This is a genomic window from Paraburkholderia lebeckiae (assembly GCF_050436325.1).
GTDB classification, from domain to species: domain Bacteria; phylum Pseudomonadota; class Gammaproteobacteria; order Burkholderiales; family Burkholderiaceae; genus Paraburkholderia; species Paraburkholderia tuberum.
Genome location: NZ_JBNDLZ010000002.1, coordinates 227,524 through 285,194, shown reverse-complemented (window position 1 = coordinate 285,194; position 57,671 = coordinate 227,524). Strand labels below are relative to the sequence as shown.

Genomic DNA, 57,671 nt, shown 5'->3' with positions numbered 1-57,671 from the left:
ACCATCTGAAGGTCGCGGCCGACTGATATCCGCGCGCTCGGGTCGCACCGATTCGACTGAACAGAACGTAAAAGAGCCGGCTAGCAGAGCCGGCTCTTCCTTATTGCACTGACGCATCGATCAATGCTTCATTGCCGCATACTGGTCGCGCAGATCGCGCACCCGGTCATGCGTTTGCAGCACGCCCTGGTACTGCCGCTCGACGATGGCCCGCACGTCCGCCGGCAAATCCTTTTCCAGCGCGTCGTGATAGCGTTTCTTCGCGACGTCCTCGCCTTTTTCGCACTCGGCGAGAATCGCATGGTCGCTGCGATTCGATACCGCCGATTTCACATCGACCCAGCCGCGATGCAGCGCACCGCTCATGCTGCCGCCGGTTTCGGGCTTGCCGCCCAGTGTCTGAACGGCATCCTGCAACTCACGCGCGCCGCGCGAGCAGTCCTCGGCACTCGAGCGGAACAGCGTCTTCAGCTGTTCGTCGTGCGCATCCTCGGCTGCCTTCATAAAGCCCTTTTCGCCATCCTTCGACGTTTCGACCAGATCGTTCAATACGGAAACAACGTTGGTAGCCATTCAATACCTCCAAGGGTTTCGTTCATCGCGGAATCCGCCGCGCGGGGCTTTTTATGTGCCTCGCGATGAATCGGTTCGACGCGCGGCGGGCTGCATTTGATAGCCCGCATCACGCGTGCCCGGCACTGCATCGCCCGACGCAGCAGCCGCGCGATCCACGGCAACCGTGGGTGTAGCGCGACGTCGAAACAGCGCGGTAAACGGCAAACGGCCCGATGATCGTCATCGGGCCGTTTTTTGCTGGTATGCCGCGTCGCTCAAATCACGCGCGCTTCTCCGCGAATTCCTTGATCGGCTCGGGCGTCTTCAGCGGATCGAAATCGGCCCAGCGTCCCTGCTGCCAGCGGCCAGTCGCCTTCTCGATCGACACGCCGCCCGCTTCACGTAGCACGCGCGCGGCATCGAGCTGATTGTCGGGCGACACGTGCACGGCGACGAGCACGCCCGAATCGCGCGCCTCCTCGTGATACGGCACGCGATAGTCCGATTTGCCGCGCTCCTTGGTGCGCGACATCGCGCCGACCAGCGAGCCGACATACGCGCCGACGCCGGCCGCGATCAGCGACACCAGCAGCGGCGCGGAAAACACCGCGAAGATCGCCACGCCAATCACCGCGCCAATCACCGCGCCGATCGTCACGCCCATGCCCGCGCCTTTAGGCGCCTCGCGCGCGCCGGGGTCGGTATCGGTGTCGCCGCCGATCGGGAAACGAGCATGCTGGCCGCGCGGATTGACGAAAAACAGCGTAACGTCCTCTTCCACGAAACCCGCATCGAACAGTTTTTGCGCCCCGCTTTCCGCAGCGGGAAAAGTCGTGAAGCGTGCTGCGACGATGAGTGACATACGGCCTCCTTATCGTTAACTACCGTTCGCGGACCATCCTGTGGCCGGTGGCGCGAGTCGGAAGCAGCGCGCCCAGTCAATGCGACACGCAGCGGCGCTACGCCGCGGCGCCGCGATCCGGTTCCATGCCTTCCACTCTGAACAGTCCGCTATGCAACACTACGCCTTCTCCGTTGTTCTGGTCGAGCGCTTCCGCGCAGACCGAGCGGATGCGCTGACGGCCTCCGTCGAAAGCGGCCATCAACGCGGCTTCAAGCGCGGACTCCGCGCCGAAATGATCTTCCAGAGCCTCGGCAGTGATCGCGCAAACCACTGGCTCGCCATCGACGCGCGCAAGAAAGCGCACGGTCAGATTGGCGCCGTCGAAGGCCGCTTCGTCATCGGGGAAAGTGATCTGCATCAGAGAGTCCTCATAAGCAGGCCGTGGCAGGATCGCGTTCATGACGAGCCCTTCAATTTGCCGGCCAGTTGCTGCGCCATCTCGAGGTGATGCTTGATGGTTGGCAGCGCTTGCGCGGCCGCGGCCTTCAGTTGCGAGTCGGTGCCGCTCGCGCTTTGCTGCTGGAACAGGTCGACCGCGCGCTGATGCGCTTCCACGCCGACCTGCTCGACATAGGCCTGATCGAACTCGGTGCCCTTCAACGTCTGCAGTTTGCCGACCAGCGCGGAATCCGCGGACGGCGTCGGCTTGAAGCCCTTCTTCGCGACCAGCCCGGCCATTGCGTGCGACAGCTTCGTGTGGTCGGCGATCATCTGTTGAGCGAACGCCCTGACATGCGGATCGTTGGAGTTCTTCAGCGCGATCTTGCTAGCGGCGATTTCGGTGGCGTCCGACTTCGACGCTTCGAGCACGAACTGCTGATCCGCAGGTGACAGCGTCGTGCTGCCGGTCGGCGCTGCGCTCGCGGGCGCATCGCTCGCCTGCGCGCAGGCCGTGTCGATCGATGCCGCGCTCACGCCCAACACGGCCAGCGCGGCAGTCAACACTTGTAGGGAATACCGGAATTTCATGCATTTTCTCCCTGTCGAATCACCGATGCGCAGGCTCCGAAGCCAACGCGCCGCCTGCGATCAAGCCGCCTTGCGCTTCGTCAGTTGCCCGATCAGCGTCTTGTTGAACGCGGGAAGGTCGTCGGGTTTGCGGCTCGAAATAAGATTGCCGTCCTCGACTACTTCCTGATCGACCCACGTGCCGCCCGCGTTGCGAATATCGTCCTGCAGGCTAGGCCAGCTCGTCACCGTGCGCCCCTTGATGATCCCCGCCGATACCGGCAGCCACGTGCCGTGACAGATCACCGCGATCGGCTTCTTCGCATTGTCGACCGCTTTGACGAACGCCTGCGCCTGCGGCAGCAGTCGCAGCGCGTCGCCGTTCACGACTCCGCCCGGCAACACCAGCCCGTCATAGTCGTCGGGATTGGCCTTGTCGAAGGTCGCATCGACGTCCACGGTATCGCCCTTGTCGACGTGTTTGAAGCCCTGGATCTTGCCCGGCTTCGCCGAGATCACGTGGACCGTCGCGCCCGCTTCGGTGAGCGCGCGTTTCGGCTCCACGAGTTCTGCCTGCTCGAAGCCATCTACGGCGAGTACCGCTACCTTGTAGCCATTCAGTGCATCAGTCATGTGTGCTCTCCTTCATGCGGCGCCGCGCTCATGCACTTGCCCGTGATGCATGTGCATAGGTCTGCGCCTTCATTAAGCGTGGTTGAGCAAAACACGTGCCAGATTGTGGCAGTGTTCAGCGGGCTGACATTACGTTGGCGGTGCACCGACGCTGCGGTTGCGCCGTTCAGCTCGAGCCGCCGCGTGTGCAAAAGCGTCGTTGTCAGACGTCGGTTTCGTCTTCGTCGGAGCGTTCCGCGCCCGGCGGCACTTGCGGATCGACGACGTGGTCGGTGCCGATATCGCGGTCCACCTCCAACGTCGAATCGCCATCGGCCGACGCGCGCTCGCCCGTACCTGAGCGATCGGTATCGCTGCCGAGTTCGGCGTCGCCAGCTTCGAGCGCGTGATTGTCGAGCTCTGTATCGACGTCGAAATCGTGACGCTTCGCGCCGGCCACATCGCTGCCGCTATCGGACGAGTCGCTGGGACCCAGCGCGCCCGTCGTGCCGGACGTTTGCTTGACGGTCTGCTGCGGCTCTTCATCGGGGTTCAGTGTGCTGCTCATGAAAGCTCCTTTTCCGGTTGGTCACGTCGACTTTTCCGCAAGGACCGTTCCGCCTCAGCGCGCTGGTCACCTGTCGATGGCATCGCCCTTGCTTCCCGCCGATCACACGGCATACATCGCACCTCCTCGGCGAACCGGTTCGACCCGGGCTTGAAACTTCTACTTGCAACAATGTCTACCGTCACTCATTCCACGACCGCATCACGCAGCCCGACCACCGCGAACGGCAACACCGCATTCCAACCGATGCCGCCGGGATTGCGCCACGCCGACGACACGAGGCCCGGCTACACACGCAAGCGCGAGCGGAACGGCTTCATCTATTTCGACGTCAACGGCAAGCGCATCGTCGATGAGGACGAGATTCAACGCATTAATTCGCTCGCGATTCCACCCGCGTACGAAAACGTGTGGATCTGCCCCGATCCGCGCGGTCATCTGCAGGCGACCGGCCGCGACGCGCGCGGCCGCAAGCAGTACCGCTATCACCCCCGCTGGCGCGAAACGCGCGACGCCGACAAGTACGAACGGATGGCCGAGTTCGGCCGCGCATTGCCCAAAATCCGCGCGCGCGTGGCGCGTGATCTGAAGCTGCCCGGCATGCCGCTCGACAAGGTCGTCGCGGCCATCGTGCAGTTGCTCGATACGACGCTGATCCGCGTCGGCAGCGCAGAATACGCGCGCGATAACCACTCGTACGGATTGACGACGCTGCGCAAGAAGCACGTGAAGATAAGGGCCGGTCAATTGCGCTTCCAGTTTCGCGGCAAGGGCGGCATCGAGCACGACGTGACAGTGGACAATCCGAACATCAAGCGCATCGTGCGACGTTGCGCGGAACTGCCCGGTCACGACCTGTTCCAGTATCTCGACGAAGACGGCACGCGCCACAGCGTCGGCTCGACGGATATCAACGAGTACCTGCGCCGCGTAAGCGGCGCGGACTTCACCGCCAAGGACTACCGCACGTGGGCCGGCAGCGTGTACGCGCTCGCGGCATTGCGCCGCTTGATGTGCAGCAGCGCGGCCGAAGCGCGTCGTCATATCGTCGCGACCGTGAAAGAAGTGGCGACGCTGCTACGCAATACGCCCGCCGTCTGCCGGCGCTGCTATATCCACCCAGCGATCATCAGCGCGTTCGAGGCCGACGAGTTGCAGAGCCTCGCGCCAGGCCAATCGCGCCGCGGACTCAAGGTAGATGAAGTGGCTTTTGCGGTGCTGCTCGCGCAGGCGGAAAAGCGTGCGGCGAAACTCGCGCGCGCATCGGGTGCCAAAGGACGCAAGACGCGGGAGTCGTCGGTCGACGACAGTATCAACGCTTCGCTGACGAGTCTGCTAAAAAAGTCGCGGGTGGTGCGCAAGAAAACCACCGCCACGAAAGAGAAAAGCGCCGCGGCGCATTTGCGAGCCACGGCACGCGTGCGTACGCGGCGCGCTGCGCAGGAAATCGCATCCGAACCGAAATCGCCGGCCGAGTGACGGGCTCAGCGCTGAATCGCCCCCGGCTCAAACATCTTCCTCGAACGCCGCCATCACGAGCCAAACGTCGCGTTCGCCGTCGCGTATCTCCGCCGCCAGCGCATAGGCATCGTTTGGCGAACATACGCGCGCGAGCGTGCTATGCGCGACTTCACCGTTGTCGAACACGCGCTCCGACAACGGCCGCACTTCCTGCTTGCCTTCGAACATCGGCTGTTGCCGACGATACACGAGCGTCTCTGACTTCCAGTTCCTGAAGCACTGGCGAACATGCGCGAAGTCCCCGCCGCAGATGTTGGCCTGATAATGAATCTTCTTCGTCACGATTTTCTCCCTCGATGGGGAGCGCGATATCGCCGGCGCGTTACGATGAACGCACAGGTGCATCGCCGCGCCCGCATCGATCCAGCGTTACTGTCCCTTGGTATCGCTGCTGGCATTGGCGCCGGGGGTGTTCGTCGTATCGGTCATCGGCTTGTTTGCCTTCGACTTCTTGTGATGATGTTTCATCGACGAAGTCGATCCCATGGTGCTGCCCGTGGCATTCGACGCGGGCTCGTTGCCCGCCGTCGGCGCCGCGGTCGCCGCGCCATGCGCGTTGCCGCCGCCGGCGCCGCTATTGCCGTTACCGCCGCCCGCCTGCGCGAACGCGGCGCCCGACGCGACGGTGCCCGACGCGACCACACATGCCGCGAACAGCCATGCCTTCGGATACTTGCTCATCTGGGTTCTCCCTGAAGTAAAAGGACGGGTGCGCTCCTTCGGTTCCCTGCTGCCATCACTGAGAGTCGAGCAAGGCCTATGCCGCGCGATGCAGTCGTCGCATGCGCGCATCGCGCTTTGCCGCTCAGCGCTTGCGTCGGCACTGACGAAATAATTGCAAACGCGCTCGCATCCTTTACGCGCGCGGTGCCTCGTCGCGCGGATGCGCCGCGCGCCACGGCGCAACGGCGCCGCATGGCTAGATGGAACGGCCGTTGCTAAATGCCTCGGTACATTACCCCTTTCAAAGGAGCCCATCATGGTGATGCAGACCCAGACACAAGGTGCCAACATCGTTGGTAAAGGCGCCGCGACCGCGGAAGGCCCAGGTCCGGATGTAATGGCAGCGGCTACGCTCGACGGCAACAAGGTTGTCAGCAGCGACGGCGAGCACATCGGCAAGATCAAGGACATCATGCTCGACGTGCGTTCGGGCCGCGTCGCGTATGCGGTGCTGTCGAGCGGCGGTTTTCTCGGCATCGGCGACAAGCTGCTCGCGATTCCGTGGAGTGCGCTGACACTCGATACGCAGGAAAAATGCTTCGTGCTGAACATGGTGGCCGAGCGCGTGAAGAACGCACCGGGATTTGATAAGGATCACTGGCCATCGATGGCGGATCAGACGTGGGCCACCACCGTGCATCAGTACTACGGCAGCGAACCGTACTGGGGCGGCGACGTCTATACGAGGCGCGACGACCTCGGCGTCGGTGACGTTCCCGCGGGTTCGTCGGATGCGCCCGAGGCCGGTGGCGTGAAGCTCTGATCGCCAAATCGACCATTTTCGACGCGTGGCCAGTCCGACATTCCGCTTCAGGAGACAACACAATGGCGACCCGAAAGACCAGCAGCAAATCGAAACGCCCTGTGTCTCATGGCAAGTCGGGACGGCCACCGCGTCAGCGCCACGCGCAGGCGCACGCGGCGCATCGCGCCAAGACCGCGAGGTCGAGCGGCGCATCCGGCGCGAAGAAGTGGTCGCATCACGTAATGGAAACGAGCGACGCGATGGACATCCAGAAGGATATTTTCAAAACCGGCAGCGCGGAGTCCATCGCGCAATCGTTGAAGCACTCGTCGACGGCGAGCCGTCGACGCAAGGGCACGCCGTTTCAATCGGCAATGTCGATGCTCAATTTCTACATCAATCGAGCGGGCCGAAACCTGCCGAAGGAGCGGCGCGATACGTTGCAGCGGGCCAAGCGCAAGCTGCGCGAAGCGTTTGGACGAGAGCCGCGGTGAGCTGACCGGATGACGGCGCCATCACGCGGCACGGCGCGTCAGTCGGCTCCAGGCTGAATGCCGAAGGCACTCTGCACGGCCTCGTACCGCGAATTGACGTTCAGTTTTTCGAACACGTTCTTCATGTGCCATTTGACCGTCTCGGGTGCCAGATTCAATGATCGTCCGACTTCCTTGTTGGACAGCCCGCGAGCGACGTAGCCCAGTATTTCGAGTTCTCGCGCGCTCAGTGTGCCCGGCGTTATCTTCGTGTCGGCATAGCTCGACGAAGAAGATGCCGTGTTATCCGCCTCGTCGAAAGCCGACAGCACCGTGCCGATATACGTGGCGTGCCCGGTCGCGATTTCCGATGGCGTGCGGCGAAAGCGTTCCAGCAACGCACGCATCGGCGGCCCCTCGTCCACGAAGCTACTGATCATCCCCATCGCGCCGCCGATCCGCAGCGCGTTTCCCAGCGCGGCGAACGCCTGTTCCGAAGCGCCGTTCCGCTCATGCGCGAGAGAAAGCAGCAACGAAACGACGGCCTCGGCATAGCGCCAGCCCAGTGCAACCAGATTGTCGAGTGAGCGCGAGAGAAAGCCAACGGCGTCGCCGGCGGCATTTTCAGCGAGCAGAACGCGGGCTTGCAGCACGCAGTAGCTTGCCCACGTTTCCATCGCCGAGCCCCGTCGCCCTTCGCACATCATCGGTACACTCGCGCTCAGTTCGTCGCTGACGTGTCGCGCCTCGACCACCCTACCGTCGGCAATCAGCTGTCTGACGGTTTCCGCATCGCACGCGAGCTTCAGACGCAACCATCGACGGCTTATCGCGAGCTGTCGACCGTCCTCGAGAACGGCGAGCGCCGGCCCTTTTTTGCCATCCCGCCACAGCAGGCGCGACGCGGTAAGCATATAGCGCATCAACGCGGCGAGCGGCGAGGTCTCCAGCGCGATGGTCATGCGACCTTCGATCAACTTCCGCGCCTTGGACAGCTCGTTGCACTCGTAGTAAATCGACGCAAGGCAACCGGCTACCGCGGCCGCGGCCGCCGACCACTCCCCTAGCTGATCTTCGGAGTACCGCATCGCGACCTCCATCACCCGCCTCGCATCGGGAAGTTCGCCGTGTATCAGCGCGGCGATGCCGTACACCGCGTCGCGCAGCATATCCGCGCTGTTCGGCTTCCGGCTGAGTCCCACCTGATCGACCCGCGCTCTCCATTCGCGGGAGATGTAGGCGAACTGCCCTCTATACATCAAGCCGAAAATCTCCGCGCTTTGCCCGTAATGGCGTACCCACGGTTCCGCAGGCGCCGTCGATGCCTCAACGGCACGCCCGAGTTCCAGCGCATGTTCGCTGTCGTCGTTCACGCAAGCGATCACCGCGCGGATCGCGTTGATCTCCGCCCGTGCGACCTCGTCGGCTACCGACCGATCATCACGGGCCGTTCGCTCGAATTCGTCGGCAATCTCGCCGATCTCCTTCGACGCGCGCGCGGTTTCAAGCGACATCGCGAGAGCCCAGACTTTCGCCAGACGCAAGCGCAGTCGACCCGCGATCACGTCCGGCGGCAGTTTGCGAATCCAGCCCGGCAGCATGAACGGGTCGCCGCGTTGGAGCATCTCCATCGCGCAGTTTTCGGCCCACTGCGCCGCCTGACCGATGTCGCCCGCAGCCAGCGCATGTCGCACGGCTTCAGGCCACAGGCGAGCCCGCGCGAACCACAGGCTGGCCCGGCGATGCAGCAGCGGAACCTGTCGTGGCGTCTGACGCATGAGACGGCGGCGAAGCGCATCGCTCAGCAATGCGTGATAGCGATACCAGTTCTGCGTCTCATCGAGCGGCCGGATGAACACGTTGTGGCGCTCGAGCCAGTCCAGCTTCTCTCCGCTTTCGCCCTCCCCGCCCATGACATCGTCGCACAGCGTCGCCGTAAGCCGCTCGAGAATCGACGTGTAAAGCAAAAACGTCAGCATGGGCGGCGGCAAATGCGCAAACACCGTATCGTTGAGGTAGCGATCGATGCCGAAGCGGGAACCGGCGAGATGACTGGCGAGCGCGGCCACGTCATCGATCCGGTTCAGTCCGAGCGAAGCCAGTTGCAAACCGGCCACCCAGCCTTCGGTCGCGCTGTTCAACAACTCGACGCTGTTGCGGTTGAGCAGCGCGTTACCGGTGTGGTCGAAAAACGCCTGAGCATCGTCGAGCGAAAAGCGCAGATCGTCGACATTCACACGCGAAAGTTTGTCGGGCGAGCGCAGCCCGCTCAGCGACAGCGCCGGTTCGCCGCGCGCGCCGAGCAGCACGTGCAGGTTGTCGGGCGCATAGCGCAGCAGGCGCGACACGATCGCGAGAACGGATTTCGCGCTCAGCCGGTCGACGTCGTCGAGCACCAGGAAAACACTGCGGCCGTATGCGGCGATGCCATTGAGCAGCACCGAAATGACCGTTCTGACCGGCGTGTTTGCATCGTTATCGAGAAGTTGCTGTGCCTGCCACGCGATCTCCTTCGACGCGCGACAAAGCGCCGCCACCAGATAGGCCCCGAGTTGCTGCGGATCGTCGTCTTCTCCATCGAGACTGAGCCACGCAACGGGACGCTTCTTTCTCGTTTGCGCTTCGCTCCACGCGGCAAGCAAGGTCGTTTTGCCGAAACCCGCGGGCGCGATCACGAGCGTAATGTGACGCGGACGCCGTTCATCGAGTCGCCGGAGCAATCCCGGCCGTTGCACGCAACCCGCGGGAAGACGCGGCGGCATCATCTTGGTCTGGATCAGCGACACGATCCATTCACGCTCGAAACTATCAGCGGTTGTATTCATGAGTTGTCCTCTCACCGGCTATCCGTGAGAGGCATGGAGGGTCGTTGTGAATTTGTTTTCAAGATACGCCGAACCGTGTGACGACTCAATGAGGAGCCGCGCAACGAGGCGCGACCAGCGCAATCCGTTTGAGGTCGCTCATGGTCTCGTGTCGGATCTCTGGCGGAGATCGCTTTGCGCGCCCTACTCGGACCCGTCGTTCTTCGCGACAGCGTCTTCCGGCTCGGCGCTGGCCGGCGCTTGCGCTTCCGCGCTGCCAGCATCGACCTCGTCGAGCCGGTAGCCGTGCGTATAGACGGTCGTCAATCGAACGCCGTTGTCCGGATGCAGGGCCAGCTTGCGTCGCAGCCGGTAGATATGCGTGTCGATCGTGCGCGACGTACTATCCAGCTCGCGGCCCCACGCAAGCTTCGCCAGAAGCCGCTTGGAAACGACCCGTCCGACGTTCGCGAAGAAATAGGCCGCCACGTCGAATTCCTTTTCCGTCAACAAGATCGATTCGCCGTGCAGAAAAACACTGCGCTGCGTGACGTCGAAGACATACGGCCCAACCGCGATTGCACTTTCCACCTTTATGCTGCGTCGTGTGCGACGCAATAGCGCGCCTACCCTTGCCCCCAGCTCTTTGGCCCGGAACGGCTTGACGACGTAGTCATCCGCGCCGGCGTCCAGCGCCCGCACGATGTCGACTTCCAGAAGCCGACTGGTCACGAACAGCACCGCGGGTTCGCGGCCCAGGTGACGGCGTATCCAGTACAGCACCTCGAAGCCGCTCACGCCCGGCAATTCCCAGTCGAGCACCACGAGATCGACCTCGTTTGCCTGAAGAAAACTGATTGCGTCCTTGCCCCGCTCGACCTTGTTTATTCGATGCCCGGATTGTCCGATTTCCCTTTCGACCGAATCAGCTTGCGCGGGATCGTCTTCCACCAACAGGATATTCATCTATCACCTTTTTCTTTCGCCCTGGCGACTTGAAGACCGGCCCGCTCGACAAACCGGTTCAAACAGGCGAAAAAGCCAACATAAAATCGCATACGGCACCAGGTCGGCGTGAGCGGCCAGCGGCGCCGGCCCCGTATGCCTTGTGAATTTCGAGAAGAAAGATAGAGCCAGTCGCTTTTCAAATCCCCCCCTTTGGGGAGGGGGGATGGTGTTTTCGAAGGGGGGGTCATATTGCGCGATCGCCCCCCTTATCAGTGATTGGATCTGGCCCGCCAACATCCGGCCGCGCGTCGGCGGCGGCAATGGATCGGGATCGTCGCGCACATACAGCCGGTTTCCCCGACTGCGCTCGAAATGACGACGTCACCTAGTGTCGTGAGTTGGAAGTTCGTTGCATTAATGTCCTGTACTGTCAGCGATGACGAAGTGCTGCTTAAAGAGCCGCTCGGACTCACGTAATCCTTCTTCGGTGAAGATGACAGACTTCGTTTTATTAACCGGGTCGCCAATGAGGCCTCGTTCGTAGAGCCGATTCAGCACATCCCAGTCGAAGCCCTTCCATGCCCGGTTGTGATCGTGCAGGGTCAGGTAAAGAAGTGGGAGGGCGACTTCGTCGATCGCGTCGGTATTGATGTTCATCGCGCGCGTCCTTCGACCTTCTGGACCCGCACGCAAAACCGTTCAAGGCTGGTCAGGATCTCATCGGCCGACTTGCTCCAGGCGAAGGGATGGGGATTTGCGTTGTAGCCTTCAAGGTAATGGCGGATGGCGTCTTCGAGTTGGCGGGTCGAACGATGCGTGCCGCGTCGAAGGTACTTCTCTGTGAGCGTGGCGAACCATCGTTCAACCTGATTGAGCCACGACGCCGAGGTCGGCGTGAAATGAACATGGAAGCGAGGATGGCGAGCGAACCACGCCTTGATCGAGGGCGTCTTATGCGTGCCGTAATTATCCATCACCAGATGCACATCCAGCGACTGTGGAACGTTGGCTTCGATCGTGCGCAGGAACTGCAGAAATTCGCTGCTGCGATGGCGTCGGTGCAACTCCCCGATCACTTCACCGGTGGCGATGTCCAATGCCGCGAACAGCGTGGTCGTGCCGTGACGCATGTAATCATGGGTGCGCCGCTCGGGAATGCCCGGTGCCAACGGCAGGATGGGCTGCGTGCGGTCCAGCGCCTGGATCTGGCTCTTCTCGTCCACGCACAACACCATGGCCTTGAGCGGCGGATCGAGGTAAAGCCCGACGATATCGCGAACCTTGTCGACAAACAGCGGATCGCTGGAAAGTTTGAAGGTCTCCTGCCGGTGCGGCTGCAACCCGAAAGCTCGCCAGATCCGGGTCACTGCCGTTTGCGAGAGATTCATCTCGCGCGCCATCGTACGCGTGCTCCAGTGCGTGGCCACCGCAGGGACAGACTCGAGCGTCTTCGCGATCACTGCGTCGACGCGCGAATCATCGATCGTTCGGGGCGCGCCCGGGCGCGGCGCGTCGAGCAATCCATCCAGACGGTCTGCAACGAAGCGCGCGCGCCACTTGCAAACAGTCTGCTGACTTACACGCTGTGCCTTTGCGACCATCCGGTTGTCCATGCCATCGGCACAGGCCAGCACGATGCGCGCTCGCAAAGCCAGCGCCTGCGCTGTCTTGCGTCGCATCGTCAACGCCTTAAGCTGTTCGTGCTCCGATTCGCTCAGCACAAGCTCCGCCTTAGGTCTTCCGCTCATCGCCACGTCCTCATACCAGTGCTACACAAGACACTTTAGTACGCAGCGAACATATTTCAATGAATTTTTAACTCACGACACTAGCCCTTGTAGTTGCCCGAGCCGATTCCGACCGCGAGGGTCCTGTCGGGGTCGACGTCCGGGATCATCGTCAACGCGGTCGCGCCGTTTTTAAACTAACCCCGATTGGCGAGGATCATATCGAGCGGCGGTCGCGCCATTACAAATCTTTGTGACATCTCACGGTGTTTGACGATTAAAGACGCAATTCACGAATGTTCACATCGGCTCGACATCGGTTACTAGCATCGAATTGCATACATGCCAGCAGACAGAACGAGGAGAGGCGGCGACTAATGGCGCACGAATTCTCAAATAGTCGACGTCAAAAGGCGCGTGATCGTGTATTCAAACTTTGCGCATCGCGGAATTGACATAAACATGGAACAGATCGCCACGGACGCTCGTACCCCCTGCAGCATCGCCGACGCCGAACGCGGTCTGGCCGCACGAGAGTTCTTCTTCGTGTATTAGCCGAAGCTGCGAATGGGAGAAGGCCGATTGTTGGGCTTTGAATCGCTGTTGCGATGGAAACATCCGTCACGCGGTGTATTGACACCGATCTCGTTTATCGACCTCGTGGAAGACTCGCCGTTGACCAGGAGCTTCACGGATTTCATCGTGACGGAAGCAGTGCGAACGCTCGCCAATTGGACCGTGCGCGGATACGACACGCTCTCGCTGGCACTTAATCTCCCCGCGGCCGAGATCGGGCGACCCGGCCTCGCGAACAGGTTGTCGACCCTGCTGTGCAGCTGCTCGATCGATACCTCGCGCTTGCAGATCTATATTTCCGCCCCGATCGCCAACGAGCAGATAGACAAACTTGTGGCGAGGCACGGTCTCGTGCATTGATCGGACAAGCCGGCGCGCGAGGTGACGCACCGCGCAGCAGCTTCGCGACAGCCGGGCCAGCCTGAACAATGCTCACACCCCGCCGCCCACGGTCCGCTGACTCTTCCACTGCCCCTGCTGTACCTCGAACAGCGTATAAGGCGGCTTGATCAGATCCCCATGCGGATCGAACGCGATTTTCCCCGTCACGCCAGTCACGTTCACTTTTGGAAAAGCGGCGACGATCTTGGCGCGATCGAGCGAGTCCGCGTCCTGGATCGCCTGAATCATTGCCAACGCGGCGTCGTATGCGAACGGCGCATAAAGCTCGACATCCTGATTGAAGCGCGCCTTGTAGCGCTTGCCGAACTCCTGCGCGGACGGCAGCTTGTCGAGCGCCGGACCGGGCTCGAGATCGCGCGTACCTTCGCCCGCGTTGCCCGCGATCTGCAGGAACGCGTTGCTCTTCAGCGCGCCCGCGCCAAACAGTTGCGCGGGCATGCCGAGCGAGCGCATCTGCTTGACCAGCATCGCTCCCTGTTCGTCGAGCCCGCCGAAGAAAATCAGATCGACGTTTTTCTGCTTCAACGAAGTCAGGATCGCGCGCAGATCGACCGCCTTGTCGTTGGTGAACTCGCGATCGACGATATTGCCGTTCGCCTGCTTCGCGCCCTTCTCGAACGCATCGGCGAGGCCCTGGCCGAACGCGGTGCGGTCGTCGATGATGCCGATGCGCTTCGCCTTCAACTGCTGCACCGCGAACTCGCCCGCGATCACACCGCCCACGCCGTCGTGCCCCATCGTGCGAAACACGTTCGCGAAACCCTGCGCGGTGAGTGCCGGGTTCGTCGAGCCCGGCGTGATCATCGCGACGTTCGCCGTGTGATAGACCGCCGAGGCCGGAATGCTGCAGCCCGAGTTGTAATGGCCGATCACGCCGACCACGCCGTCGTCGACGAGCTTCTGCGCGACCTGGATCGCGATGCGTGGATCGGCCTGGTCGTCCTGCACGTCGAGCACGTATTTGACGGGTTTGCCGCCGATAGTGGGATGCTTCGCGTTCGCTTCGTCCACCGCGAGCTGCGCGCCGTTCTGCAGATCCTTGCCGACCCGCGCAACGGGTCCGGTCAGCGGTCCGACGAAGCCGATCTTGACGATTTGCGGCTCGGCGCCGTACGACGGCGCATGCGCACACAACATCCCAAGGGCGAGTGCGACAACCAGGTTTCTGCGTTTCATGATGTCCGTCCTCTTCCGTCCAGCAGTTGCGGTGATTAAAAACGACGCGGGCTATATGGCGCGAGATCGACCGGCGGCACGCGCCCCGCCACCAGATCGGCGACGACGCTGCCCGTCACGCCGCCCAGCGTGACGCCCAGATGCTGATGACCGAACGCGTAGACGACACGTGGCGACGCGCTCGACGGCCCGACGACCGGCAGGCCGTCGGGCAGGCTCGGACGGAAACCGAGCCAGTCGCTATCCGGCTGCGGCAATTGCGGCAGCGCGTGCTGCGCGGAGCGCGTGATCAGATCGAGCAGCGCGGCATTGCGCTGTGGTCCATAGCCGCCGAGCTCGACGGTGCCCGCCGCGCGGATGCCGCCGTCCATCGGCACCATGTAGAAGCCGCGCTCGGCCCAGCCGCACGGCCGCGAAATCAGCGACGACGTGCCGGGAAAACGCACGTGATAGCCGCGTTCGGTATCGAGCGGTACGCGGTCGCCGCATTGACGCGCGAAGCGGCCCGAAAACGCGCCGGCACAGACGACCACCTGCGCGGCGTCGTGTGCGCGACCCGCGTCGTCGACGATGCGCACGCTGGTGGCGCCCGGCACGAGCGTACGAACCGAGCTGCGCTCATGCGTGAGACCGCGAGCGAGCAGCGCCGCGTGCAGCGCCTGCAAGAAGCCGCGCGGATCGCTGAGGAACCAGCTGCCGTTGAACAACGTGCCGTGCGCAAAGATCGGCGCGAGATTCGGTTCGAGTTCGGCGATGCCGGCGCGGTCGAAGTTTTCGAAGCTCACGCCGAGCGACCGGCGCAATGCGAGCGACGGCTGGGCGGCCTCGAACGACGCCGCATTCGAATACAGGTACAGGCATTCGCGGGGCCTCACGAAGCGCGACAGGTCGTCGCTCTCGAGCATCTCGCGATAGCCGTCGAACGCGCACGACAGCAGGCTCGCCAGCGCCTGCGCGCTGTGCTCGTAGCGACGCGGCATCGACGCGCACAGAAAGCGCGCAAGCCACGGCGCGAGTTGGGGCAGATAGCGCCAGCGAATCCGCAGCGGACTCGTCGGCGAAAACAGGAAACGCGGCAGATTGCGGAACACCGCCGGATTGTTCACCGGAATGCAGCCGTAGTTGGCGAACGTGCCCGCATTGCCGTATGAGGTGGCCTCGCCCGGACCGAGCGCGTCGAACAGCGTGACGTGGTGACCGTCGCGCATCAGCCAGTAGGCGCACGACAGGCCGATGAAGCCCGCGCCCAGCACGGCGACTTCGCTCATCGCGTTCGCCGGCCGGCCGAACTGGCCGTCCGACCCGAACCTGCACCGGACGTACCGACCGGCAGGAGTGTGCTCTGCTGTTCTGTCACAACCGTCCCTCCTGTACTACAGTTGCGCGTCGCCTTTCGACACAGCGCCATACAAATCATGCTTTAATACTCACACAAAGTTTTTTTGTGTGCAATTAATTTGGCTTTGTGTGGACTTAGGTACTTTCCCCGAGGGAAACGGGCGGGCATCGTGCAGGGCAACCGAACAGGTTTAGTATTGGCTTGTCCGGTACGGTCGAACGAGTTTTTGTATGGAGATTCACGCTGGATGAAAAGCGCAATTGACCACACAAACGGTGAAGACGTTCTCCAGACAAAGGGGCGTCGGCCGACTTATCTCGAAGTGTCGCGCAGCCTCGAGGAAAAAGTCCGCAGCGGCCTCTACCCGCCGGGCAGCCGCCTGCCGCCGCAGCGCGAGCTTGCGTTGGAGCTGGGCCTGAATGTCTCGACCGTGTCGCGCGCGTACAAGGAGTTGCAGACGCGTGGGCTGATCGTCGCGAGCAAGCGGCGCGGCTCGATCGTCACCGGCGGCGCCATGCCTGCCGTGCATGCCCGCAGCGACAACACGCCGGCAAACGGCAACCCAAACGCGAACGCCGTGCTCGATCTGACCGTGAACCGGCCTGCCACCGGTGAATTCCTCACACAACTCGCGCGGACGATGGCGCAAATTGCGCACGATCCCCGCTATCCGGAGACCCAGGAATATCAGCCGCCGCAAGGGCCCGAATGGGCGCGGGCCGCGGGCGCGCAATGGCTCGCCGCGCCCGGCTTCACTCCCGGCGCCGACAGCGTGGTCGTCACGAGCGGGGCACAGCATGGCCTGTTTGCGGTGTTGAGCAGCTTGATGGGGCATGAAGGCGTGATCCTGTCGGATCAGCTGACCTACTATGGGTTGAAAGCCCTCGCGCCGGTGTTTCAGTTCGAACTCGTCGGCATTCCGAGCGACGACGAAGGGCTGCTGCCCGACCGTCTCGAAGACGCGTGCCGGCATCGCCGCGTGAAGGCGATCTTCACGGTGCCGAATCTGCAGAACCCGACCGTCGTGACGATGAGCCTCGCGCGTCGCGCGGCGCTCGCCGACATCGCGCGTCGGCATCACATCGTGATCATCGAGGACGACGTATACGGTCCGCTGCTGCAAGCGCGCCTGCCGACGATCGCCAGCCTGTGCCCGGAGCTGACCTTCCACATCACGTCGACCTCGAAGATCCTCGCGCCGGGTCTACGCATCGGCTATCTGCGCACGCCGCCGCATGGCGCGGCGCTGGCCGCGGAAGCGGTGCGAACGACCGCATGGATGCCTGCGCCGCTGTCGACGCTGATCGCGACACGCTGGATCGAGGACGGCACCGCACAGACGATCCTCGACGCGCAGCGCACCGAGTTACGCGCGCGCCAGGAGATCGCGCGCGAACTATTGCCCGCCGAGCATCTGAAGAGCGACCCCGCATGCATGTTCGTGTGGTTGCGCGTGCCGCCGCCGTGGCGCGCTGACGACTTCGCGGCAAACGCGCTCGCGCGCGGGGTCAACACGATGCCCGCATCCGCGTTCGCGGTCGATCGCTCGACGGTCGAGCACGGCGTGCGCATCAACCTCGCTTGCGCCGAGTCGCGCGAGCAGTTGACGCGTGGTCTGCAGATTCTCGCGCACACGCTGCGCGACCGGCCGCGCGCGCTGTTCGGCACGATCTAGCTAGCGGTGGAAGCGTGAAGCGGAGCCGCTAGAATACGGCACCCCCCCTGCCCCGCCGAGCGCGCCTTCATCCGATGACTCCGTCCGACGATTCAAGCCCTTCCTCGCGCACGCACGCCGCCGATGCGCTGTTCGCTTTCCTGAAGACGCTGCCGCTCGGCGACCGCTTGATCGAGGGCGGCTTCATGGCCGTGCAGGCGGTGGCGGGCGCGAGTCTCGCGTTCGGCATCGGTCGCGCGCTGCACACCGAGCAGGCGTTCTGGGCCGCGATCACCGCGATCGCGGTGAGCCAGCATAGTTATATCGACACCCGCAAGCTGTCGCGCGACCAGTTCATCGGCGCGATGGTCGGCGGTGTTTGCGGGCTGATCGGCACGCTCGCGGGCGGCGGCCATTTTGCCGCGTACGCGGCGACCGTGGCGGTCGCGATCCTGATCTGCTGGGTCGTCAACGTCGGCAGCGCAGCGCGCCTCGGCGGCATCACCGCGACGATCATGCTGCTGGCGCCAGGCATCGGCCCGGCGTGGGACAAGGCCTTTCTGCGGCTTGCCGAAGTGACGCTCGGCACGGTCTGCGCGGTCGTGGTCGCGCGACTGATGGCGTCGCTCGAAAGGCGCGCGTTCAGCAAGGGCGAACCGCCCAGATAGAATCGCCCACGCGTTGAGTCTTTAGTCAGTCATCCAGAGCACCGTCCGTTGGTGTGCGGCGCCGGTAACGTCCCGGCGTCACACCGACGCTTTGCGCGAACGCCTTGCCGAACGCCGCCTCCGATTGATAGCCGACCGCCTCGCCGATGTCCGCCGCGCTGCGTTGTGTGCGCAACAGCAGATCGCTGGCGATCGCCATGCGGATCTGCGTCAGAAAATCCATCACGGTCACGCCCGCGCGCTCGTTGAAGTGGCGCGCGTATGTCGCGCGCGACATCGCCGCGCGCTCGCCGAGTTCAGAGATCGTCCATGCGCGTTCGGGCGCGTCGAGCATGGCCTGCACCGATGCGCCGAGGCGTGCGTCCGTCAGCAACGCGAGCATCCCGGTGCCGTTCGCATTGCGCTCGCCGTGCACGCGCAGTGCCATCGCGAACAGCGCATGGCTCAAGGCCGTCACGATCGCGAGCGCGCTAGGCTGACGCCGCTCCGCTTCGCCGCGCATCAGAGCGATCATCGTCGGCAAGGCATCGAGCGTTTGCGCATCCCCGAGCGATACGTGCAGCGGATCGGGCAGTACATTGAGCAGCAACGCCGATGAACCGGGCGCATAGACGAAGCGGCCGCACAGCAGATCGACGCCGTCATGAATCGCGGTGTCATTCGGCGCGTGCGCGGCCGTGGCAGTGGTTTCGTGGCCATCGTTGCGCCGCACCGGCAGCATGCCGTCATGCCCGAGCGTCAACGGCAGGCCACCCGCCGAGCGCTTTACGTCGCGCACGCGATGCGCGGCGCCACGCGGGAACAGCATGAAATCGCCGGCCTGCAATTCGAGCGGCTCGCCGCCGGCGGTCTCGATCACACAACTGCCGTCGAGCACCAGATGAAACGGCGCGACGCCCGCCTCCAGCGGCGCGTGGTCGACGTCGAATGCGCCTGATAGCAGGCAGCGAAGATCGAGACTCGCTTGCGGCCGGGCAAGGTCGATCAGGCGACTGAGCGTGTCCATGAGACGAGCGCGCTAAAAGTTGAGTCGAATGAGTATTCGGGATATCGCGGCGCGGCGCAATACTTCGTCCCACGACGCCGGCAACCGCCGGCGCGCAACGGACCAAGGAGCACTGCCATGTTGAACTGGATCGATTACCGCACGGAACTGTTCGGCCGTATCGGCGAAATGTCGAAGCTCGCGCCCGAAAGCGTGAAGGCGTATCAGGCGATGTCGAGCGCCGGTCAGAAGACCGATCTGCTCGGCGCGAAAACGCGCGAGCTGATTGCGCTCGCGGTAGCGGTCAGCCTGCGCTGTGACGGCTGTATCACGGTCCATACGGCCGAGGCGCTGAAGCACGGCGCGACCCGCGAGGAAATCGCCGAAGCGCTCGGCGTCGCGATGGCGATCAACGCGGGCGCGACGCTGGTGTACTCGGCGCGCACGCTGGACGCGGTCGCCGCGCATACGCAGGGGTAAGCGAGATTGATGATTAGACGCGGCGATCGCTAAGTCCTCGTCAGTCCCTACGTGCCGCGTCGACCGGTCAAGTCAGGCGATGCGGCGCGAGGCCCTTGTTGAAGCGATCGATCACACGCGTACCAGCCTGATGACCGTTCCTCAGAACTGAATCGTCGTGCGCAAACCGAAAACCGCTTCGTTCCTGATGCGCTGGGACGAATCGTCCGGGTCCGGAATTCCGCCCCCCGGCCGCCAGAAGTACTGGAAGTCCGCTTGCATCATCCACCACGGCGCGACCTGATACTGATATGTGGCTTCGAGCATCGTCTCCGCGCTGCGCGACGGATAGCCCGGCGTGTACAGCGCCTGTCCGCTCGCGAGATCCTGCGCGTGCGAGCCGATCTTCGCATAGCCGAGCGCGAGCCCGACCACGTCGTTGTCGCGCCCCTTGAACGGCGCCTTGAGCGTCACGCCCGCATTCACGCCGAGATCGACCAGATTGCGATCGCCCGGCGCACCCATGATGCGCGCGAACACACCGAGCGACCGCGGACTGTCGGAGCCCGCGCGCCACACCATCTGATCGGCGACCACGTAGAAGCTGTAGTTGCCGCGATGACTCGTCGGCACGCCGTTGCTCGCCGGATTCGCTAGCGACAGGCCGCTCGTGTCGAAACCCTGATCCGCGAAGTGGTTGCTGTTGTACCAGAAGCCGAGCTTGTAGGTGCCCGGCAGGCCGGCCGGCTTCGGATCGGACGCATTCGCCGACGGCTGGTTGATCGCGTACTGCAGTTCGCCGATCACGAGCACGCCGTTGCCGAGATTGAAGTTCGTGCCGCTCGCGTTGAGCTTTTGCGGATCGCCAACGCCTGGCGCCGGATTGCCGTCGAATACGCCGCCCAACACGGTTACTCCGTTCGCGAACGACGCCCGCGCCCTCACGCCGAGCGACGACAGCGGATAGGCTGGGCCGCCCGCCGGCAGATCGACGGACGGCAGCACTGGCCAACCGAACGTCGCGTTCATGAAGGTGGCCGCGTACTGGCTGACCATGAACTCCTGATCGAGACTCTGCTGACCGATCTTCACGTCGACGTTGCCGAGCGACTGCTGATACCACAGTTCCCACAGACGGGTCGCGGCGTCGGCTTCGATGCCGCTCGCGGTTTGCAGCGTTTGCAGATTTCTGGCGGTCAGGCTCGTGCCGTGAATCTGCAGACCGGACACGTTGAAAGTGCCGCCTGGCAATCCAAACGCCTTTTGCGTATCGACGACGAGTCCGAACTCGGTCAAGCCTTGATAAGCACCGCCGCGATTCGTCCCGCCCGAGAGGTTGCCCATGTACTCGCCGGTCTCCTGCAGATTGAAAGTCACACCGTAGTTGCCGAGCCACGGACGCAAACCGCCGATGTCGCCGAGCAGGTTCGAGCGCTCCCACAATCCCGTGGGCGCGGCGACGCTCTGATCGGTGGGCGCCGCATTGTCCGTGGCGCCGGGAGCCGGTGCGGACGGTGCAGTCGATGGCGCCGCTTGCGTCGGCGCGGCTTCGCCGGGTGTCTGCGCGAACGCGCAAGGAACGAGGCCGAGAGAAAGAACCGCGCTCACGGCGATGGCACCGCCGGAGCTCTGCGGTCTGCGCTTGTAGATATTTTCCATCACGTATCTGGGGTTGAAGTTATAGGCGGATCGCTCCGATGTTGTTCGCACACGCAGGTGGCGAACGTGTGTTCAATTCATTCCCGGCATGCAAGCTTGCGCGAGCCAGCGACGTTACCGTGACGCACTCCGGCGCACAACGAGCGCAACGCGAAAGCGCAACCGCCTCTTCAAGCAGAGGTTGCAGACGACGGTCAGAAAAGAGGAAGCGTGCTACGGAAAACCGGCAGCAAAGGCCGGTCAGAATTGAAGCGCGCTAACCCGAATGGGGCGAGTTAGCGGCGAAGGAGTGAACCTGCGGCGACTATCTCGCGGTTGTGTTGCCGGCGCTGGCCGGCATCGGACTTCCACTGCCTGAACATGCGTCCATGGGTGACTCCTTCGATACGTTGGGGCGGATTGTATTGACGTCGCCCGAAAAAGCGCAAGTAAAAAACGCATCAAGACAACGTCGGGTTCTCGGGGCGGCACGCAATGATTCTCGAACTCGTTGCGCAAGCCTTCGTCGATAAATGTTGGCTCTGCTTACAGAATCTGGTTGACTCCGGGTTTTTACCGCGTCTAGAATTCGCCCGTCTTCTCAAATGGGGCTGATGCCTTGGACACCTGCAGTAGTCGATCTTCGAACAGTTTCACTGCCTGACCGGCAGAACGTCCGCGCCCCTTCCCCGCGCCGCCGTTCCGCCAGCAGGCAGAACGGTGCGCGCCGTAGCAAATCTTCTTCGTGCACCTCGATCATGAGCGCCATGTGGACGCGGCCTTCGCTCGTCCGCACTGGCACGCCCTCGCAAGCCTTCGGGTTTGCGGCCGACGCTCGCCGATATCCGCGCCTGGTCGCGGGTTCTGGCGAGGCCGGTAAAACCACGCTGCGTGCCTGAGCGCAGTTCAACCCGACGAGGAGCCCCATGCCCGACAGTGACAGTTGTTGTTTATGCCCCTTCCCTTCAGCCTTAGAGAAGGAAAGCAGCTAGCAACCTGACGCCGCGCCAAGCGTGCGACGTTGGACCGTCTGCCCGCTTTCCGCTTGCCGCGTCACATACGACGCGCGGAGAAACGTCATGTATTTCGCTCTGCTTTTGCCGCATCTGCCCTATCGCAACGAGTCGCGCGCTCACTACGAGTCGCTTCTGTCGCTCGATCCGGTCCGATCGAATCGGCTTGTCACGCTGTGGCGCCGAATCGGGTCGCTGCTCTCTTAAGTCCTGCCAGGTTTCTGTCACGAATCAACGCCATTATCGAAAGATGGTGGCGTTGCCTCGTCGTGGCCGTTGCTTGCTGAATGAGGCCTTTCATCAACTTGCGATTCGTCATGTTCCAACTCAACAATCCCTCGCGAATCGATGCATGTGTCGCCGCCCTGTACGGCGGCACGACTTCGCTGTGCGCAGATACCCACGGCCCCGGAGGTTACTGATGGAGTTCGGTTTCAACCTGAACCGCACCGCCAATGCATCCGCACGACGGCTGCGTCCAAACGGATGGGACTTCGTCGCGTTCCCGCTGATCATCTGCCTGATCGCGATGGCGTCGATCGGCTTTCACGAGACGCTCGCGCCGATGTCGACGCTCAACACGCAGGCGATCTCGCTCGATCCGGCCAACCTGCCCGAGTACGCGATGCGCACCACGCTGCGCATGCTCGCGGCGATGGTCGCGTCGCTGATCTTCACGCTGGTCTACGGGACGCTGGCCGCCAAGAGCCGCCGCGCCGGTCTCGTGCTGGTGCCGATTCTCGACATCCTGCAGTCGGTGCCGGTGCTCGGCTACATCTCGTTCACGGTCACGTTCTTCCTCGCGATGTTCCCGGGCCGCGTGCTCGGCGCCGAACTCGCCGCGATCTTCGCGATCTTCACGAGCCAGGCGTGGAACATGACGTTCAGCTTCTATCAGTCGCTGCGCACGGTGCCGCGCGATCTCGACGAAGTCTCGCGCGGCTTTCAACTGACTTCATGGCAGCGCTTCTGGAAACTCGAAGTGCCGTTCTCGATGCCCGGCCTGATCTGGAACATGATGATGTCGATGTCGGGCGGCTGGTTCTTCGTCGTGGCTTCCGAGGCGATTACGGTCGGCAATAACACGATTACGCTGCCGGGCATCGGCGCCTACCTGGCGCAGGCGATCAGCGACAAGAACCTGCACGCGATCGGCTGGGTCATCCTCGCGATGACGGTCGTGATTCTCGCCTATGACCAGTTGCTGTTCCGTCCGCTCGTCGCGTGGGCCGACAAGTTCCGCATGGAGACCACGACTTCGGGCAACGCGCCGCAGTCCTGGCTGCTCGACACGATGCGGCGCACACGTCTGATTCATCAGTTGCTGACGCCAGCGGGCGTGATGCTCGCGACCACCGCACGCATTCCGTTCCGTGTACCTTTCGCGAGCGCGCGACGCGCCAGCGGACCGCGCGGCGAGAAATCGACGCGCGTGGGGGACATCGTGTGCGGCGTGCTCGTATTCGTGCTGACGGTCTATGCGATCTATCGCGTCGTCGCCTATGTGCGTGCCGGCGTCACGCTCGACGAGGTCGGTCACGTGTTCGTGCTCGGGCTCATCACACTACTGCGTGTCGCCGTGCTGATCGCGATCTCCTCGGTGATCTGGGTACCGATTGGCGTGTTGATCGGCCTGCGTCCGGCGCTCGCCGAGAAGGTCCAGCCGCTCGCGCAGTTTCTCGCCGCGTTCCCCGCGAACCTGCTGTTCCCGGTGTTCGTGATCGTGATCGTGCGCTTTCATCTGAATCCGGATATCTGGCTGTCGCCGCTGATCGTGCTCGGCACGCAGTGGTACATCCTGTTCAACGTGATCGCGGGCGCGACCGCCTATCCGAACGACTACCGCGAGGCGGCCATCAATTTCCGCATCCGGGGCTGGCAATGGTGGCGCCAGCTGATGCTGCCGGGCGTATTCCCTTACTACGTAACTGGCGCGATCACCGCATCGGGCGGCGCGTGGAACGCGAGCATCGTGTCCGAGTGCGTCCAGTGGGGCGATACCAATGTGGTCGCGCACGGCCTCGGCGCCTATATCGCCGAGACGACCGCCGCGGGCGATTTTCCGAAGATCATCCTTGGCGTCGCCGTGATGTCGCTATTCGTCACGCTATTCAACCGCGCGCTGTGGCGCCCCCTGTATGCCTTTGCCGAAATCAGGCTGCGACTCGACCAGGAGTGAACCCATGCAAAACGTCATTCAAGCCATTCCCGCCGACCGGCTCCAGTCGTCGCCGCGCGTGGGCGCGCAAGTGCTGAACATCGAGCACGTGAGCCGCGGCTTCCATAAAAACCAGAGCGACCTGCTGGTGCTCGACGACGTCAATCTGACGCTGCACGAGGGCGAAATCGTCGGACTGCTCGGCCGCTCGGGCTCGGGCAAGTCGACGCTGCTGCGCATCATCGCCGGTCTGATCCGGCCGACGAGCGGCAATGTGACCTACCTGGACAAGCCGCTCGACGGTCCCGCCGAGGGTGTCGCGATGGTGTTCCAGAGCTTCGCGCTGTTTCCATGGCTGACGGTGCTGCAGAACGTCGAAGCGGGGCTGGAGGCGCTCGGCGTCGGCGTCGAGGAGCGGCGCACGCGCGCGCTCGCCGCGATCGATCTGATCGGCCTCGATGGTTTCGAAAACGCGTATCCGCGCGAACTCTCGGGCGGCATGAGGCAGCGCGTCGGCTTCGCGCGCGCGCTCGTCGTCGATCCGACCATCCTGCTGATGGACGAGCCGTTCTCCGCGCTCGACGTGCTGACCGCCGAAACGCTGCGCACCGACCTGCTCGACCTGTGGAACCAGGACCGCATGCCGATCAAGTCGGTGCTGATCGTCACGCACAACATCGAGGAAGCCGTATTCATGTGCGATCGCATTCTCGTGCTGTCGTCGAACCCCGGGCGCGTGGTGGCCCAGACCGTAGTGCCGTTCGCGCATCCGCGCAACCGGCTCGACCCGGATTTTCGCGCGCTCGTCGACGAAATCTACGCGAAGATGACCGCGCGCCGCAGCGACACCGCGGCCAAACGCGAACTCGAACCCGGCAGCTGGTTGCCGAACGTGTCGATCAACCTGATGGCCGGTCTGCTCGAAACGCTCGCTGCAGCGCCCTACAACGGCCGCGCCGACATGCCCGACATCGCGCGCACACTGCAGCTGGAAGTCGACGAACTGTTCCCGATCGCGGAGATGCTGCAGCAGCTCGGCTTTGCCGAAGTCAGCGAGGGTGACGTGTTCCTGACGCCACCCGCGCATCGATTCGCCGAGGGCAGCACGCAGGAGCGCAAGATCATGTTCGCCGATCATCTATTGCAGCGCGTGCCGCTCGCCGCGCGAATCAGAAAGGTGCTCAACGAACGGCCCGGACATCGCGCGCCGCGCGTGCGCTTCGAGCAGGAACTCGAGGACCTGCTGTCCGACAGCGCAGCGCAGGAGACACTCGATGCGGTGATCGACTGGGGTCGTTACGCGGAAATCTTCTCGTACAACGACAAGACGGAGACTTTCAGTCTCGCGGACGTCGAGACCTGAGCGAGTGCCGAAACGAAATGGCCGCGGAGAACCTGAGAGCGGTCGATCGTCTTCACGAGTTGGCGGTTTTTCCAGTCGACCGCCTCAGCCCCACGCGCGCGAGCATGAAACTCGCGCGGCCCATCGATGAAGATTCAGGCTTCCAGGGCGAACGCGAGTACGTCGTCGCGTTATCGCTGCACGACGTGCCGAACCTCGGCCAGTTGCTGCCGGCGTTGCTCGCCCTGCCGCTCCAGCATCCAGCCGGGGTACTCCGCCGGCAGCGCGCTGACTTCGGCCAGCTTCGCGAGCTCATCGGCGGATAGCGCGACGTTGGTCGCTGCGATGTTGTCGTCGAGCTGCTCGATTTTCTTCGCGCCGACGATGACCGTGCTGACGACACGCTGATGCAGCAGCCACGCCAGCGCGATCTGCGCGACCGATACGTTTTTCGCTGCAGCGATTTCGCGCATCACGTCGATGCAGTCATACGCGCGCTCGCGATCGACCGGCGGAAAATCGAAGTTCGTGCGACGGCTGCCCGCCTCGGCCTGCTGCTCGCGTCCATATTTGCCGCTCAGCAAACCGCCCGCGAGCGGACTCCACACCATCAGGCCGAGGCCTTCGCTTTGCAGCATCGGCACGAGTTCGCGTTCGAGATCGCGGCCCGCGAGGGTGTAATACGCCTGCAGCGTTTCGAAGCGCGCGGTGCCGAGCCGCTCGGCGATGCCGAGCGCCTTCGCGATCTGCCACGCGGCCCAGTTCGACACGCCGACGTAGCGCACGTGGCCGTGCTGCACAAGCGTATCGAGCGCGCGCACGGTTTCTTCGATCGGCGTGGCCGGATCGAAACCGTGGATCTGATACAGGTCGACGTGATCGAGTTGCAGACGCTTCAGGCTCGCCTTGATGCCGTCGAGGATGTGATAGCGCGACGCGCCGCGCGCGTTTGCGAACTCGCCGGTCTGGCCGAACACCTTGGTCGCGATCACGACCTTGTCGCGCGGTACTTGCAGATTCTTCAGCGCCTGGCCGGTGATCTGCTCGGACAGGCCGCCCGCGTAAACGTCGGCTGTGTCGATGAAATTGATGCCCGCGTCGAGCGCCCGGCCGACCAGCCGCTCCGCGTCGTTCTGCTGCAGATCGCCGATCTGCCGCCAGATGCCTTCGCCACCGCCGAAGGTCATCGTGCCCAAACACAACTCTGAAACAAACACACCGGTACGGCCCAACTGGTTATATCGCATCGTCGACGCTCCTTCGTGGGTGCAGGAAGAGTCGTCAAGCGTACTGCAATTGGCGGAGACTGGCAGGAGAGGCACACACGCGGCAAAAAACTACGAATTCCAGCAGCGGCGCGAAGCCCGATGCGCCGCGCACGAGCGGCGAAAACCTGCGAGACTGACCGCTGTTGCGCCGTCAGCGTGGAATGACCCGCAACCGCCAAAACGGTCGACATTGGCCGGTACTGACTGGATATCCCCCGCGCCGCCCTCATCTACACAAGCATGACTTCGGCAAAAACTTCCGCCGCACTCGACGCGGCGCCCCGTTCCCGCAAGGCCCACTCCACCGCGAGCGCGGCGCGCCCCGCCGCGCCAGCCCAGCAGGCACTCGACGGTTTTCACCCAGCCGTCGCCAACTGGTTCCAGCAATCCTTCGACGCCCCGACCGACGCACAAGCCGCCGCGTGGCCGCAGATCCGTAGCGGCCGCTCGACGCTGGTCGCCGCGCCGACGGGCTCCGGCAAGACGCTGACCGCATTCCTGTCCGCGCTGAACGAGCTGGTGTCGCAAGGCCTCGCGAACGGCGGCACACTGCCCGACGAAACGCTGGTCGTCTACGTGTCGCCGCTGAAGGCGCTTTCGAACGACATCCGCCTGAATCTGCAACTGCCGCTGCAAGGCATCGCCGCCGAACTCGACAGGCTCGGCCTGCCGCCGCTCGACATTCGCACCGCGGTGCGCACCGGCGACACCACGCAGCAGGAACGCAATGCGTTGAAAAAGCGCGCGCCGCACATTCTCGTGACGACGCCCGAGTCGCTGTACGTGCTGCTCGGCTCGGATTCTGGCCGCCGCATGCTGGCAACGGTGCGCACGGTGATCGTCGATGAGATTCATGCGCTCGCCGGCAGCAAGCGCGGCAGTCATCTCGCGCTGAGCCTCGAACGGCTCGACGCCCTCTGCGCCCGGCGCCTGCCGCGCATCGGGCTGTCGGCGACGCAAAAGCCGGTCAGCGCGGTCGCGCGGTTTCTGGTCGGCGGCGCGAGCCTGGAGAGCGACGTACCGGCCGAGTGCGCGGTAATCGACGTCGGCCACGTCCGCGCGCGCGACCTCGCGCTCGAGATCCCGCCGGTGCCGCTCGAAGCGGTGATGGCCAACGAAGTCTGGGAGCGTATCTACGACCGGCTCGCCGAACTGGTCGCGCAGCACCGCACGACGCTGATCTTCGTCAACACGCGCCGGATGGCCGAGCGCGCCGCGCGTCATCTGACCGAGCGGCTCGGCAAGGACGCGGTCGCCGCGCATCACGGCAGTCTCGCGAAAGAACATCGTTTCGACGCCGAACAGCGACTGAAACGCGGCGAGCTGCGCGTGCTGATCGCGACCGCTTCGCTCGAACTGGGCATCGATATCGGCGACGTCGACCTCGTCTGCCAGATGGGTTCGCCACGCGCGATCGCGCCGTTCCTGCAACGCGTCGGCCGCTCGGGCCACCACGTCGGCGGCATGCCGAAGGGGCGGCTCTTTCCCGCCTCGCGCGACGACCTGCTTGAATGCGCGGCGCTGCTCGATTGCGTGCGGCGTGGCGAACTCGATGCGCTGCGCATCCCGCGCGCGCCGCTCGACGTGCTCGCGCAGCAGATCGTCGCGGAAGTGTCGAGCGCCGAGTGGAGCGAGGATGCGCTGTTCGACATGCTGCGGCGCGCCGCGCCGTACGCGGATCTGTCGCGCGAGCAATACGACGCGGTGCTGCGCATGCTCGCCGAGGGCTACACGAGCCGCCACGGTCCGCGCGCCGCGTATGTGCATCGCGATGCGGTAAGCGGCACGCTGCGCGGCCGGCGCGGCGGCAAGCTGGTCGCCGTAACGTCGGGCGGCACGATCCCCGAAAACGCCGATTACGCGGTCGTGCTCGAGCCGCAGGCGATCAACATCGGCACCGTCAACGAGGACTTCGCGGTCGAAAGCCTCGCCGGCGACGTGTTCCAGCTCGGCAACGCGTCGTACCGGATTCTGCGAATCGAGAGTGGCCGGGTGCGGGTCGAGGACGCACAAGGGCAACCGCCGAACATTCCGTTCTGGCTCGGTGAGGCGCCGGGGCGCAGCGACGAGCTGTCATTCGCGGTCGCGAGATTGCGGGAGCAGGTCGAGCGTTTGCTGACGGAGGGCGAGCAGGCGTCACACGCGGTTGCGTCGGTGCCAATCGCCGCGGCGCAATTCGAAGCAGCCGCAACGCCCGCGAAATCCGCGGCAAAGCAAGGACGCAAAGCGAAAGCTGCCGGGGCGCAGCGCGCGACGCAGACCATCACGGCGTCCGCAACCGCCGCAGCCACGTTGCCCGCGAGCGAAGCCGAACCCGCCGCCGCGCGCCTCGACCACGCCATCGCCTGGCTCGCCGACGACCTCACGCTCGGCGAGCCCGCCGCGCGCCAGATCGTCGAATACCTGGCGCGTGCGCGCGCCGCGCTCGGCGTACTGCCGACGCAGAGCACGCTGGTGATGGAGCGCTTCTTCGACGAATCGGGCGGCACCCAGCTCGTGATCCACTCGCCGTTCGGCAGCCGCGTGAACCGCGCGTGGGGGCTCGCGCTGCGCAAACGCTTCTGCCGCAGCTTCAACTTCGAGTTGCAGGCCGCCGCCACCGAAGACGCGATCGTGCTGTCGCTGACCGGCAGCCATTCGTTCGCGCTCGACGAGGTCTGGCGCTATCTGCACTCGAACAGCGCCGAACGTCTGCTGATCCAGGCACTGCTCGATGCGCCGTTGTTCGGCGTGCGCTGGCGCTGGAACGCGACGACCGCGCTCTGCCTGCCGCGCTACACGGGCGGCCGCAAGACCGCGCCGCAACTGCAGCGCATGCGCAGCGAGGATCTGCTCGCGAGCGTGTTTCCCGAGCAGGCCGCGTGTCTGGAGAACGTCGTCGGCGAACGCGAGGTGCCGCGCCACCCCTTAGTCGACCAAACCATCGACGACTGTCTGCACGACGCGATGGACAGCGAACGCTGGCTCGCGCTGCTGCGCCGCATCGAGCGCGGCGAGTTGCGGCTCGTCGCGCGTGATCTGCCGGCGCCGTCACCGCTCGCCGCCGAAATCCTGACCGCGAAGCCCTACGCCTATCTCGACGACGCGCCGATCGAGGAGCGCCGCACGCAGGCGGTGCTGAACCGCCGTTGGACGGACCCTGAAAGCGCCGACGATCTTGGCGCGCTCGACGCCGCCGCGATCGACAGCGTGCGCGACGAGGCGTGGCCGCAGGCGCGCAACGCCGACGAAATGCACGAAGCGCTGACGGGCCTCGCGTGCATCACCGGGGCCGAGGCGCTCGCGCACGAGGATTGGCCGACGCTGCTGGCGGCGTTGGCGAAAGCCGGCCGGGCGACGCGCTTGCCGCTGGCCGCGCAAGCCAACGCGAGCACGGGCAACGACGACGCCAGCGACAGCGACAGCGCACTGTGGCTGCCCGCCGAACGCCTGACCTGCTTCGAAGCGCTGTACCCCGGCATCGCGCGCAATCGCTACACGCCGCCGCTGAGCGCCCCGAAGGGCTACACCGAGAGCTGGAGCGCCGACGATGCGCTCGTCGACGTGTTGCGCGCGCGGCTGACCGGCTTCGGCCCGCTGACGGTCGAGGCGATCGCGCGTCCGCTCGGTTTGCCGGCCGACCGGATCGAACAGGCGCTGATCCGGCTCGAAGCCGAAGGCTATTTGTTGCGCGGCCGCTTCACGCCGCACACGAGCACCGAGGAATGGTGCGAACGACACCTGCTCGCCCGCATCCACCGCTACACGGTGAGGCGGCTGCGGCGTGAGATAGAGCCGGTCGAGCGGCACGACTTCATGCGCTTCCTGTTCGAATGGCAGCATCTGACGCCGACGACACGAGCCGAAGGCCGCGACGCGCTCGCCGCCGCGCTCGACCAGCTCGAAGGCTTCCAGGCCGCGGCCGGCGCGTGGGAGGAAGACATCCTGCCCGCGCGCGTGCGTGCCTACGCCAGCAGTTCGCTCGATGAGCTATGCCGCGCCGGCAAGATCGTCTGGACCCGCCTGACCGAGCGGGCGCGCGGCGCCGCCGGTCCGGTCCGCGGCACGCCGATCGTGCTGCTGCCGCGCGCCCAGTTGCGTGCGTGGCGCGCGCTGCTCGATCCGGCGCGTCAGGTCGAGTTGTCGGCGCTCGCGCAAAGCGTGCACGACACCCTCGCGCAACACGGCGCGATGTTCTTCGACGAACTGCTCGCCGAGGTGCGCGTGCTGCGCATGGAGCTCGAAAACGCGCTCGGCGAGCTGGTCGCGGCCGGCCTCGCGAACTCCGACAGCTTCGCGGGCTTGCGCGCGTTGCTGAAGCCGGTCGCCAAACGCAACGCGTTTTCCAGCAGCCGGCGCGCGCGAGCGAGCGCGCTGATCGGCGGCATGGACGACGCGGGGCGTTGGGCGCTCGTGAGCCGTCCGTCGGCCGTCGCGCCGGAAAATCCACCCGAGCGGCGGCGCCAGTTGCCGCCCGAGGCGCTCGAACACGTCGCAATGACGTTGCTGCGCCGCTACGGTGTCGTGTTCTGGCGCGTGCTCGAACGCGAGGCCGAATGGCTTCCGCCGTGGCGCGATCTGCTGCGCGTTCTGCAGCGGCTCGAGGCGCGCGGCGTGATCCGCGGCGGGCGGTTCGTCAACGGGCTCGCGGGCGAGCAGTTCGCGCTGCCCGAGGCGATTCCGCTGCTGCGCGAGGTGCGCCGGCAGCCGCACGACGGTGCTCTTATCTGCGTTGCTGGGACCGATCCGCTGAATCTCGTCGGCACGCTGCTGGTCGGCGACAAGGTGCCGGCCGTGGCCGGAAACCGCGTGCTGTATCGCGACGGCGTGGCGGCGGCCACGCTGGTGGCCGGCAAGTTCCAGTTCGACGCGGCGTTCGACGCCAACCCGCCCGAACGCGAACGCGCGCGCGTGCTGCTGGCGCGCCGCCTCTAGCGACGTCGTCGTGGCGCCGTTTTGCCGCGCGATAATGCCGCCGCGCGCGGCCGCGCCGGCCCATACCCTTGATTAGCAAAACGTTAATGATTCTTCGCTCGAATTGTCACGCTTAGATACAATGAGGCAGTTTCAATTTGGTATGAGGAAGACTGTCTGCCGCCGCCCGCCTTGATAGGGACCGCCGGCACACTCCGGGGATTCCATGAGCGACGAGCTACACGACCAGGTGCTTCACGCGCGGTTCCGCACGAGCAGCCCTCGCTGGAGCCTGGCGGCGGCCAGCGACACGCTGGAACTCGTGCCTGCGCACGGCCAAGCGACTGCCGGCGTCGCCATTTCCCTCACCTCTTCTCAAGCCTCCCAGGTCCGCGCGCTGAGCGGCGTGACCTCCCACGTCGTCGTCGACGTTCAGCTCGACGGCGCGCCGCTGCGGCTGCATCTGGTCGGCAAGAAACTCGATTGTCATCGCTGGGGCGGCACGGCGTCGGCCGATGGCGACACCGAATCCGTCGCGCGAGCGCTGCTGCACGGTCTGTCGTTCGCTGAACAGGTCGTCTCGGAGGTCAATTCGGTCGTCGTGATCGTCGACCGGAACGGCCGGATACAGCGCTTCAACCGGCTCGCCGAGGAGCTGACCGGGCTCAGGGAAGAGGACATCATCGGCCGCAGCGTCTGGACGCTGTTCATGTCGTCCGACGACGGCGGAGTCTCGAACGAGGTCAGCGCGAACTTTTTCAATCGTGGCGAACCGTACGAGATCGAACGGCGCATCAAAACTGTGCACGGCGAACGGCTGTTCCTGTTTCGCAACAAATTCGTGCGCAGCGGCAGCGGCATCGAAGACCAGTTCCTGATCTGCTCGGGCACCGACATCACCGAACAACGGCTCGCGCAGGACCGCCTGATCGAGCAGGCCACCACCGACCCGCTCACTGGCCTCGCCAATCGCAACGCGATCCAGGAGCGCATCCGGATCGCGATCGAACAGGCCGCGCCGGGCGAAACAGTCGGCGTCCTGTTTCTCGATCTCGACAACTTCAAGAAGGTCAACGATCACTACGGCCACGTGTTCGGCGACCGGCTGATCTGCGACGTCTCGGACGCGATCCGCAACTGCCTGAATCCGGGCGACTCGCTCGCGCGTCTGGGCGGCGACGAGTTCATCGTGCTCGCGGCGAAGGGCTCCGCGCATGACCTGGAAAACACCGCGCTGCGCATTCTCGATCAAATGCGCATGCCGTTCGCTGTCGGGCTCGTCGAGGTCTATACCGGCTGCTCGATCGGCATCGCGCGTTCGCCCGAGCATGGCGAAACCCTCGAATCGCTGATCCGTTCGGCCGACACGGCGATGTACGTCGCGAAGGACGAAGGCAAGCGCACGCATCGCGTGTTCTCGCCGGACATGAACCGCCGCGTCGCGGAGTTCATGTGGCTCGACACGAATCTGCGCCGCGGACTCGAGGAAGGCCAGTTCGCGCTGCACTATCAGCCAAAGTTGAACCTCGCGACGGGCGCCGTGCAAGGCGCGGAAGCGCTGGTGCGCTGGAATTCGCCCGAACGCGGCCAGATCATGCCGGCGGAATTCATCCGTTATGCCGAGGAATCCGGACTGATCGGCGTGCTCGGCCGCTGGGTGATGGAAACCGCAGCGAAACAGGCGGCCCGCTGGAAAGCGGCCGGCTACGAGCTGCGCGTCGCGATCAACGTGTCGGCGCGACAGCTCACGGATACAGCCGTAGTCCGCCATTTCACCGAGGCATTGCAGCACGCGAGTCTCGATCCATGCCTCGTCGACCTCGAACTGACCGAAAGCTGCCTGATCGAAAACGAAGCGGCCGCGATCGAGCTGATCAAGCAGTTCCGCCAACTCGGCGCGCAAGTGCATCTGGACGACTTCGGCACCGGCTACTCGTCGCTGTCGCAACTCGGCCGTATTCCACTCGACGTGATCAAGCTCGACCGCAGCTTCACGCGCTCGATCCACGCGGATATGAAGGCACAGGCGCTGGTGCGCTCGATGGTCGCCGTCGCGCAGGAACTCGATTTCCAGGTGGTCGCCGAAGGGATCGAAACCGAGGCGGAAGAAGCCTTCATGAAGGGGCTCGGCGTCGATTACGTGCAGGGCTTCCTGTATGCGAAGCCGATGCCCGCCATCGAGTTCGAGCGCTGGCTGCTCGATAGGCGCAAGCTCAGGCTGATTGCCTGAGCCCTGCTGTCGCGCGCTTCAGCCGAGGCGCGCGGACCAACCACCCACTTCGTCTTCATTCATCCCGACGGCGCGCGCCGCGGAGTGGATTTGCGTCCACGTCGCCGCGTCGATCGGAATGCCGGCGGCCTCGCGCTGCGCGCGCGTCACGCGCTCGGGCTCGCCGGGTTCGTAGATGCGCTCCGCGCCCGCCGCGAGCGGCGACGCCTTCACCCACGCAAGGAACGCATCGGCTTCGGCTTGCGCATCGGGCGCGTCGAATGCGGTGGGATCGATGATCACCGATAGCATGCAGTTGATGATCGCGTGCGTGGTACCGAGCGTGTCCGCATGTGTCGTGAAGCCGCCCGACAGCGCGCCGCCGAAAATCTCGCAGATCGCCGCGAGCCCGAAACCCTTGTAGCCACCGAACGGTGTGAGCGCGCCGAACGGCGCTTCGTGCATGACTTTCGGTTCGAGCGTCGGCATGCCTTCGTGATCGATCAACGCGCCGGGTGGTGTGTGCTTGCCCTGGTTATAAGCGACGCGCGTCTTGCCAAACGCGATCGTGCTGGTCGCGAAGTCGAGCACCAGCGGCGGTTTGCCTGGCCGCGGATAAGCGGCGCAGAACGGATTCGTGCCGATGCGCCGGTCCGCGCCGCCGAATGGCGCGACGAGCGGATCGCCCGCCACGTTGACGAAGTGAAACGACACTAGCCCGGCGCGCGCGCACTGCTCGGCCCAATGCCCGATGCGGCCGATATGATGCGCGCCGCGCAAGCCCACCGCGCAGACGCCGAGCCGCCGCGCGCGCTCGATGCCCCGCTCCATCGCCTCGAACGCGATCACCTGACCGAAGCCCTTGCCGCCTTCGACGGTCAGTACCGCGCCCGCGTCCTTCACGACGTCGGCGTGTCGATTCAGTTGCAGTTGCCGGTCGGCGAGCGATTCGACATAGCGCGGGATCATGCCGACGCCGTGCGAGTCGTGCCCGGTCAGATTCGCGGCCACCAGATGATCGGCCACCAGCTCCGCTTCGCGCGGCGTACTGCCCGCTCGCTCCCAGATCGCCCTGACGTAGGCATGCAGTTGATCGGCCGGAATCCGGGGCGTGGTGGTTTGGGCAGTCTGGGAGTCGGTCATTCAGCGTGTCGGTGAGGTTCGAACGGGAGGAATGAAACGGCGGGAAAAACAGCTACATCAAAGCAGCATCAATAAACAGCGGGCCCGGGTGACGCCCGAGCCCCACTCAAACGAAACCAGAACTCACGGCGCCGCGGCAATCACTTCGGCAACCGCGGCCGTCAGCTTCTTGCCGTACGGCACGTGCAGGAACTCGTTCGGCCCATGTGCGTTCGACTTCGGCCCGAGCACGCCGCACACCATGAACTGCGACTTCGGGAAGCCCGCCTTCAGCACGTTCATCAACGGGATCGTGCCGCCGAGACCCATGTAAGCCGCGTCGGCGCCGAAGTGCTGACGCGACGCATCGTTGAGCGCGGTGGCGAGCCATGGCGCGACCTCCGGTGCGTTCCAGCCGCTCGCCGCGCCCGCATCCGGCTTGAACGTGACCTTCGCGTTGTACGGCGGATCGAATTCGAGCAGCGCCTTCAGTTCGGCGACCGCCTTCTCCGCTTCGATGGTCGGCGGCAGCCGCAGCGACAGCTTGAACGCCGTGCGCGGACGCAGCACGTTGCCGGCGTCGGCGAGCGCGGGCAAGCCAGCCGCGCCCGTCACCGACAGCGACGGACGCCACGTCGAATTGAGCAGCGCCTCGCGCGGATCGGTCGTGGTGGGCAGCACCTGACGGCCGTCCTGGCCGCACGCCCACGGCATCTTCTTCCAGACGTCATCGCCGAGAATCTTTGCGGCGGCCTCCGCTTCGCGCAGACGATCGGCCGGCACCGTGCAGTGGAAGCCCTTCGGCAGCAGCGTGCCGTTCGCGGAGTCTTCGAGACGATCAAACAGTTGCCGCATGATGCGGAAGCTCGACGGCACGATGCCGCCGTAGACGCCCGAGTGAATCCCTTCGTCGAGCACCTGCACTTCGAGATCGCCGCCGACGAGTCCGCGCAGCGACGTGGTCAGCCACAGCTGATCGTAATTGCCCGCGCCCGAGTCGAGACACACGACGAGCCCGACGTTACCGAGCCGCTCGCGCAGCGCGTCGACGTAGGGCAGCAGATCGTAGCTGCCCGACTCCTCGCAGGTTTCGATCAGCCCGACGCAGCGCGGCCGCTCGACACCCTGCGCATCGAGCGCGGCGAGCGCCGTCAGGCTCGCATAGATCGCGTAGCCGTCGTCCGCGCCGCCGCGGCCGTAGAGCTTGCCGTCTTCGAACTTCGGCGTCCACGGACCGAGGTCGTTGCGCCAGCCATCGAACTCGGGCTGCTTGTCGAGGTGGCCATAGAGCACGATGGTTTGGTCGCTGCCCGAGCGCGTCGCGGCCGTCTCGAAGAAGATCACCGGCGTGCGGCCCGGCAGGCGGATCACCTCGAGCTTCAGGCCGCGCACCGGTTGCTGCTCGGCCCATTGTGCGGCGTCGGTGATCACGCGCTCCAGATAACCGTGTTTCGCCCAGTCGGGATCGAACGCCGGACTCTTGGCCGGCACCGCGATGTAGTCCGTCAGCGCGGGCACGATCTCGTCGTTCCACTTGCGCTCGACAAATTCTCGTAGCGTGTCCGGGTTGAGTTGAGCCTGCTGGGTCGTGTCGTCGCTGATCATGATCGGGTCCGTGAAGTACTGTTCGGTCGAAACGATCATGATAGTCCCGATGCGTGTCGGGCTGAACCCCTTGCGGTGATTGGAGTGGAGACTGGAATGCGCAGGTGCGAGACGCGCGGCCGCCATTCGCGCGACAATCGCTATATGCATCGCGCATCAGGAGCTGGTATGGGTGGCAACGTGGCCGTTCAGGCCATCGGCGCGGCGTTCGCGCTGGCGCTGTATTTTCTGCCGGCGATCATCGCGGACCGGCGCAAGCGCCGCGACGTGCTGACGCTCGCGCTCTTCAATGCGTGCCTCGGCTGGACCGTACTCGGCTGGGTGCTCGCACTGTATTGGGCGCTACAGCCGAATCCGGCGGAGAGCCTCGCGCGGGACGTCGTGGAGACACGCAAGGTGTCGACCTTGCGCGCGTTTTCATCGGCGCTGACGCTGCGCGTGCGGCGACGCGAGGCCGCGCGCGACCGGCCCAAGCGCTGAAACGATTCGGGCGGCTCGAGCAATACGAACAACAGGAAACCGATTGATTGACGTGCACGGGCGTCACTCAGGGGCGTCACTCAGGCCGCGCGCCCGATGCGACTCCACTGTACCGAGCCCGCCGGAATGGAGCGCGGCTCCGCGCGCACGGCATGCGCGGCAAAGCTTTCGTGGCGCAGTTCGCCGTGTTCGTCGAACCACTCGCAGATCACCCAGTCGCCGGGATTCAGCGCGACCGGACCCGCGTACGTCACGGTCATGCGCGGGCCCCCTTCTTTTAACTTGACGACGTCGCCCACATTGAAGGGGGCGGCGGATGTTGTCTGGAATGCGTCAATGGTAGCGGTCAGCATATTGGGTCCCCCTATCTTGAGCGTTTATTAAGTTGAGCCCGGCTTTATCGACTCCGACCTGTTGAACGTACACTCTAACGTAAAGTTAAGACAGATTAACAATCGAATTTAAACGCGGCAAGCGCTTTTTTATTGATACCGTTTTCATTAGGCCCGCAATCCATGCTCGCTGGCTAAAGGTTCCCCGCATTACCGAACACAATCATCGCGACACCTTGCGGCTAACCCTATGTGCGCTACCGCACAAACGCAACACTTACTGCGGGCCGTTTGCAGGCCGGTAGAAAATGCGAGGTCGGTTTCATCTGATTAAAAACGCCGACGTGATGTCGTCGAGCGGTTAATCGGAATGAGCCAGTTTGATCTAAATCAGAATTACCTGTGAACGAGTAGATCGCCGGTAAATAGCATGCAGTTCGTTATACCGCTTCGTTCAAATTGACCGATTTTTTCAGCGAGCCAACAAATGAAAACGATTACCAGCGGATTAATTTCAAACTGCCGGGGCCACCGAGCGCCGCACGCCTTGCTGATGACGCACCAGCAGCACGCTAAGGCCGATACAGACGAACATCAGCACGGCATTAATAGCGAGGCTCAGCTGGAACGCGTGCGCATAAGAGGCGGGTGCCGAACTGCCGCCGAGCGCCCCGAAGAACGCGCCGCTGATCGCCGCGGTGCCGAACGCGGAGCCGATCTGCAACGTCGACGAGACCACACCCGATGCAAGCCCGGCCTTCTCGGGCACCACCTCCTGCAACACGATGCGCATGATCGACGGCAACAGCAGACCATGTCCGACGCCCGCGCACACTAGCCCGCAGTAGAACAGCAGATCGGGCGTCGCGGACTGGGTCGCGGACCAGCCGGTCACCGTGAAGCCCAGCGTCATCATCGAGAAACCGAGCGTCAGCACATGGGCGCCGATGCGCTTGACCACGGCCGGCGACGTCAACGGCCCGATCACGAAGCCGAGCGCGAACGGCATGATCGCGATGCCCGACGCGAGCGGCGTCCAGTGCAGGCCGGTTTGCAGAAAGATGCCGTAGGTCAGGAAGAACGCGCTATTGCAATAGAACAGGAACGCGAGCACGAGACCAAGCGCGAACGCGCGATTGCGGAACAGTTGCAGATCGACGAGCGGATGGCCGCCAGCGCGCTCGACGCGCCGCTCGGTCGCGACGAACAGCGCGAACACCGGCACCGCGAGTGCGAACATGGCGAAGGTCCACGCGGGCCAACCGGCTTCGCGGCCATGCGTCATCGGATAGATGACGAGTAGCAGCACCGCCGACAGCAGCGCGACGCCCTTCAGATCGACGCCGGTATGCGTGGCCGGCTGGTTCTCCGGCACGAACTTCCATGTGCCGATGAACGCCGCGATGCCGATCGGGATGTTGATCAGGAAGATCACGCGCCAGTCGAGCCCGAACGGGTGATACGTGATCAGCGCGCCGCCGCCGAGTTGCCCGACGATCGACGACAAGCCGAACACGAAGCCATACAGACTCATCACGCGCGTCTGCTGATGCAACGGCACGACCGCGCGAATCGTCGCGAGCACTTGCGGCGCCATCACCGCGGCCGCGATGCCTTGCACGATGCGCGAGATCACGAGCATGTGGCCGCTCGTCGCGAAGCCGCATAACGCCGACGCGATCACGAAAGCCGCCATGCCCGTCATGAACATGCGACGGCGGCCGAACAGATCGCCAAGGCGGCCCCCCGTGATCAGCAGCACCGCGTAGGCGGACGCATAAGCCGACACGACGAGTTGCAGTTGCGCGTCGCTCGCGTTGAGGCCCGTGTGAATCGACGGCAGCGCCAGATTGACGATGAAGTAATCGAGCGGCGCGAGAAAGGCGCCGACGAACAGCACGGCGAGCGCGAGCGCCTGGCGCTGAAAGCCGGGCGCCCACGTTTTGGCGGCGACAGCCATGCCGGCCATGGCCGGGCCGGGACCGGTCACGGCTGCGCTCGCCGCGCAGCTGACGGATCCACCGAATGCCGCCGGAGCGGACTTGATCGCTTCGCTTTTCATGACCGATCGTTCAAAAATTGATTAAAAAATTTTGCGCCACTGCTCGCGGACGAGGCGCTACACCAGCGCGCGCATCGCCACATCGACGACACCGATCAGCGCATCTTCCTGATGCGCGACCCGCCCCATGACGCGCAAGCCCTGCATGACGCACAGCAGGAAATCGCCGACGGCTTTTTCGTCGAGCGTCGAATCGAATGCGCCGCTCGCCTGACCGCGGATCACCGCCGCCGCGAGCAAAGTCGCCATGCGGCGCTGAATCGCGGCGACGCGCGCGCGCAGCACTTCGTCATCGGGCTGCATTTCGAGCGTCGTATTCGTAATGAAACAGCTGCGCCGGCCGCTCAATGCGCACGAGACCCGCGCGTAGTGCAGCAGCGCGTCGCGCAGCGCCTGCTCCGGCTCGGCCGTCGCGCTCAGTCGCTGCGCAAGCCGCGCGACCGCGCCTTCCGAGTAATGATCCAGCGCGGCGAGCATGATGCCGTGCTTGTCGCCGAACACGCCGTAAAGGCTGCCGCGCAGCAGACCGGTGGCCTTGCACAGATCGTCGATCGACGTCGCGTGGTAGCCGTGATCCCAGAACACCTGGCTCGCGTTCGCCAGCACGGTGGCCGTGTCGAACTCGCGCGGACGGCCGCGCTGACATGTTTCGCCAGCTTTTTTCGCGGCTTGCTTTGAATGACTCAATTGCGATGACCTTGTTGCCTGGTTGCGTCGGTCTGTTGATATTATGACTGGACGTTCAATAAATCAAGGATGGCATTCCGTAGGCCTACTCGCGTTGGGGTCATCATCCGTTAATTCGACAACAGCCATCAAAAAACCGGCGGCGGGCATGGCCCGTCACCGGCTTCGTTGCGCGCTGACCGTGACAGCAAAGACTCAGGTCTCGAGCTTCGCATCCATCGTAATCGTCGCGTTCAGCACCTTCGACACTGGGCACCCGGCCTTCGCGTCCGCGGTGGCTTTGTCGAACGCGGCCTTGTCTCCGCCCGGAATCTTCACGGCCACGTCGAGATGCACCGCGGTGATCGCGAAGCCGCCGCCGTCCTTGTCGAGCGTGACGGTGGCCGTGGTGCCGATGCGCTCCGGCGTGATGTTGGCCTTGCCTAGCTCCGCCGACAACGCCATCGAGAAACATCCCGCATGCGCAGCCGCGATCAGTTCTTCAGGATTCGTGCCGATGCCGTCCGCGAAGCGCGTCGCGAACGAGTACTGGGTGTCCTTCAGGACGCCGCTGTCGGTGGAAATCGAGCCCTTGCCGTTCTGCAGGCCGCCTTGCCAGACTGCCGATGCCTTGCGCTTCATTGCTCTCTCCTGTTTGTGCCTTGCCGCGCACGCTGCTCGACCAAAGATGATGCCCGCCACGGCGGTCCGCCCGGATGTGTCCGCGCCTGGGCATCGGTCGCAGGTGCCGCGCGGCTTGCAGGCGCGGGCGTGGACCGGATTTCATCATAGGCGCTTCCGTGTCCCGGCGCGGAAAAGGCGGCTTTTCACTATCTCAAAATCGGCAACGATATTTCACCAGAAACCCGCTTTTTTGCTGACATCGTAAGAAATGGACTCCGTTCAACGGATCGGGGAACGCGGTTTACGCCGATCCACCGCTCGACGATCGTCACCGCTTCGGCGCCAGGTTCGCAAGACGTCGGCGGCGCGAAGCCCAGTTCGTCGGACGCGGGCGCGCCGGCGACGGTCGCTATTCGGGAAACGGCAGGCTTTGCTGCCCCAATGCGCGCATGTCGAACACGTTCAGCGTCATCGCGACCAGCGCGTAGTAGCCGAGCAGGCCGACCAGGTTGATCACGACCTGATGCCCGAAACGCCCGACCGCCTGCGCGTACGTCGCGGCCGTCACGCGCTTCGTCTCGTACAGTTCGCTCGCGAAGTCGTAGATCAGCGCGTCGTCGGCATCGGCGAACTCGGGGCGGCGCCCCTGGCGGATCGCCTCGGCGTCCGCTTCGCCGACGCCCGCCTGCAGCGCGATCGGATAGTGGATATACCACTCCGCCTGGGCCTGCCAGCGCGAAGCGGTCACCAGAATCGCGAGTTCCGACAGCCGCAGCGGCAGCCCGGTCTGGTAGCGGCAAAACGCGCCGAGGCGTTGCGCGTATTGCGCGAGTTCGGGGCTGTGAATCCAGCCGAGGAACGGCCCATTCAGGTTCCCGCGCGGGCCGGACAGGATTTCGTCGAGCACCGCCTTCTGTTCGGGCGTGGCAGTGGACATGTCGAAGTGAGGCAAGCGCTCGGTCATCATCGTTCTCGCAAAAGGCGGTAGGTCGAATCTCAGAGGGCGGCGAGCGACGCGCCGATCGCATCGCTGAGGCGGCTGACGATCTCGTCGATGTCGCGCTCCGTGCAGATGAACGGCGGCGCGAGCAGCACGTGGTCGCCGCTCTTGCCGTCGACGGTCCCGCCCATCGGATACACCATCAGGCCGCGCGCGAATGCTTCGCGTTTGATCGTCGCGTGCAGTTTCAGTTTGGCGTCGAACGGCTCTTTGGTAACGCGATCCTTGACGAGTTCTACGCCGACGAACAAGCCGCGCCCACGCACGTCGCCGATATGCCCATGCTGCGCATAGTGCCCGCGTAGCCGGCCGCGCAACTGCTCGCCACGCGCCTGCACGTTCGCCAGCAGATCGTCTTCCGCGATCACGCGCTGCACTTCGAGCGCGGCCGCGCACGCGGTCGCATGGCCGATATAGGTATGGCCATGCTGGAAGAAGCCGGAGCCGCCGACAATGGTCTGATAGATGCGGTCGCTGACCAGCGTCGCGCCGATCGGTTGATAACCCGCGCCAAGGCCCTTGGCGATGGTCAGCATATCGGGCGCCACCCCGTCTTCGTCGCACGCGTACAGATAGCCGGTGCGGCCCATGCCCGACATGATCTCGTCGAGAATCAGCAGCACACCGTAGCGGTCGCACACCGCGCGGATCTTGCGGAAGTATTCGCGCACCGGCGGCACCGCGCCCGCCGTGGCGCCAACCACCGTTTCCGCGACGAACGCCGCCACCGTGTCCGCACCGAGTGCGAGAATTTTCTGCTCGAGTTCATCGGCGAGACGCTGCGCGAACGCTTCTTCGGTTTCGTCCGCGCGCTGCTCGCGATATGCGTAGCACGCGCTCACGTGATGCGCTTCGATCAGGATCGGCAGGAACGGCTCGCGGCGCCATGCATTGCCGCCGATCGCGAGTGCGCCGAGGGTGTTGCCGTGATAGCTCTGCCGACGCGCGATGAAATGGCGCCGCTGCGTCTCGCCCTTCTCGACGAAATACTGACGCGCGAGTTTGAGCGCCGCCTCGATCGCCTCCGAGCCACCCGACACGAAGTACACGTGCTCGAGTCCGGCCGGCGCGCTCGCGACGAGCCGCTCGGCCAGTTGCTCGGCCGGCTCCGTCGTGAAGAACGACGTGTGCGCGTACGGCAACCGTTGCGCTTGCCGCTTGATCGCGTCGATCACGCGCTGGTTGCTGTGACCGAGGCACGACACGGCTGCGCCGCCCGACGCGTCGATATAACGCTTGCCCGTGGAGTCGATGATTTCGATGCCGTCGCCCGCGACGGCCACCGGCAAGGTTTGCTTCGGAGAGCGATGAAAAACGGTGGACATGATGTTCAGTTCCTGGAGAGGGCGGCGGACGCTGAAACGCGGGCCGGTTCGGGCGTCGCGCACGCGACGAAAGTGTCGAACGCGCATTGCCTCTGGCGATATGCTTTCATCGACACACCAGCGTTGCCGGTTTCGAACAGCGCGGTGGCGAGGGTGTTTTCGTTGTCGGGATCGTGAGGATCGTCGCGATAGATCGGCAAGCCCGACGGCCCGCGATCGTGCAGTACGTCGAGCAGGGCTGCCGGTTGCAGCGGGCCGGCCGCGGCGAGGCGATTTCGCCGAGCCGGTAGCCGATGTCGTACGGCTCACCGCTGACCTGAAAAACACTGAATTCCTGCATCGACGCCACGGGTCGCACCATATTCAACAATCGGTACGCATTTATACGTCAATACAACATTTGTTGTCAAATGCCGTTGAACGACATCGAGGGGAGCGCGGCGTGCCTCACGCAATCGCTCAAGGCACGTACGCGCCCTTCGCATGCAACGATTGTTCGGCGAGCGCAAGCTGCTCGAGCGCATCCGCGCCTTCGAGCGCGAGCAAATGCGCGACCAGCGCTTCGGCGATCGCCGTGGCGGCCACCAGCGACGGAAAGAACGACGGGCTTTCGTGCGAGAAGATCAGTACCTTGTCGGCGTTCAACGCGATCGGCGACACGGCGCTGTCGGTGATGGCGATCAGTTTGCTGCCTTTTTCGAGCGCGGCCTCGGCGACTCGCGCGGCTTCGACCGAATACGGCGCGAAGCTGATGACGATGGTCGCGCTGTCGCGCTCGATCGTGCGCAGTTGCATTTCGAGCGTGCCGGCCTCGCCGTTGAGCAGCGACACCGACGGACGAAACAGCCGGTAGCCATAGACGAGACCGAACGCCACCGCGTAACACGAGCGGAAGCCCGCCACGTGCACGTGCGACGCGCGCCGCAACACCCGCGCGGCCTCGACGATCACGCGGCCGTTATGCGCGGCGGTCGTTTCGAGATTGTGCTGCTGCGCGATGAGAAGATCGTTCGCGAGCGCATCTTTCGATTTGACCATCGAGCGCGCCCGGCTCGTCAACGGCTCGGGCCGCGTGCGCACGCGCGCGACGAACAGATCGCGCAATTCGTTCCAGCCGGGAAACCCCAGTTGCTGCGACAGCCGCACCAGCGACGCGGGCTGCACTTGCGCGCGCTCGGCCACCTTGCGCATCGACGACACCGCGACCTCGTCGGGATGATCGAGCAGGAAGCCCGCTCCCATCTGGAACTGCGGGCTCAGTTCGGGAAAGCGCGCCCGAATCAGGGCGACGAGCTGATCGAAGCTGTCTGGCATGGTGAGGTGGGTCGGCGCCGAGGTGAGAGATGACAACAAATGTTACCACCGGGCAGGCGCGTTTCAACGGCGCGAAGATGGTCAGTTCACCAGCGCTTGCCGATGCGCGTCGACGAAGTCCGCCATGCTGTCGAAGCGGAAGTCGATGTCAGGCTGCGAGCCCGGGTTCATCGTCGCGCCAAAGCCCGCCTGCGAATGACGGCGGTAAATCCAGCACGACGCCAGGCCGAACTCGTTTGCGGGCTTGTGGTCATGGAAGAGACTTTCTGCCGTGTGAAGGATTTTTTCCTTCTTGATGCCGCGCTGATCGAGCTTCTGAAGCATGTACTCGAAGTTGCGCGGCGACGGCTTGTACGACCCGACGTCCTCCGCTGTGATGATGGCGTCGAACTCAACCTGCAGTCTGGCGTTGCTGAAGGTGAAACTTTCGTTGTCGATGTTCGACAGGATGACCAGCTTGTAGTGCTTCTTCAGATATTGCAGCGCGAGCGCGGAATCGGCGAATGCCGGCCAGTTTCCGATCGACTGGCCGTATGCCACGCATTCTTCGTGTGTATAGGGCAGGCCCCACTCTTCAGCCATGCGCTTATATACGATGGGAAGCAGTTCCTGATAGCGCTTCGCAGGGGTGAAGTTCTGCTGCGACGATTCGTGGCGAGCGTGCGCTTCGAGAACCTCGTCACGCGTGAGCGGCGTCCTGGCTCGCTCCAGCAGAGGCCGAAGGCCTTCAAGGATGCCACTCTCCCAGTCGATCAAGGTGCCGTAGCAGTCAAAAGTCAGTGTATCGAAATCGGTCAGTTTCACGACTCCTCCTGTCGGATGGCGTGCTCAAAGGTTGAACCCATGCCGAAGCGGAGCTAATCTGGTCAAACAAGGGTCCAATACCTGGAGACTATATGCGCCCCCTCGTCCTGACAATGGCTGTCTTAACAGCCGCCGGCATCACCGCATCCGCCAATGCTCAATCGGTGGTCACCCTCGGTCACTCGGCTCCGCTTACGGGCCCCCAGGCGCCGAACGGAAAGGACAACGAGAACGGCGCCCGCCTTGCTATCGATGAACTCAACAAGAGCGGTGTCACGGTCGCCGGCCAGAAGGTAACTTTCAAACTCGACTCCGAGGACGACCAGGCAGATCCTAAGGTTGGCGTTCAGGTCGCGCAGAAACTCGTCGACAGCGGCGTGATTGCTGTCCTCGGCCCGTACAACTCAGGTGTGGCTATTCCGGCATCGCGCGTCTATAACACCGGCGGGGTACCGATGCTGCCGGTTGCCTCCAATCCGGCGCTGACGAAGCAAGGCTTCAGGAACATCTTTCGTATCGGCGCGAGTGACGAGCAGCTAGGCGGAACGATGGGTCAGTTTGCGGCCAAAACATTGAAGGCCAAGACCGCCGCGGTGATCGACGACCGCACGGCATATGGGCAAGGTGTGGCCGAGCAGTTCGTCAAAGAGGCAAAGGCAAATGGAATTCAAATCGTGGATCAACAGTTCACGAACTCGTCGGCGACTGACTTCCTTGGCATTCTCACCAGCATCAAGGCCAAAAATCCGGATGTCGTCTTCTTCGGCGGATACGCTGCTCAAGGCGCGCCGATGGCCAGGCAGATGCGCGCACGCGGACTGCGAGCCAAGCTGCTGGGCGGTGATGGCATTTGCTCGGCCGACATGGGCAGGGTTGCCGGTGACGCGGCCTCTATCGTGTATTGCGCCCAGGGCGGCATTGCGCTCGACAAGACCACAGCCGGCCGTGAGTTTCTGCAGAAATACAAGGCCGCGTTCAACACCGACACGCAGGTTTATGCGGTCAGCTACTACGACGGCGTAAAACTGCTGGCCGATGCGATGGTCAAAGCGGGAACCACGACCGACAAGGCAAAGCTCACCGCCCAGTTGGCGAAGACCAACTACAAGGGCGTGGCAGGCACCTACTCTTTCGATGAAAACGGCGATCTGAAGGGCGCACCCACGACCGTCTATGTGATCAGAAACGGCCTTCCGGTGCCCTACGGGCAGTGACGTTCAATCGAGTAACCCCAACGCACACGTGAAAATCACTCGCACTATTTCGACAGTCGAGGTCCATACCGGCGGCGAAGCGTTCCGTATCGTGACGAGCGGGCTTCCTCGGCTTCCCGGTGACACCATCGTCAAGCGTCGAGCGTGGCTGAAGGAGAACGCCGACGAAATTCGTACCGCGCTGATGTTCGAACCGCGCGGTCATGCTGACATGTACGGCGGATACCTGACCGAACCCGTTAGTTCCACGGCAGACTTCGGAATCATCTTCGTCCACAACGAGGGTTATAGCGACCACTGCGGACACGGCGTTATCGCGCTGTCGACCGCGGCGGTCGAGTTGGGCTGGGTTCAGCGCCAGATTCCCGAGACGCGAATCGGCATTGACGCTCCATGTGGCTTCATCGAGGCGTTCGTGCAATGGGATGGTGAACACGCCGGCAACGTACGCTTCGTCAACGTTCCGTCGTTCATCTGGAAACGGGATGTCACGGTCGAGACGCCGTCGTTTGGCACGGTAAAGGGTGACATCGCCTTCGGTGGTGCCTTCTACTTCTATACGGACGGTGCGCCGCACGGTCTCGCAGTCCGGGAGTCTTCTGTCGAGGAACTGATCAGGTTTGGGGCCGAGGTCAAAAAAGCTGCAAACGACGCATACCCGGTTGAGCATCCGGATATCCCGGAAATCAACCACATCTACGGGACCATCATTGCCAACGCACCGCGGCACGAAGGCTCGACGCAAGCCAACTGTTGCGTGTTCGCCGACCGTGAAGTGGACCGTTCGCCCACGGGCTCAGGGACGGGCGGACGCGTCGCGCAACTCTATCTGCGCGGCGAACTGGCAAGCAACGAGACGCTCGTCAATGAGTCCATCATCGGCACGGTCTTCAAGGGGCGTGTACTCAGTGAGACGACCGTCGGCGACTTCAAGGCCGTCGTCCCCGAGGTCCAGGGCAACGCGTACGTTTGCGGTTTCGCAACCTGGATCGTGGACGAGCGTGACCCGCTGGCTTACGGTTTCCTCGTCCGATAATTGGTTCCTTGCAGTCGCTTTTAGCGCGGAACGCTGTGACAGGCATTCCGCGTTGTTTGATTGGCGAATCGAGCGGCCCGACCGTTAGGTCAAAGCGCGGCTTCGTGCGCGAGGCCAGCGCGTTGGCATCAACTCATCGCCCGTTCTTACCTTGCGTCTTCTTTGCGGTCGCCCTGCTTCGGTTCCGAAGCGCGAAGAACACACCGGCTCCGAGCGCGACGAGCAGAACCACGATCAGGCCACTGATGTCGCTCATGCCGGTTATTCCACGAGATTCCCTCTGGCTGGGCGCCGCCGAGGCAGCCACGGGCGCGGAAGCCTCCGCCGTGACGGGCTGCGGAAGCGCCACACCGGCGGCACTCCCTTGACGCACCAGAGAAGCCTCCGATGTCGGCGAGGCCTGGGACACCTGAGATGCATCAGACGCGGATACGGCTGGAGGCGCTTCGGGATTGGGACCGACAGGTGCCATCGCCGTTTCCGAAGCCGTCACGACCGGCGCGGCCGGCTCAGGCGCGGCGGGCTGAGGCGCGGCCGCCTGAGGAGCGACGTCGACGGACCGGGCCATGGCCTTCCACTGCGCGAACACGCCATCCACGCAGTGCACATCGATACAGGCGTTTCGCGCCTGCCGCCACTTCGCCAGTTGCGCGGACGAGAGTTTCCCGCTGCTCAGAAGAGCCTGTTGCTGCGCGAAGATGTCGTCGTACTCGTTGTTCAGGATCGCGTGATCGCAAATGACGCGCTCAGCGGGTTGCTGCGTGGTTGCACACTGAATGTCGTTCGCCGATGCCTCGGTCGAACCCAACGCCGCCATGGATAGCAGCAATACTCCGAATCGTCGTGCCAAGTGCACCCGTCCTCCCAGAATGTGGTGTCAAAGTCCAGGCACCACGATGAATCCGCCTGGCTCGTCACCGTATGTATCGACTCTGCCTTCCAGCAGATAACGTGCCGCCAACGCGCACAGCGCCGCGTCGACGTCGTCGATCGAAGTCAGCGACGCTGTTGCGATACCTTCCCGCTCAAGGATTGCCCGGCGCTGCGGACCCTTTTGCTTCGCGGATGCGACGTCCGTCCCGAGGAAAGCGCATGTGATCGCGTGGGGGAATGTCTCGAAGCACACGCGGCCATTGAGTTTTTCGCCGCCGCTGAAAAGCGGAAAGTGCGCGACGAATGCATCGTAGACGCGCTCGCCGTTGAACATCCATCCATAGAAGCCGCTCTTGCTGGCGATCGCCGTTTCGCGAGCCGGTGTCGCAAACGAAAAGATTCGCTGCCGCGCGAGCGCCTTTTCGGCTAGTCGTCCCGCGGTGCCTGTTCGCCAACGACACGGCGCATCGATGCCGACCGCCGCCACCTCGAGTGCGCGACACCGTTCGAGCATCTGTTCGGGGGTCGCGTTGCCGAGATGGCTCACGATCTCGGTGCCGCGCAAGACCACCAGATGATTTCCCTTCCGGTCGCCGCCAACATCGATGCCCGCTACCGTGGTCGGCGTCAAAGCAGCGCCACCACCCTCACATCGCCCTGCTCCGCCGACGCCACCACCTTTTCGCCGATCCGGCGGAACGTAATCGACACCGACGCATCCCCGACCCGCAAATCGCTGACCTCGAGCCAGTCGATACCTTCGGGCAGCATCGGCTGTTCGATCAGCACTTCGCGGCGCTCGGCGTCGATCGTGATGCCCAGACACGCCTCGAGCATCATGAACGGCGAGCCCGCCGCCCATGCCTGCGGCAAACACGCGACCGGATAGGCCGTGGGCGGCTCGCCGCGGCGTCGCGGGAAGCCGCAAAACAGCTCGGGCAAGCGCATGTCGAAATTGACCGCGGCCTGGAACAGCGCCTGCAGCAGCTTCACGGCCGACGCCTTGCCGCCATAGCGTGACAGCCCGCGCGCGCACAGCGCGTTGTCGTGCGGCCAGACCGAGCCGTTGTGATATGCCATCGGATTGAAGCGCGCCTGGCTGGCGGCCAACGTGCGCACGCCCCAGCCGGTGTGGAACAGCGTCGAGTCGAGCGCCCGCACCACCGCCTCGCCGCGCTCGCGCGTGGGCAGGCCGAACGCCAGCAGATGCCCCGCGTTCGATGCCATCACGCGACACAACTCGCCATGACCGTCGAGCGCGATGCCATAAAAGCCGAACTCGTCCATCCAGTACTTTTCTTCGACGCAGCGGCGAATCTTCTTCGCGCGCTCCGCGTATTGCGCGGCCGCGTCCCGCAGGCCGCGCAGCTTCGCGTAGTGAGCCATGGTGTCGAACGCGGCGCTCGCATAGGCCTGCACTTCGACGAGCGCGATCGGGCCGTCAGGGAAGCGCCCGTCCGCATGGAACACCGAATCGTGGCTGTCTTTCCAGCCCTGGTTCGCGAGGCCGCCATCCGATTCGCGCTGGTAGTCGAGTAGCCCGTGCCGGTTTTTGTCGCACACGCCCGCGACCCACTGCGCCGCGCGTTCGAGCGCGGGCCATAGTTCGTCGATCAACCCGACGTCGCCGGTGCGGGCCGCGTAGGCGCCGGCCAGCACGATGAACAGCGGCGTGGTGTCGACACCGCCGTAGTACAGCGCGAACGGGACTTCGCCGGCCGCGGCCATTTCGCCCTTGCGCATCTCGTGCATGATCTTGCCCGGCGCGGCATCGCGAAACGGCGAGTTCTCGCGCGCCTGATGCTCAGCGAGAAAGCGCAGCACGCCCGCTGCGAGATGCGGTTGCAGCCACAGCGTCTGCAGCGACGTGATCACCGCGTCGCGCCCGAACGGGGTCGAAAACCATGGGATGCCCGCGTACGGGTACGGGCCGGTCGCGAGATCCGTCGTCAGCAGGCCGAGGTCGGCGAATGAGCGGTCGATCCACGCGTTGAACAGCGGATTGCTCGAACGCACGCGCGCGCTCGCATTGCGTCGCTCGCGCATCACCAGGTGCGCATCCACCATTGCCGCGCGTACCGCCGCGCGGCCGACGCGCGGGCGCTCCGCATCGATCTGCGAGAGATGCGCTTCGCTCACCGCATGCATCGGCTGCGACACGTCGGCGCCGGGCTTGCCGGTCATCGGCACGACCTGCACCGCTATCGATAGATAGATCGACACGCACGCCTGCGCGGGCAGCTTGACGGTGTAGTCGGCGCGGTCGGCGAACAGCTTGTCCGGCTGCGGCGAGAACGCGATCTGCACGTTGCGCGCCACGTCGTCGAGACCGATGTAGCCGAGCAGCACCTGCTGATTCTCGATGCGCGCGGGCTGCACGCGACCCTGTTTGTCGCGCTTCAGGCCGCGCACTTCGAACATGTCGCGGAAATCGCTGGAAAACGAAATCGACAGCGGCACGCTCGCATCGCTCGTGCCGTAGTTCGTGAGCTCGATCGCCTCGTTGAGCACGGTGCCCGACAGCACGCGCACACGCTCGACGTGGATCACGCCTTCGGGCGTGCTGTCGCCGCCGAGCGGCGGCAGCGGGCGGTTGGTCAGATGCGCGGTGAAACTGGTGTTGTCGCTGCTGACGCTGCCCGACAGCAGCGACGGCGCGCGGCCGCCGAAGGTCAGCCGCAGTTGCGACATCACGCGCGTATCGTTGACGAACAGGCCATCGTCGTGGCCGGTGATATCGCCGAGCGGATCGTTGACGACGAAGGTGTCGCCCGACTTGAGCACGTGCTGCGTAGCGCTCGCGACGTTAAGGTTTTCCGTCGGGATGAAAACGCCGTCCTGCTCGGGCTCGCGATGATCGACGCCGCCCGAGTGGGTCAGCCCGCCGAGGGCTTCTGGCTGCTGTATCAAGGTCGCTCCTATGGATTCGCTGCTGCGTTTAGTTGCACTTCGGGTCTCGCCTCGGATCTGCCGCCGGATGGCCCGGTTGCCCCCTCACCCGGACCCCGGTCGGCCGGACCATCCGATTGTAGAGGCTCTGTCCGCGTGAGACGAGCTTATCGCCTCGGAGTTTCGGCTTTTTACGCCGTTTTTTTGACGGCGTTTTCTGTGGCACGGGACGTGCAGGCGGCAGGATGCGCGGAACGTAAAAAAACCCACGGCCTCGTGAGCCGTGGGTTGGCGACCGTCGTTGAACGCGTTGTCGGGCGTCTATCCGGCCTGTTACCGCTTCGCGACCGGCTTCGCCTCACGCAGCGTCTCGCCGATGAACAGCTGACGCGGACGACCGATCTTCTGCTCGGGATCGGCGATCATTTCGTTCCACTGCGCGATCCAGCCGACCGTGCGTGCCATCGAGAAGATGCAGGTGAACATCGACGTCGGGATGCCCAGCGCGCGCTGCACGATGCCCGAGTAGAAGTCGACGTTCGGGTACAGCTTGCGCGACACGAAGTACTCGTCTTCGAGCGCGATCTTTTCCAGCGCCATCGCGAGCTTGAACAGCGGGTCGTCGTGCAGGCCCAGCTCTTCGAGCACTTCGTGGCAGGTTTCGCGCATCAGCTTCGCGCGCGGATCGTAGTTCTTGTACACGCGGTGGCCGAAGCCCATCAGCTTCACGCCCGAGTTCTTGTCCTTCACCTTCGCGATGAAGTCGGGAATATTGTCGACCGAGCCGATTTCTTCCAGCATGTTCAGCGCGGCTTCGTTCGCGCCGCCGTGCGCCGGGCCCCACAGACACGCGATACCGGCCGCGATACACGCGAACGGATTCGCGCCCGACGAACCGGCGAGCCGCACGGTCGACGTCGACGCGTTCTGCTCGTGGTCCGCGTGCAGGATCAGGATACGGTCGAGCGCGCGTACCAGCACGTCGTTGACCTCGTACTCCTCGGCCGGATTCGAGAACATCATGCGCATGAAGTTCGCGCTGTACGACAGGTCGTTCTTCGGATACACGAACGGTTGACCGACGCTGTACTTGTACGCCATCGCGACCAGCGTGGGCAGCTTCGCGATCATGCGGACCGCCGATACGTCGCGATGCTGCTGGTTCGTGATGTCGAGCGAGTCGTGGTAGAACGCGGACAGCGCGCCGACCGCCGCAACCAGAATCGCCATCGGGTGCGCGTCGCGACGGAAGCCGCGGAAAAAGAAGTGCATCTGCTCGTGCACCATCGTGTGCTGCGTGACGGTGTTCTCGAACTGGGCTTTCTGCTGGGCGTTCGGCAGTTCGCCCTTCAGCAGCAGGTAGCAGGTTTCGAGGAAGTCGGCGTTCTGCGCGAGGTTGTCGATCGGGTAGCCGCGGTAGAGCAGTTCGCCCTTGTCGCCGTCGATATACGTGATTTCGGAGTTGCACGCCGCCGTCGACATGAAGCCCGGGTCGTACGTGAATTTGCCGCTCTGGCCGTACAGCTTGCGGATGTCGATGACATCGGGGCCCAGCGAGCCCTGATAGATCGGCAGATCGATGGTCTGGTCGCTGTCCGAAAAGCTCAGCGTTGCGTGTGACTTCGAGTTCATCTACGTCTTCCTTTTGCTTGATACCGCACTCGCGCCGGCATGCATTCCCGAAGAAGTACGGGCATGCTCAGGCTCCGCTGCGCATTCTACGGGTCGGCGTGTGGTTGATTGCGTCGATTGATCGCAACAGTCCATCTCCTTGGGCGCAACATTCGTTGTCGCGGCGGGTGCATCGCGATGCCGATGAAAGTTGCACGAAGGTCGGAACACCAGCCGCAACAATGTTTTGCTGCCAGCACACTGCGTCGGGCGTGATCCATCTGCGATACTCAGTCCGTGCATTGATGCTTGCGGCCCGCGATTCGAAGCGGGTTTTTTTGATCACACAGAAAAGCAGGACGAATACAAATGAATGTCTCTCTCGAAACGCTGTTTCCGGATCATGTCCATACCGAAGACCACACGGTCACCGCGCTGAATCATCAGGATATCGTCGTCGCGCTGTCGGCGGCGCTGAAGACGCAGGACGTCGCGGTGCTACACATGCTCTACCCGCGTACCGACGCGCGCACGCATCGCAGTCTCGACACGCTCGTCGACGTGCTGCATGGACACGGCCTGCATGAAGTCGCGGATCTGATCGCGCAGGAAGCGCACTATCTGTTGTTCAAGGACCCGGTGAAGGCGTGGAAGGTGTTCCACGAAATCCGCAACGACTCGCTCGCGATCGGCGTGCATCTGTACTATCACGGGCTCGTCGGCGAGGTGGCCGAACGCGCGCTCGACAAGGACGCGCATCGCAAGGCCTGATGCAGTAACGGCGATCGGCGGCGGCACGCGCCGGCCGATCGCCGTTGATTTTCGCTTTACTTGCTCAGCGCGCGCTCCTCGCCTGAATGAAATCATCCACGTAACGATTGAACGCGGACGGATGGGCGAGGTTCATGCCATGCGACGCACCGCGTACCGTTTCGCGGCGCGCATCGGGCAACCATCCCCGCAACGCCGTCACCGTGCGATGAAACATGTCGGGACTCTTCTCGCCGTCGATCAGCAGGACCGGGCAGCGCAGGTCGGCCGCGTCCTCCGGCACGTAGGCGGGCAGCGGATCGCGGAATTGCCGCGCGAGCGTGTGCGCGTTGTCCGTCGCCATGCGGCGAAAACCCGGGGTGCTCATCGCCCAGAAGCCGGGGCGGCTCACCGAATCGACGAACAGTTGCAAGCCTGCTTCGACCTCGCCGCTTTCGATCAACTGAGCCGCTTTCGCGCGCAATGCGTTGACCGTCTCCGGCAGGCTCGCGGGTGGACGTCCGGCGATCTGCAGCGGGCCGCCCGGATCGGCGAGCGTCAGCGTGCGCACGTGTTCGGGATGGCGTCGCGCGAAATGATAGGCGACGCAGCCGCCGCGCGAATGCCCGACCACATGCGCGGGCCCCGCGCCGAAACGCGCGATGAACTCCGCCACTTCATCGGCGTGGCTGCTCCAGCTGAACGGCAGGTCCGCCGCGCTATCGGTCACTGGCCAGTAATGCGTGAGACTGACCGCGACGCAGCGATAGCGCTTCGACAGACCGGCCAGTTGCGGCTGCCAGTAGCGGTAGTCGCACAACGAGCCGTGCACGAACAGCAGCAAGTCGCCGTCGCCGGCCTCGATGTAAGGCATGCGCAAGCCGCTGCGTAGTCCGATGAAGGATGGCGATGACGACAGCGACGAAGCGGAGACAGATTGATTCACGGGTGAGCTACCGGCAGCGCGGCATCGGCGCGCGAATGCGCGCGGAGCCGGCAACAAGCATTGGAATGAGCATATCGGCGTCCCGGAAAATGGGACGCGATGCGTATTGTCACATAAGCGTCAGCGACGCGTCGGGCAGGCGTCTGCCGGGTGCCCCGACCGAGCGCTTATTGAGCACCCACGAAAAAAAGATGCACCATGGGGAAAAGCGAATCCTCTGCATCGCTTGCTCTGGCCGAGGCCGTTGTATTCCAGCTTTTCCGCGAACCACCCGCGCGTGGCGACAAAGGGACTACTCGTTTGGATTGTGCCCACCAATCCGGCAGCCAGCTTGCGCCTCATGCTCAATCAGATTGATACGGCCACACTGACCCAGCAGGGCATCTGCGATGGAATGGGGTGGAATGCAAATTGGCAGTCACCCAAGCCCCATCCTCCACTCACGCGTCCCAGGCTTCGTCCACCCACCCCGCCGCGGCCGCCGCGCCCGCGCCACGCACCGCGCAGGTCAACGGTTCGTCGGCGACGTGCACGTCGAGGCCGATTTCCCGGCTCAAACGCCGCCCCAGATTGCGCAGCAGCGCGCCGCCACCGGTCAGCACGATGCCCTTGTACGCGATGTCCGTCACGAGTTCGGCGGGAGCCAATTCGAGCCCGCGCTTCACCGCGCCGATCACCTGACTCAGCGGCCCTTCGATCGCCTCCGAAATATCGCGATTGCTCAACTGCACCGTGCGCGGTAGCCCATCGTCGACGCTGCGGCCGGTTGCGTTCATCTGCTCGAGCGGCACGTCGTGCACGGCCGAGCCGATGGCTCTCTTGACGTGCTCGGCGGTCTGCTCGCCGAGCAGCACGCCATACAGATTGCGCACGTAGCCGATGATCGCCGCGTCGAAATTGTCGCCGCCGACGCGCACCGAGCCGCTATACGCGGTGCCGCCCAGCGCGATCACGCCGACCTCGGTGGTGCCGCCGCCGATGTCGACCACCATCGAGCCGGTCGGGTCGCCCACCGGCAGGCCCGCGCCGAGCGCCGACGCGAGCGATTCGCCGATCAGGCTGACCTTCCACGCGCCAGCCGCCTCGGCCGCTTCGCGGATCGCGCGACGCTCGACGTGGGTCGCGGAGGCCGGCACGCACAGCGTGAATGCCGCGCGCCGGCTGAAAAGCGAACGCGGCCGCGCCATGTCGACGAATTGCTTGATCATGTGTTCGGCGGCGGAGAAATTGGCGATGACGCCGTGGCGCATCGGCCGCACCGCTTCGAGATTGCGCGGCACGCGGCCGAGCAGCTGGCGCGCCTCGGCGCCGATCGCGGCGATCCGCTTCGACCCGCTCGCGGGCTGCGTCTCGAAGCACACGACGGACGGCTGGTTCAGCACGATGCCGCCGTCGTCGGTATAGATAAGGGTGTTGGCCGTGCCGAGATCCACCGCCACGGAGTGGCGGAACAGTCGCTCAAAGAGCGGGTAATGCGGCGTCGGTCTGGCCATATGCAGGCTCTGATGTGTCGTTATGCGCCGTCCAAGGCGGTCTGGAAATGCGCCCCCGGTACCCCGAAGCCGCGCGACACGCCCGCTGGGCGTTGCGCTTCCCGCGCGGCGGGGGTGATTTTCAAGCTATTGCCCATATGACGGCAAGCCCGTCAGAATCTTTAGGGCCACTTTCTAGTGGGGTTGTGTCAATCGCGCGACAGCTCGCCCAGTGCGCGTTCCAGCGCGTCACGGCCGAGCGCGACGCCGTCGGCGGTGATCGTGTGGCCGACGCCGGGCAGCACGTAGGCGTCGACCGCATAGCCGGCGGAGTTGAAAGCGTCGGCCGCGGATTCGAGTTCGCGCACCGGGATCACCTCGTCGTTCTCGCCGTGGACGAGCGTGAGCGGCGTCGCGCGGTTCGACGACACGATCGGCGAGGCGAGCCGCCCCGAATACGCGACGACGCCCGCCGCGCCCTCAACGCTCGACGCGACGTGATGCAGCGCCATGATCGAACCTTGCGAGAAGCCGACCAGCGCGAGCCGGTCGAAAGACAGCTGCCAATGCGCGAGCTCGGCGTCGAGCACGCGGCGCAGAGCCGGATAGGCGGCGACGACGCGCGCCTCGCGGTTCGCCGCGCCGACGTCGCGCAGGCTGAACCACTGGCGGCCGCCGAAGCCGCCGTCGAACGGATCGGTGCCGTCGAGCGACACGAACGCCGTGCCGGGCAGGTCCTCGCTCCAGATGTCGGCGAGCGGCATCAGATCGCGCGCGTTGCTGCCGACGCCGTGCATCAGCACGACGAGGCTCGTCGCGGGCGTGTTTTGCGGCGAGCGCCGCCAGCCGTGTTCGAATTGTTGCCAGCTCATGGGTGTGTGGTCCTTTTTTCCGTGGGATTGGGTGTACGTTTCGGCTTTTGATGACGCAGCCTCAGCCGCGAGCATACGCCGCGTGCCGCGTTCGCGCCGTCGGGCGCCGCATCGGCTGCTGCCGTGGCCGGCGCCGGCCGGCGATTGCAGGTATGCTTTTGCGCATCGACGGACCCGCCGACGCGGTACACGGTCCACGGCATCCTGCGCCGACCATGCATTGCGAATCGCGTGCCCTCGCCGTCCGTCCTCACGCCGTTCGCGCCGTCCGCCGAAAAACATCCGGAGAACGCCTTTTGAGCCAGCCCAACGCCGCGCCTGATTCCGCGTCGCCGCCGCCTCAGCCACCCGCGCCACCGTCGCCGC

General features: G+C 64.2%; 52 protein-coding genes (2 of these 52 only partly in view). 18 read left to right on the top strand and 34 right to left on the bottom strand.

Annotated features, from left to right (window positions below):
- Positions 1-26: the 3' portion of a BON domain-containing protein gene (locus tag OKW44_RS04350; RefSeq protein WP_018425284.1), read on the top strand. It extends 313 nt beyond the left edge of the window; only the last 26 of its 339 coding nucleotides appear in the window; its start codon lies off the left edge, out of view; the stop codon is at positions 24-26.
- A gap of 94 nt (positions 27-120) precedes the next feature.
- On the opposite strand, the gene OKW44_RS04345 is transcribed toward OKW44_RS04350, so the two are convergent.
- The 6 genes from OKW44_RS04345 to OKW44_RS04320 all read right to left on the bottom strand — a co-directional run bounded on the left by OKW44_RS04345 (position 121) and on the right by OKW44_RS04320 (position 3,587).
- Positions 121-573 (bottom strand): PA2169 family four-helix-bundle protein, encoded by a 453-nt coding sequence (locus OKW44_RS04345; RefSeq protein ID WP_018425285.1) that lies wholly within the window; start codon positions 571-573, stop codon positions 121-123.
- A gap of 262 nt (positions 574-835) precedes the next feature.
- Entirely contained in the window at positions 836-1,417 is a 582-nt protein-coding gene (locus tag OKW44_RS04340) for a glycine zipper domain-containing protein (protein ID WP_018425286.1), read from the bottom strand.
- A 97-nt stretch (positions 1,418-1,514) separates the two neighbouring features.
- Positions 1,515-1,859 carry a DUF1488 family protein gene (locus tag OKW44_RS04335; RefSeq protein ID WP_018425287.1) on the bottom strand — a complete coding sequence of 115 codons (345 nt, stop codon included), beginning with the start codon at positions 1,857-1,859 and terminating at the stop codon, positions 1,515-1,517.
- Entirely contained in the window at positions 1,856-2,428 is a 573-nt protein-coding gene (locus OKW44_RS04330; RefSeq protein ID WP_026226670.1) for a DUF4142 domain-containing protein, read from the bottom strand. The genes OKW44_RS04335 and OKW44_RS04330 overlap by 4 nt, the downstream gene beginning before the upstream one ends.
- Positions 2,429-2,488: 60 nt before the next feature.
- Positions 2,489-3,040: a type 1 glutamine amidotransferase domain-containing protein gene (locus OKW44_RS04325; protein WP_018425289.1), complete on the bottom strand. Its 552-nt coding sequence runs from the start codon at positions 3,038-3,040 to the stop codon at positions 2,489-2,491.
- A gap of 202 nt (positions 3,041-3,242) precedes the next feature.
- Positions 3,243-3,587 carry a hypothetical protein gene (locus OKW44_RS04320; protein WP_018425290.1) on the bottom strand — a complete coding sequence of 115 codons (345 nt, stop codon included), beginning with the start codon at positions 3,585-3,587 and terminating at the stop codon, positions 3,243-3,245.
- A 171-nt stretch (positions 3,588-3,758) separates the two neighbouring features.
- On the opposite strand from OKW44_RS04320, the gene OKW44_RS04315 reads away from it, so the two are divergent.
- A complete protein-coding gene (locus OKW44_RS04315) occupies positions 3,759-5,066 on the top strand; it encodes a DNA topoisomerase IB (protein WP_018425291.1) in 1,308 nt (435 codons plus the stop codon).
- 27 nt (positions 5,067-5,093) lie between these two features.
- Here OKW44_RS04315 and OKW44_RS04310 read toward each other — a convergent pair whose 3' ends face one another.
- Both OKW44_RS04310 and OKW44_RS04305 read right to left on the bottom strand, forming a co-directional pair.
- Positions 5,094-5,390 (bottom strand): hypothetical protein, encoded by a 297-nt coding sequence (locus OKW44_RS04310; RefSeq protein WP_018425292.1) that lies wholly within the window; start codon positions 5,388-5,390, stop codon positions 5,094-5,096.
- 87 nt (positions 5,391-5,477) lie between these two features.
- On the bottom strand, positions 5,478-5,789 hold the full coding sequence (locus OKW44_RS04305) for a hypothetical protein (protein ID WP_018425293.1): 312 nt from the start codon (positions 5,787-5,789) through the stop codon (positions 5,478-5,480).
- Positions 5,790-6,087: 298 nt separating this feature from the next.
- Between OKW44_RS04305 and OKW44_RS04300 the strand changes: the two genes are divergently transcribed.
- Positions 6,088-6,594: a PRC-barrel domain-containing protein gene (locus OKW44_RS04300; RefSeq protein ID WP_018425294.1), complete on the top strand. Its 507-nt coding sequence runs from the start codon at positions 6,088-6,090 to the stop codon at positions 6,592-6,594.
- 62 nt (positions 6,595-6,656) lie between these two features.
- Entirely contained in the window at positions 6,657-7,070 is a 414-nt protein-coding gene (locus OKW44_RS04295) for a DUF3175 domain-containing protein (protein WP_018425295.1), read from the top strand.
- Positions 7,071-7,108: 38 nt separating this feature from the next.
- Here OKW44_RS04295 and OKW44_RS04290 read toward each other — a convergent pair whose 3' ends face one another.
- The 4 genes from OKW44_RS04290 to OKW44_RS04275 form a co-directional block, all read right to left on the bottom strand.
- Positions 7,109-9,874: a winged helix-turn-helix domain-containing protein gene (locus tag OKW44_RS04290; RefSeq protein WP_018425296.1), complete on the bottom strand. Its 2,766-nt coding sequence runs from the start codon at positions 9,872-9,874 to the stop codon at positions 7,109-7,111.
- A gap of 183 nt (positions 9,875-10,057) precedes the next feature.
- Positions 10,058-10,819, bottom strand: a complete 762-nt coding sequence (locus OKW44_RS04285; protein WP_018425297.1) for a response regulator transcription factor — start codon at positions 10,817-10,819, stop codon at positions 10,058-10,060.
- Positions 10,820-11,215: 396 nt separating this feature from the next.
- A complete protein-coding gene (locus OKW44_RS04280) occupies positions 11,216-11,458 on the bottom strand; it encodes a DUF6429 family protein (protein WP_018422908.1) in 243 nt (80 codons plus the stop codon).
- A complete protein-coding gene (locus tag OKW44_RS04275; RefSeq protein ID WP_026226240.1) occupies positions 11,455-12,549 on the bottom strand; it encodes an IS630 family transposase in 1,095 nt (364 codons plus the stop codon). The genes OKW44_RS04280 and OKW44_RS04275 overlap by 4 nt, the downstream gene beginning before the upstream one ends.
- 546 nt (positions 12,550-13,095) lie before the next feature.
- Here OKW44_RS04275 and OKW44_RS04270 point away from each other — a divergent pair.
- Entirely contained in the window at positions 13,096-13,464 is a 369-nt protein-coding gene (locus OKW44_RS04270) for an EAL domain-containing protein (protein WP_018425299.1), read from the top strand.
- A gap of 72 nt (positions 13,465-13,536) precedes the next feature.
- Here the strand turns inward: OKW44_RS04270 and OKW44_RS04265 are convergent, their stop codons facing one another.
- Both OKW44_RS04265 and OKW44_RS04260 read right to left on the bottom strand, forming a co-directional pair.
- Complete coding sequence (locus OKW44_RS04265; protein WP_026226673.1) at positions 13,537-14,682, bottom strand: branched-chain amino acid ABC transporter substrate-binding protein; 1,146 nt, start codon at positions 14,680-14,682, stop codon at positions 13,537-13,539.
- Between the two features lie 35 nt (positions 14,683-14,717).
- Positions 14,718-15,950, bottom strand: a complete 1,233-nt coding sequence (locus OKW44_RS04260) for an NAD(P)/FAD-dependent oxidoreductase (RefSeq protein ID WP_018425301.1) — start codon at positions 15,948-15,950, stop codon at positions 14,718-14,720.
- A 318-nt stretch (positions 15,951-16,268) separates the two neighbouring features.
- On the opposite strand from OKW44_RS04260, the gene OKW44_RS04255 reads away from it, so the two are divergent.
- Both OKW44_RS04255 and OKW44_RS04250 read left to right on the top strand, forming a co-directional pair.
- Complete coding sequence (locus tag OKW44_RS04255; RefSeq protein WP_018425302.1) at positions 16,269-17,696, top strand: aminotransferase-like domain-containing protein; 1,428 nt, start codon at positions 16,269-16,271, stop codon at positions 17,694-17,696.
- Between the two features lie 74 nt (positions 17,697-17,770).
- Positions 17,771-18,343, top strand: coding sequence for an FUSC family protein (locus OKW44_RS04250; RefSeq protein WP_018425303.1), 573 nt, complete (start codon positions 17,771-17,773; stop codon positions 18,341-18,343).
- Between the two features lie 25 nt (positions 18,344-18,368).
- Here the strand turns inward: OKW44_RS04250 and OKW44_RS04245 are convergent, their stop codons facing one another.
- Positions 18,369-19,349, bottom strand: a complete 981-nt coding sequence (locus OKW44_RS04245) for a cupin domain-containing protein (protein WP_018425304.1) — start codon at positions 19,347-19,349, stop codon at positions 18,369-18,371.
- Positions 19,350-19,466: 117 nt separating this feature from the next.
- On the opposite strand from OKW44_RS04245, the gene OKW44_RS04240 reads away from it, so the two are divergent.
- Positions 19,467-19,808, top strand: a complete 342-nt coding sequence (locus tag OKW44_RS04240; RefSeq protein ID WP_018425305.1) for a carboxymuconolactone decarboxylase family protein — start codon at positions 19,467-19,469, stop codon at positions 19,806-19,808.
- A 141-nt stretch (positions 19,809-19,949) separates the two neighbouring features.
- On the opposite strand, the gene OKW44_RS04235 is transcribed toward OKW44_RS04240, so the two are convergent.
- Positions 19,950-21,446, bottom strand: a complete 1,497-nt coding sequence (locus OKW44_RS04235) for a carbohydrate porin (protein WP_018425306.1) — start codon at positions 21,444-21,446, stop codon at positions 19,950-19,952.
- A 1,058-nt stretch (positions 21,447-22,504) separates the two neighbouring features.
- On the opposite strand from OKW44_RS04235, the gene OKW44_RS04230 reads away from it, so the two are divergent.
- The 3 genes from OKW44_RS04230 to OKW44_RS04220 all read left to right on the top strand — a co-directional run bounded on the left by OKW44_RS04230 (position 22,505) and on the right by OKW44_RS04220 (position 25,959).
- Positions 22,505-22,645, top strand: a complete 141-nt coding sequence (locus OKW44_RS04230; protein ID WP_018425307.1) for a hypothetical protein — start codon at positions 22,505-22,507, stop codon at positions 22,643-22,645.
- A 214-nt stretch (positions 22,646-22,859) separates the two neighbouring features.
- A complete protein-coding gene (locus tag OKW44_RS04225) occupies positions 22,860-24,617 on the top strand; it encodes an ABC transporter permease (protein ID WP_018425308.1) in 1,758 nt (585 codons plus the stop codon).
- Positions 24,618-24,621: 4 nt separating this feature from the next.
- A complete protein-coding gene (locus OKW44_RS04220; RefSeq protein ID WP_018425309.1) occupies positions 24,622-25,959 on the top strand; it encodes an ABC transporter ATP-binding protein in 1,338 nt (445 codons plus the stop codon).
- 170 nt (positions 25,960-26,129) lie between these two features.
- Here OKW44_RS04220 and OKW44_RS04215 read toward each other — a convergent pair whose 3' ends face one another.
- A complete protein-coding gene (locus OKW44_RS04215; RefSeq protein WP_018425310.1) occupies positions 26,130-27,185 on the bottom strand; it encodes an aldo/keto reductase in 1,056 nt (351 codons plus the stop codon).
- A gap of 261 nt (positions 27,186-27,446) precedes the next feature.
- Here OKW44_RS04215 and OKW44_RS04210 point away from each other — a divergent pair, with 261 nt between their 5' ends.
- Together OKW44_RS04210 and pdeR are read left to right on the top strand one after the other, a co-directional pair.
- Positions 27,447-32,120: a DEAD/DEAH box helicase gene (locus OKW44_RS04210; protein ID WP_018425311.1), complete on the top strand. Its 4,674-nt coding sequence runs from the start codon at positions 27,447-27,449 to the stop codon at positions 32,118-32,120.
- Between the two features lie 205 nt (positions 32,121-32,325).
- Positions 32,326-34,329, top strand: a complete 2,004-nt coding sequence (pdeR, locus tag OKW44_RS04205) for a cyclic di-GMP phosphodiesterase (protein WP_018425312.1) — start codon at positions 32,326-32,328, stop codon at positions 34,327-34,329.
- Positions 34,330-34,347: 18 nt separating this feature from the next.
- Here pdeR and OKW44_RS04200 read toward each other — a convergent pair whose 3' ends face one another.
- Together OKW44_RS04200 and OKW44_RS04195 are read right to left on the bottom strand one after the other, a co-directional pair.
- Positions 34,348-35,451 carry a malate/lactate/ureidoglycolate dehydrogenase gene (locus OKW44_RS04200; RefSeq protein WP_018425313.1) on the bottom strand — a complete coding sequence of 368 codons (1,104 nt, stop codon included), beginning with the start codon at positions 35,449-35,451 and terminating at the stop codon, positions 34,348-34,350.
- A 123-nt stretch (positions 35,452-35,574) separates the two neighbouring features.
- Positions 35,575-37,035 carry a M20 family metallopeptidase gene (locus OKW44_RS04195; RefSeq protein ID WP_026226674.1) on the bottom strand — a complete coding sequence of 487 codons (1,461 nt, stop codon included), beginning with the start codon at positions 37,033-37,035 and terminating at the stop codon, positions 35,575-35,577.
- A 168-nt stretch (positions 37,036-37,203) separates the two neighbouring features.
- Here OKW44_RS04195 and OKW44_RS04190 point away from each other — a divergent pair, with 168 nt between their 5' ends.
- Positions 37,204-37,515 carry a superinfection immunity protein gene (locus OKW44_RS04190; protein WP_018425315.1) on the top strand — a complete coding sequence of 104 codons (312 nt, stop codon included), beginning with the start codon at positions 37,204-37,206 and terminating at the stop codon, positions 37,513-37,515.
- A gap of 80 nt (positions 37,516-37,595) precedes the next feature.
- On the opposite strand, the gene OKW44_RS04185 is transcribed toward OKW44_RS04190, so the two are convergent.
- The 8 genes from OKW44_RS04185 to OKW44_RS04150 all read right to left on the bottom strand — a co-directional run bounded on the left by OKW44_RS04185 (position 37,596) and on the right by OKW44_RS04150 (position 45,642).
- A complete protein-coding gene (locus OKW44_RS04185; protein ID WP_018425316.1) occupies positions 37,596-37,868 on the bottom strand; it encodes a YodC family protein in 273 nt (90 codons plus the stop codon).
- 493 nt (positions 37,869-38,361) lie between these two features.
- Positions 38,362-39,909 carry an MFS transporter gene (locus tag OKW44_RS04180; protein ID WP_018425317.1) on the bottom strand — a complete coding sequence of 516 codons (1,548 nt, stop codon included), beginning with the start codon at positions 39,907-39,909 and terminating at the stop codon, positions 38,362-38,364.
- Between the two features lie 57 nt (positions 39,910-39,966).
- Positions 39,967-40,596, bottom strand: a complete 630-nt coding sequence (locus tag OKW44_RS04175) for a TetR/AcrR family transcriptional regulator (protein WP_018425318.1) — start codon at positions 40,594-40,596, stop codon at positions 39,967-39,969.
- A gap of 195 nt (positions 40,597-40,791) precedes the next feature.
- The gene (locus tag OKW44_RS04170; RefSeq protein ID WP_018425319.1) at positions 40,792-41,217 is read right to left on the bottom strand and encodes an OsmC family protein; all 426 of its coding nucleotides are present in this window, start codon (positions 41,215-41,217) and stop codon (positions 40,792-40,794) included.
- 391 nt (positions 41,218-41,608) lie between these two features.
- Positions 41,609-42,163, bottom strand: a complete 555-nt coding sequence (locus OKW44_RS04165) for a carboxymuconolactone decarboxylase family protein (protein ID WP_018425320.1) — start codon at positions 42,161-42,163, stop codon at positions 41,609-41,611.
- 32 nt (positions 42,164-42,195) lie between these two features.
- Positions 42,196-43,524, bottom strand: coding sequence for an aspartate aminotransferase family protein (locus tag OKW44_RS04160; protein WP_018425321.1), 1,329 nt, complete (start codon positions 43,522-43,524; stop codon positions 42,196-42,198).
- Positions 43,525-43,983: 459 nt separating this feature from the next.
- A complete protein-coding gene (locus tag OKW44_RS04155) occupies positions 43,984-44,838 on the bottom strand; it encodes a MurR/RpiR family transcriptional regulator (protein WP_018425323.1) in 855 nt (284 codons plus the stop codon).
- Positions 44,839-44,919: 81 nt separating this feature from the next.
- The gene (locus OKW44_RS04150; protein WP_018425324.1) at positions 44,920-45,642 is read right to left on the bottom strand and encodes a haloacid dehalogenase type II; all 723 of its coding nucleotides are present in this window, start codon (positions 45,640-45,642) and stop codon (positions 44,920-44,922) included.
- Positions 45,643-45,734: 92 nt separating this feature from the next.
- Between OKW44_RS04150 and OKW44_RS04145 the strand changes: the two genes are divergently transcribed.
- A complete protein-coding gene (locus OKW44_RS04145; protein WP_026226675.1) occupies positions 45,735-46,856 on the top strand; it encodes a branched-chain amino acid ABC transporter substrate-binding protein in 1,122 nt (373 codons plus the stop codon).
- Between the two features lie 28 nt (positions 46,857-46,884).
- Entirely contained in the window at positions 46,885-47,892 is a 1,008-nt protein-coding gene (gene lhpH, locus OKW44_RS04140) for a trans-3-hydroxy-L-proline dehydratase (protein WP_018425326.1), read from the top strand.
- Between the two features lie 133 nt (positions 47,893-48,025).
- Here lhpH and OKW44_RS04135 read toward each other — a convergent pair whose 3' ends face one another.
- The 4 genes from OKW44_RS04135 to gltA form a co-directional block, all read right to left on the bottom strand.
- Positions 48,026-48,748, bottom strand: coding sequence for a hypothetical protein (locus tag OKW44_RS04135; protein ID WP_026226676.1), 723 nt, complete (start codon positions 48,746-48,748; stop codon positions 48,026-48,028).
- A 21-nt stretch (positions 48,749-48,769) separates the two neighbouring features.
- A complete protein-coding gene (locus OKW44_RS04130) occupies positions 48,770-49,396 on the bottom strand; it encodes a DUF429 domain-containing protein (RefSeq protein ID WP_018425328.1) in 627 nt (208 codons plus the stop codon).
- Positions 49,393-51,672, bottom strand: a complete 2,280-nt coding sequence (locus tag OKW44_RS04125; protein ID WP_026226677.1) for an amylo-alpha-1,6-glucosidase — start codon at positions 51,670-51,672, stop codon at positions 49,393-49,395. The genes OKW44_RS04130 and OKW44_RS04125 overlap by 4 nt, the downstream gene beginning before the upstream one ends.
- A 315-nt stretch (positions 51,673-51,987) precedes the next feature.
- On the bottom strand, positions 51,988-53,286 hold the full coding sequence (gene gltA, locus OKW44_RS04120) for a citrate synthase (protein WP_018425330.1): 1,299 nt from the start codon (positions 53,284-53,286) through the stop codon (positions 51,988-51,990).
- Positions 53,287-53,634: 348 nt separating this feature from the next.
- Between gltA and OKW44_RS04115 the strand changes: the two genes are divergently transcribed.
- Entirely contained in the window at positions 53,635-54,036 is a 402-nt protein-coding gene (locus tag OKW44_RS04115) for a hypothetical protein (protein WP_018425331.1), read from the top strand.
- 64 nt (positions 54,037-54,100) lie between these two features.
- Here OKW44_RS04115 and OKW44_RS04110 read toward each other — a convergent pair whose 3' ends face one another.
- The 3 genes from OKW44_RS04110 to OKW44_RS04100 form a co-directional block, all read right to left on the bottom strand.
- Entirely contained in the window at positions 54,101-54,961 is an 861-nt protein-coding gene (locus OKW44_RS04110; RefSeq protein ID WP_204357188.1) for an alpha/beta fold hydrolase, read from the bottom strand.
- Positions 54,962-55,401: 440 nt separating this feature from the next.
- The gene (locus OKW44_RS04105; RefSeq protein ID WP_018425333.1) at positions 55,402-56,454 is read right to left on the bottom strand and encodes a rod shape-determining protein; all 1,053 of its coding nucleotides are present in this window, start codon (positions 56,452-56,454) and stop codon (positions 55,402-55,404) included.
- Positions 56,455-56,642: 188 nt separating this feature from the next.
- On the bottom strand, positions 56,643-57,305 hold the full coding sequence (locus OKW44_RS04100) for an alpha/beta hydrolase (protein WP_018425334.1): 663 nt from the start codon (positions 57,303-57,305) through the stop codon (positions 56,643-56,645).
- 296 nt (positions 57,306-57,601) lie between these two features.
- On the opposite strand from OKW44_RS04100, the gene OKW44_RS04095 reads away from it, so the two are divergent.
- Positions 57,602-57,671, top strand: the beginning of a protein-coding gene (locus OKW44_RS04095; protein ID WP_018425335.1) for a DHA2 family efflux MFS transporter permease subunit. Its footprint extends 1,532 nt past the window's final position; only the first 70 of its 1,602 coding nucleotides appear in the window; it begins with the start codon at positions 57,602-57,604; the stop codon falls past the right edge of the window.

Coding starts and splice junctions, on each gene's coding strand:
- OKW44_RS04345 (WP_018425285.1), bottom strand. CDS start 573: ATGGCTACCAACGTTGTTTCCGTATTGAACGATCTGGTCGAAACGTCG.
- OKW44_RS04340 (WP_018425286.1), bottom strand. CDS start 1,417: ATGTCACTCATCGTCGCAGCACGCTTCACGACTTTTCCCGCTGCGGAA.
- OKW44_RS04335 (WP_018425287.1), bottom strand. CDS start 1,859: ATGAACGCGATCCTGCCACGGCCTGCTTATGAGGACTCTCTGATGCAG.
- OKW44_RS04330 (WP_026226670.1), bottom strand. CDS start 2,428: ATGAAATTCCGGTATTCCCTACAAGTGTTGACTGCCGCGCTGGCCGTG.
- OKW44_RS04325 (WP_018425289.1), bottom strand. CDS start 3,040: ATGACTGATGCACTGAATGGCTACAAGGTAGCGGTACTCGCCGTAGAT.
- OKW44_RS04320 (WP_018425290.1), bottom strand. CDS start 3,587: ATGAGCAGCACACTGAACCCCGATGAAGAGCCGCAGCAGACCGTCAAG.
- OKW44_RS04315 (WP_018425291.1), top strand. CDS start 3,759: ATGTCTACCGTCACTCATTCCACGACCGCATCACGCAGCCCGACCACC.
- OKW44_RS04305 (WP_018425293.1), bottom strand. CDS start 5,789: ATGAGCAAGTATCCGAAGGCATGGCTGTTCGCGGCATGTGTGGTCGCG.
- OKW44_RS04300 (WP_018425294.1), top strand. CDS start 6,088: ATGGTGATGCAGACCCAGACACAAGGTGCCAACATCGTTGGTAAAGGC.
- OKW44_RS04295 (WP_018425295.1), top strand. CDS start 6,657: ATGGCGACCCGAAAGACCAGCAGCAAATCGAAACGCCCTGTGTCTCAT.
- OKW44_RS04290 (WP_018425296.1), bottom strand. CDS start 9,874: ATGAATACAACCGCTGATAGTTTCGAGCGTGAATGGATCGTGTCGCTG.
- OKW44_RS04285 (WP_018425297.1), bottom strand. CDS start 10,819: ATGAATATCCTGTTGGTGGAAGACGATCCCGCGCAAGCTGATTCGGTC.
- OKW44_RS04280 (WP_018422908.1), bottom strand. CDS start 11,458: ATGAACATCAATACCGACGCGATCGACGAAGTCGCCCTCCCACTTCTT.
- OKW44_RS04275 (WP_026226240.1), bottom strand. CDS start 12,549: ATGAGCGGAAGACCTAAGGCGGAGCTTGTGCTGAGCGAATCGGAGCAC.
- OKW44_RS04270 (WP_018425299.1), top strand. CDS start 13,096: ATGGGAGAAGGCCGATTGTTGGGCTTTGAATCGCTGTTGCGATGGAAA.
- OKW44_RS04265 (WP_026226673.1), bottom strand. CDS start 14,682: ATGAAACGCAGAAACCTGGTTGTCGCACTCGCCCTTGGGATGTTGTGT.
- OKW44_RS04260 (WP_018425301.1), bottom strand. CDS start 15,950: ATGAGCGAAGTCGCCGTGCTGGGCGCGGGCTTCATCGGCCTGTCGTGC.
- OKW44_RS04255 (WP_018425302.1), top strand. CDS start 16,269: ATGAAAAGCGCAATTGACCACACAAACGGTGAAGACGTTCTCCAGACA.
- OKW44_RS04250 (WP_018425303.1), top strand. CDS start 17,771: ATGACTCCGTCCGACGATTCAAGCCCTTCCTCGCGCACGCACGCCGCC.
- OKW44_RS04245 (WP_018425304.1), bottom strand. CDS start 19,349: ATGGACACGCTCAGTCGCCTGATCGACCTTGCCCGGCCGCAAGCGAGT.
- OKW44_RS04240 (WP_018425305.1), top strand. CDS start 19,467: ATGTTGAACTGGATCGATTACCGCACGGAACTGTTCGGCCGTATCGGC.
- OKW44_RS04235 (WP_018425306.1), bottom strand. CDS start 21,446: ATGGAAAATATCTACAAGCGCAGACCGCAGAGCTCCGGCGGTGCCATC.
- OKW44_RS04230 (WP_018425307.1), top strand. CDS start 22,505: ATGTATTTCGCTCTGCTTTTGCCGCATCTGCCCTATCGCAACGAGTCG.
- OKW44_RS04225 (WP_018425308.1), top strand. CDS start 22,860: ATGGAGTTCGGTTTCAACCTGAACCGCACCGCCAATGCATCCGCACGA.
- OKW44_RS04220 (WP_018425309.1), top strand. CDS start 24,622: ATGCAAAACGTCATTCAAGCCATTCCCGCCGACCGGCTCCAGTCGTCG.
- OKW44_RS04215 (WP_018425310.1), bottom strand. CDS start 27,185: ATGCGATATAACCAGTTGGGCCGTACCGGTGTGTTTGTTTCAGAGTTG.
- OKW44_RS04210 (WP_018425311.1), top strand. CDS start 27,447: ATGACTTCGGCAAAAACTTCCGCCGCACTCGACGCGGCGCCCCGTTCC.
- pdeR (WP_018425312.1), top strand. CDS start 32,326: ATGAGCGACGAGCTACACGACCAGGTGCTTCACGCGCGGTTCCGCACG.
- OKW44_RS04200 (WP_018425313.1), bottom strand. CDS start 35,451: ATGACCGACTCCCAGACTGCCCAAACCACCACGCCCCGGATTCCGGCC.
- OKW44_RS04195 (WP_026226674.1), bottom strand. CDS start 37,035: ATGATCAGCGACGACACGACCCAGCAGGCTCAACTCAACCCGGACACG.
- OKW44_RS04190 (WP_018425315.1), top strand. CDS start 37,204: ATGGGTGGCAACGTGGCCGTTCAGGCCATCGGCGCGGCGTTCGCGCTG.
- OKW44_RS04185 (WP_018425316.1), bottom strand. CDS start 37,868: ATGCTGACCGCTACCATTGACGCATTCCAGACAACATCCGCCGCCCCC.
- OKW44_RS04180 (WP_018425317.1), bottom strand. CDS start 39,909: ATGAAAAGCGAAGCGATCAAGTCCGCTCCGGCGGCATTCGGTGGATCC.
- OKW44_RS04170 (WP_018425319.1), bottom strand. CDS start 41,217: ATGAAGCGCAAGGCATCGGCAGTCTGGCAAGGCGGCCTGCAGAACGGC.
- OKW44_RS04165 (WP_018425320.1), bottom strand. CDS start 42,163: ATGACCGAGCGCTTGCCTCACTTCGACATGTCCACTGCCACGCCCGAA.
- OKW44_RS04160 (WP_018425321.1), bottom strand. CDS start 43,524: ATGTCCACCGTTTTTCATCGCTCTCCGAAGCAAACCTTGCCGGTGGCC.
- OKW44_RS04155 (WP_018425323.1), bottom strand. CDS start 44,838: ATGCCAGACAGCTTCGATCAGCTCGTCGCCCTGATTCGGGCGCGCTTT.
- OKW44_RS04145 (WP_026226675.1), top strand. CDS start 45,735: ATGCGCCCCCTCGTCCTGACAATGGCTGTCTTAACAGCCGCCGGCATC.
- gltA (WP_018425330.1), bottom strand. CDS start 53,286: ATGAACTCGAAGTCACACGCAACGCTGAGCTTTTCGGACAGCGACCAG.
- OKW44_RS04115 (WP_018425331.1), top strand. CDS start 53,635: ATGAATGTCTCTCTCGAAACGCTGTTTCCGGATCATGTCCATACCGAA.
- OKW44_RS04105 (WP_018425333.1), bottom strand. CDS start 56,454: ATGGCCAGACCGACGCCGCATTACCCGCTCTTTGAGCGACTGTTCCGC.
- OKW44_RS04100 (WP_018425334.1), bottom strand. CDS start 57,305: ATGAGCTGGCAACAATTCGAACACGGCTGGCGGCGCTCGCCGCAAAAC.